53 protein-coding genes, 1 tRNA gene and 3 pseudogenes (2 of these 57 only partly in view) are annotated in these 56,112 nt (G+C 70.2%); 38 read left to right on the plus strand and 19 right to left on the minus strand.

Going from position 1 to position 56,112, the window contains the following annotated elements; all coding sequences use genetic code 11:
- Nucleotides 1–1,816: the 5' portion of a glycohydrolase toxin TNT-related protein gene (locus tag H1226_RS03120; RefSeq protein ID WP_258345784.1), read on the minus strand. 1,454 nt of this gene lie to the left of the window's left edge; 1,816 of the gene's 3,270 nt are visible here — the first part of the coding sequence; it begins with the start codon at nt 1,814–1,816; its stop codon lies beyond the left edge, outside the window.
- 262 nt (nt 1,817–2,078) lie between these two features.
- Between H1226_RS03120 and H1226_RS03125 the strand changes: the two genes are divergently transcribed.
- The 4 genes from H1226_RS03125 (at nt 2,079) to H1226_RS03140 (ending at nt 5,521) form a co-directional block, all read left to right on the plus strand.
- Complete coding sequence (locus H1226_RS03125) at nt 2,079–3,308, plus strand: MFS transporter (protein WP_258345786.1); 1,230 nt, start codon at nt 2,079–2,081, stop codon at nt 3,306–3,308.
- Nucleotides 3,305–4,258, plus strand: coding sequence for a DMT family transporter (locus tag H1226_RS03130; RefSeq protein WP_258345787.1), 954 nt, complete (start codon nt 3,305–3,307; stop codon nt 4,256–4,258). The genes H1226_RS03125 and H1226_RS03130 overlap by 4 nt, the downstream gene beginning before the upstream one ends.
- A 44-nt stretch (nt 4,259–4,302) precedes the next feature.
- Nucleotides 4,303–5,154, plus strand: a complete 852-nt coding sequence (locus H1226_RS03135) for a bifunctional methylenetetrahydrofolate dehydrogenase/methenyltetrahydrofolate cyclohydrolase (RefSeq protein ID WP_258345789.1) — start codon at nt 4,303–4,305, stop codon at nt 5,152–5,154.
- A gap of 70 nt (nt 5,155–5,224) precedes the next feature.
- Nucleotides 5,225–5,521, plus strand: a complete 297-nt coding sequence (locus tag H1226_RS03140; RefSeq protein ID WP_258345791.1) for a DUF3017 domain-containing protein — start codon at nt 5,225–5,227, stop codon at nt 5,519–5,521.
- Nucleotides 5,522–5,739: 218 nt separating this feature from the next.
- Here the strand turns inward: H1226_RS03140 and H1226_RS03145 are convergent, their stop codons facing one another.
- Both H1226_RS03145 and H1226_RS28410 read right to left on the minus strand, forming a co-directional pair.
- Nucleotides 5,740–6,582, minus strand: a complete 843-nt coding sequence (locus H1226_RS03145) for a DUF4253 domain-containing protein (protein WP_258345792.1) — start codon at nt 6,580–6,582, stop codon at nt 5,740–5,742.
- Nucleotides 6,583–6,699: 117 nt separating this feature from the next.
- Nucleotides 6,700–7,728: a medium chain dehydrogenase/reductase family protein gene (locus tag H1226_RS28410; RefSeq protein ID WP_258345793.1), complete on the minus strand. Its 1,029-nt coding sequence runs from the start codon at nt 7,726–7,728 to the stop codon at nt 6,700–6,702.
- 101 nt (nt 7,729–7,829) lie between these two features.
- Between H1226_RS28410 and H1226_RS03155 the strand changes: the two genes are divergently transcribed.
- On the plus strand, nt 7,830–8,504 hold the full coding sequence (locus H1226_RS03155) for a TetR/AcrR family transcriptional regulator (protein WP_258345794.1): 675 nt from the start codon (nt 7,830–7,832) through the stop codon (nt 8,502–8,504).
- A 34-nt stretch (nt 8,505–8,538) separates the two neighbouring features.
- Here H1226_RS03155 and H1226_RS03160 read toward each other — a convergent pair whose 3' ends face one another.
- The 3 genes from H1226_RS03160 to H1226_RS03170 form a co-directional block, all read right to left on the minus strand.
- Nucleotides 8,539–8,736 (minus strand): DUF1918 domain-containing protein, encoded by a 198-nt coding sequence (locus H1226_RS03160; protein WP_184482931.1) that lies wholly within the window; start codon nt 8,734–8,736, stop codon nt 8,539–8,541.
- Between the two features lie 66 nt (nt 8,737–8,802).
- Nucleotides 8,803–9,204 (minus strand): hypothetical protein, encoded by a 402-nt coding sequence (locus H1226_RS03165; RefSeq protein ID WP_258345797.1) that lies wholly within the window; start codon nt 9,202–9,204, stop codon nt 8,803–8,805.
- 146 nt (nt 9,205–9,350) lie between these two features.
- Nucleotides 9,351–10,184, minus strand: a complete 834-nt coding sequence (locus tag H1226_RS03170; RefSeq protein ID WP_258345800.1) for a metal-dependent hydrolase — start codon at nt 10,182–10,184, stop codon at nt 9,351–9,353.
- A gap of 176 nt (nt 10,185–10,360) precedes the next feature.
- Between H1226_RS03170 and H1226_RS03175 the strand changes: the two genes are divergently transcribed.
- The 3 genes from H1226_RS03175 to H1226_RS03185 all read left to right on the plus strand — a co-directional run bounded on the left by H1226_RS03175 (nt 10,361) and on the right by H1226_RS03185 (nt 12,317).
- On the plus strand, nt 10,361–11,581 hold the full coding sequence (locus H1226_RS03175) for an NADP-dependent isocitrate dehydrogenase (protein ID WP_224957925.1): 1,221 nt from the start codon (nt 10,361–10,363) through the stop codon (nt 11,579–11,581).
- Between the two features lie 129 nt (nt 11,582–11,710).
- Nucleotides 11,711–11,911: a DUF4177 domain-containing protein gene (locus H1226_RS03180; protein WP_224957924.1), complete on the plus strand. Its 201-nt coding sequence runs from the start codon at nt 11,711–11,713 to the stop codon at nt 11,909–11,911.
- Nucleotides 11,912–12,242: 331 nt separating this feature from the next.
- Nucleotides 12,243–12,317, plus strand: a tRNA-Val gene (locus tag H1226_RS03185).
- 49 nt (nt 12,318–12,366) lie between these two features.
- Here the strand turns inward: H1226_RS03185 and H1226_RS03190 are convergent.
- Both H1226_RS03190 and H1226_RS03195 read right to left on the minus strand, forming a co-directional pair.
- Nucleotides 12,367–13,203 (minus strand): site-specific integrase, encoded by an 837-nt coding sequence (locus H1226_RS03190; RefSeq protein WP_258345811.1) that lies wholly within the window; start codon nt 13,201–13,203, stop codon nt 12,367–12,369.
- Between the two features lie 432 nt (nt 13,204–13,635).
- A complete protein-coding gene (locus tag H1226_RS03195) occupies nt 13,636–14,088 on the minus strand; it encodes an Hsp20/alpha crystallin family protein (protein ID WP_258345813.1) in 453 nt (150 codons plus the stop codon).
- Between the two features lie 197 nt (nt 14,089–14,285).
- Here H1226_RS03195 and H1226_RS03200 point away from each other — a divergent pair, with 197 nt between their 5' ends.
- The 15 genes and pseudogenes from H1226_RS03200 to H1226_RS03270 all read left to right on the plus strand — a co-directional run bounded on the left by H1226_RS03200 (nt 14,286) and on the right by H1226_RS03270 (nt 30,980).
- Nucleotides 14,286–14,951 (plus strand): hypothetical protein, encoded by a 666-nt coding sequence (locus H1226_RS03200; RefSeq protein WP_258345815.1) that lies wholly within the window; start codon nt 14,286–14,288, stop codon nt 14,949–14,951.
- A gap of 257 nt (nt 14,952–15,208) precedes the next feature.
- Nucleotides 15,209–16,493: pseudogene (locus H1226_RS03205) on the plus strand (cytochrome P450).
- Nucleotides 16,494–16,774: 281 nt separating this feature from the next.
- Entirely contained in the window at nt 16,775–17,464 is a 690-nt protein-coding gene (locus H1226_RS03210) for a P-loop NTPase family protein (RefSeq protein WP_258345817.1), read from the plus strand.
- The gene (locus tag H1226_RS03215; RefSeq protein ID WP_225044716.1) at nt 17,461–19,404 is read left to right on the plus strand and encodes a YhgE/Pip family protein; all 1,944 of its coding nucleotides are present in this window, start codon (nt 17,461–17,463) and stop codon (nt 19,402–19,404) included. The genes H1226_RS03210 and H1226_RS03215 overlap by 4 nt, the downstream gene beginning before the upstream one ends.
- Nucleotides 19,405–19,707: 303 nt before the next feature.
- Nucleotides 19,708–20,001, plus strand: coding sequence for an MSMEG_0570 family nitrogen starvation response protein (locus tag H1226_RS03220; RefSeq protein WP_258345837.1), 294 nt, complete (start codon nt 19,708–19,710; stop codon nt 19,999–20,001).
- Nucleotides 19,998–21,308, plus strand: coding sequence for an MSMEG_0569 family flavin-dependent oxidoreductase (locus H1226_RS03225; RefSeq protein WP_258345857.1), 1,311 nt, complete (start codon nt 19,998–20,000; stop codon nt 21,306–21,308). Before H1226_RS03220 ends, H1226_RS03225 begins: the two co-directional genes overlap by 4 nt.
- An 8-nt stretch (nt 21,309–21,316) precedes the next feature.
- A complete protein-coding gene (locus H1226_RS03230; RefSeq protein WP_258345859.1) occupies nt 21,317–22,144 on the plus strand; it encodes an amidohydrolase family protein in 828 nt (275 codons plus the stop codon).
- Nucleotides 22,145–22,169: 25 nt separating this feature from the next.
- Nucleotides 22,170–22,691: an MSMEG_0572/Sll0783 family nitrogen starvation response protein gene (locus tag H1226_RS03235; RefSeq protein WP_258345861.1), complete on the plus strand. Its 522-nt coding sequence runs from the start codon at nt 22,170–22,172 to the stop codon at nt 22,689–22,691.
- A 141-nt stretch (nt 22,692–22,832) separates the two neighbouring features.
- Nucleotides 22,833–23,930 carry an MSMEG_0568 family radical SAM protein gene (locus tag H1226_RS03240; RefSeq protein ID WP_224961781.1) on the plus strand — a complete coding sequence of 366 codons (1,098 nt, stop codon included), beginning with the start codon at nt 22,833–22,835 and terminating at the stop codon, nt 23,928–23,930.
- The gene (locus H1226_RS03245) at nt 23,927–25,381 is read left to right on the plus strand and encodes an MSMEG_0567/sll0787 family protein (RefSeq protein WP_225044711.1); all 1,455 of its coding nucleotides are present in this window, start codon (nt 23,927–23,929) and stop codon (nt 25,379–25,381) included. Before H1226_RS03240 ends, H1226_RS03245 begins: the two co-directional genes overlap by 4 nt.
- Complete coding sequence (locus H1226_RS03250) at nt 25,378–26,223, plus strand: carbon-nitrogen hydrolase family protein (RefSeq protein WP_258345886.1); 846 nt, start codon at nt 25,378–25,380, stop codon at nt 26,221–26,223. Before H1226_RS03245 ends, H1226_RS03250 begins: the two co-directional genes overlap by 4 nt.
- Nucleotides 26,220–27,056, plus strand: coding sequence for a carbon-nitrogen hydrolase family protein (locus tag H1226_RS03255; RefSeq protein ID WP_224961787.1), 837 nt, complete (start codon nt 26,220–26,222; stop codon nt 27,054–27,056). Before H1226_RS03250 ends, H1226_RS03255 begins: the two co-directional genes overlap by 4 nt.
- A complete protein-coding gene (locus H1226_RS03260) occupies nt 27,053–28,141 on the plus strand; it encodes an MSMEG_0565 family glycosyltransferase (protein WP_258345898.1) in 1,089 nt (362 codons plus the stop codon). Before H1226_RS03255 ends, H1226_RS03260 begins: the two co-directional genes overlap by 4 nt.
- Before the next feature lie 94 nt (nt 28,142–28,235).
- Complete coding sequence (locus H1226_RS03265) at nt 28,236–28,742, plus strand: class I SAM-dependent methyltransferase (protein WP_258345900.1); 507 nt, start codon at nt 28,236–28,238, stop codon at nt 28,740–28,742.
- A gap of 828 nt (nt 28,743–29,570) precedes the next feature.
- The gene (locus tag H1226_RS03270; RefSeq protein WP_258345910.1) at nt 29,571–30,980 is read left to right on the plus strand and encodes a GGDEF domain-containing protein; all 1,410 of its coding nucleotides are present in this window, start codon (nt 29,571–29,573) and stop codon (nt 30,978–30,980) included.
- Between the two features lie 64 nt (nt 30,981–31,044).
- On the opposite strand, the gene H1226_RS03275 is transcribed toward H1226_RS03270, so the two are convergent.
- Entirely contained in the window at nt 31,045–31,800 is a 756-nt protein-coding gene (locus tag H1226_RS03275; protein ID WP_258345912.1) for a class I SAM-dependent methyltransferase, read from the minus strand.
- A 625-nt stretch (nt 31,801–32,425) separates the two neighbouring features.
- Between H1226_RS03275 and H1226_RS03280 the strand changes: the two genes are divergently transcribed.
- Entirely contained in the window at nt 32,426–32,737 is a 312-nt protein-coding gene (locus H1226_RS03280) for a helix-turn-helix domain-containing protein (RefSeq protein WP_258345914.1), read from the plus strand.
- Between the two features lie 855 nt (nt 32,738–33,592).
- On the plus strand, nt 33,593–33,811 hold the full coding sequence (locus H1226_RS03285; RefSeq protein WP_258345917.1) for a hypothetical protein: 219 nt from the start codon (nt 33,593–33,595) through the stop codon (nt 33,809–33,811).
- A gap of 1,376 nt (nt 33,812–35,187) precedes the next feature.
- Here the strand turns inward: H1226_RS03285 and H1226_RS03290 are convergent.
- The 4 genes from H1226_RS03290 to H1226_RS03305 form a co-directional block, all read right to left on the minus strand.
- Complete coding sequence (locus tag H1226_RS03290) at nt 35,188–35,412, minus strand: hypothetical protein (RefSeq protein WP_258345919.1); 225 nt, start codon at nt 35,410–35,412, stop codon at nt 35,188–35,190.
- A gap of 144 nt (nt 35,413–35,556) precedes the next feature.
- Entirely contained in the window at nt 35,557–35,919 is a 363-nt protein-coding gene (locus H1226_RS03295) for a hypothetical protein (RefSeq protein ID WP_258345922.1), read from the minus strand.
- A gap of 113 nt (nt 35,920–36,032) precedes the next feature.
- Complete coding sequence (locus H1226_RS03300) at nt 36,033–36,680, minus strand: response regulator transcription factor (protein WP_224957916.1); 648 nt, start codon at nt 36,678–36,680, stop codon at nt 36,033–36,035.
- Nucleotides 36,677–37,855 carry a sensor histidine kinase gene (locus H1226_RS03305; protein WP_258345934.1) on the minus strand — a complete coding sequence of 393 codons (1,179 nt, stop codon included), beginning with the start codon at nt 37,853–37,855 and terminating at the stop codon, nt 36,677–36,679. Before H1226_RS03305 ends, H1226_RS03300 begins: the two co-directional genes overlap by 4 nt.
- Nucleotides 37,856–37,975: 120 nt before the next feature.
- Here H1226_RS03305 and H1226_RS03310 point away from each other — a divergent pair, with 120 nt between their 5' ends.
- From H1226_RS03310 to H1226_RS03345, 8 genes are all read left to right on the plus strand, one after another.
- Nucleotides 37,976–38,740, plus strand: coding sequence for an ABC transporter ATP-binding protein (locus tag H1226_RS03310; RefSeq protein ID WP_258345936.1), 765 nt, complete (start codon nt 37,976–37,978; stop codon nt 38,738–38,740).
- Complete coding sequence (locus tag H1226_RS03315) at nt 38,737–41,181, plus strand: FtsX-like permease family protein (protein ID WP_258345938.1); 2,445 nt, start codon at nt 38,737–38,739, stop codon at nt 41,179–41,181. The genes H1226_RS03310 and H1226_RS03315 overlap by 4 nt, the downstream gene beginning before the upstream one ends.
- 326 nt (nt 41,182–41,507) lie before the next feature.
- The gene (locus tag H1226_RS03320; protein ID WP_258345940.1) at nt 41,508–41,954 is read left to right on the plus strand and encodes an HIT family protein; all 447 of its coding nucleotides are present in this window, start codon (nt 41,508–41,510) and stop codon (nt 41,952–41,954) included.
- 254 nt (nt 41,955–42,208) lie between these two features.
- Nucleotides 42,209–42,955: an ABC transporter ATP-binding protein gene (locus tag H1226_RS03325; RefSeq protein WP_258345942.1), complete on the plus strand. Its 747-nt coding sequence runs from the start codon at nt 42,209–42,211 to the stop codon at nt 42,953–42,955.
- The gene (locus H1226_RS03330) at nt 42,952–43,944 is read left to right on the plus strand and encodes an ABC transporter permease subunit (protein WP_258345953.1); all 993 of its coding nucleotides are present in this window, start codon (nt 42,952–42,954) and stop codon (nt 43,942–43,944) included. The genes H1226_RS03325 and H1226_RS03330 overlap by 4 nt, the downstream gene beginning before the upstream one ends.
- A gap of 49 nt (nt 43,945–43,993) precedes the next feature.
- Complete coding sequence (locus H1226_RS03335) at nt 43,994–44,392, plus strand: GntR family transcriptional regulator (protein ID WP_258345966.1); 399 nt, start codon at nt 43,994–43,996, stop codon at nt 44,390–44,392.
- Complete coding sequence (locus H1226_RS03340; protein ID WP_258345968.1) at nt 44,389–45,258, plus strand: ATP-binding cassette domain-containing protein; 870 nt, start codon at nt 44,389–44,391, stop codon at nt 45,256–45,258. Before H1226_RS03335 ends, H1226_RS03340 begins: the two co-directional genes overlap by 4 nt.
- A 372-nt stretch (nt 45,259–45,630) precedes the next feature.
- Nucleotides 45,631–46,035 carry a DoxX family protein gene (locus H1226_RS03345; protein ID WP_258345971.1) on the plus strand — a complete coding sequence of 135 codons (405 nt, stop codon included), beginning with the start codon at nt 45,631–45,633 and terminating at the stop codon, nt 46,033–46,035.
- Nucleotides 46,036–46,208: 173 nt separating this feature from the next.
- Here the strand turns inward: H1226_RS03345 and eccCb are convergent, their stop codons facing one another.
- Nucleotides 46,209–48,224 (minus strand): type VII secretion protein EccCb, encoded by a 2,016-nt coding sequence (eccCb, locus tag H1226_RS03350; RefSeq protein ID WP_258345981.1) that lies wholly within the window; start codon nt 48,222–48,224, stop codon nt 46,209–46,211.
- 68 nt (nt 48,225–48,292) lie between these two features.
- Here eccCb and H1226_RS03355 point away from each other — a divergent pair.
- Nucleotides 48,293–48,418 (plus strand): annotated as a pseudogene (locus H1226_RS03355) (IS701 family transposase); the annotation flags it as partial.
- On the plus strand, nt 48,415–48,579 hold the full coding sequence (locus H1226_RS03360; protein WP_258345983.1) for a hypothetical protein: 165 nt from the start codon (nt 48,415–48,417) through the stop codon (nt 48,577–48,579). The pseudogene H1226_RS03355 and the gene H1226_RS03360, both read left to right, overlap by 4 nt.
- A 94-nt stretch (nt 48,580–48,673) precedes the next feature.
- Here H1226_RS03360 and H1226_RS03365 read toward each other — a convergent pair whose 3' ends face one another.
- Nucleotides 48,674–49,471 carry a hypothetical protein gene (locus H1226_RS03365; protein ID WP_258345986.1) on the minus strand — a complete coding sequence of 266 codons (798 nt, stop codon included), beginning with the start codon at nt 49,469–49,471 and terminating at the stop codon, nt 48,674–48,676.
- 173 nt (nt 49,472–49,644) lie between these two features.
- Between H1226_RS03365 and H1226_RS03370 the strand changes: the two are divergent.
- Nucleotides 49,645–49,907 (plus strand): annotated as a pseudogene (locus H1226_RS03370) (transposase); the annotation flags it as partial.
- 30 nt (nt 49,908–49,937) lie between these two features.
- On the opposite strand, the gene H1226_RS03375 reads toward H1226_RS03370, so the two are convergent.
- Entirely contained in the window at nt 49,938–51,473 is a 1,536-nt protein-coding gene (locus H1226_RS03375) for an MFS transporter (protein WP_258345997.1), read from the minus strand.
- 640 nt (nt 51,474–52,113) lie between these two features.
- Here H1226_RS03375 and H1226_RS03380 point away from each other — a divergent pair.
- Together H1226_RS03380 and H1226_RS03385 are read left to right on the plus strand one after the other, a co-directional pair.
- The gene (locus H1226_RS03380; RefSeq protein ID WP_258345999.1) at nt 52,114–52,875 is read left to right on the plus strand and encodes a squalene/phytoene synthase family protein; all 762 of its coding nucleotides are present in this window, start codon (nt 52,114–52,116) and stop codon (nt 52,873–52,875) included.
- A 174-nt stretch (nt 52,876–53,049) separates the two neighbouring features.
- Nucleotides 53,050–54,069, plus strand: coding sequence for a terpene synthase family protein (locus H1226_RS03385; RefSeq protein ID WP_258346001.1), 1,020 nt, complete (start codon nt 53,050–53,052; stop codon nt 54,067–54,069).
- A 310-nt stretch (nt 54,070–54,379) separates the two neighbouring features.
- On the opposite strand, the gene H1226_RS03390 is transcribed toward H1226_RS03385, so the two are convergent.
- From H1226_RS03390 to H1226_RS03400, 3 genes are all read right to left on the minus strand, one after another.
- Complete coding sequence (locus H1226_RS03390) at nt 54,380–54,544, minus strand: hypothetical protein (RefSeq protein WP_258345983.1); 165 nt, start codon at nt 54,542–54,544, stop codon at nt 54,380–54,382.
- The gene (locus tag H1226_RS03395) at nt 54,541–55,674 is read right to left on the minus strand and encodes an IS701 family transposase (RefSeq protein ID WP_258346002.1); all 1,134 of its coding nucleotides are present in this window, start codon (nt 55,672–55,674) and stop codon (nt 54,541–54,543) included. Before H1226_RS03395 ends, H1226_RS03390 begins: the two co-directional genes overlap by 4 nt.
- Before the next feature lie 132 nt (nt 55,675–55,806).
- Nucleotides 55,807–56,112 carry the 3' end of a CPBP family intramembrane glutamic endopeptidase gene (locus H1226_RS03400; RefSeq protein WP_258346004.1) on the minus strand. It continues 558 nt past the right edge of the window, so only the last 306 of its 864 coding nucleotides appear in the window; its start codon lies beyond the right edge, outside the window — the gene reads right to left on this strand; it ends in the stop codon at nt 55,807–55,809.

Consider the following 56,112-nt stretch of genomic DNA (forward strand, 5'->3'; position numbering starts at 1 on the left):
GTTCCGGCTCCGGCGCGGGCGCGGCGGGTTCCGCGGTGTCCGCGTCCGGCCGCGGGGATTCCGGCCGCGAGTGCTCCGAACGCAGCGGCTCCGCCGGCGGGGCTTCCGCCGGCGAGCGCCGCCGCTGGTCCTCGGCGGCGGGCAGCGGCTCGGTGCTGGACAGCAGCAGACTGCCGAGCAGGAAGGCCGCCGCCTGGTCGGCGTGCTCGAAGTGGACGTCGCCGTGCAGGTCGTCCTCGCCGGCGGTCACCACCCAGCCGGGCTCATCGCGCAGCAGGCAGCGCGCGTCGGGGGAGTGGCTGCCGACGCGGTACTCGCTGCCGTCCACGCCCAGTTCGATGAGCCGGTCGTGCAGCCGCGCCAGCACGGCCTGCGTCTCGTCGAGGTCCTCGTCCGCGCCGCTGCCGAGGCCGTGCCGCGAACCGGACTCCTCGGCCACGTCCTCGTCCAGGCCGAGCCCGGCGGGAGCCTGGTCGACCGGCTCGTCGTCGTGGGTGATCAGCGGGAGCCCGGCGTCCGGCGCGGAGTCCTCGGCCGGCTTCTCGCGGCGCCCGAGCACCGGGGTACCCGGTTCGAAAGCGGCCTCGGGTTCCTCGCCGTGCGTGATCAGCGGCGGTTCGGCGTCGGCCGGGGTGCGCTCGGCGGGCTTCTCGCGGCGGCCGAGCACCGCACCGCTCGACTCGAACGCGTTCTCCTCCCGCCACGAGTCGCCGGGCCGGTCGATCTCGGTCGGCTCGGCGGGCGCGGGCAGCCGCACCGCGTAGTCCTCCTCGACGCGCGGCGTCTCGCCGGTGGCCTGCTCGTCGTACCCGTCGTGCTCGGGCTGGTCGAACAGCTCGCGCACCGCGGCGTCCCGGGTGCGGTCGTCCACCTCGCCGAGCGCGAAGCGGCGCGAGCGGATGTGCTCGACGAGCTCCGGCTGCGGCGGCACGCCGTACTGCATCAGGTAGTAGGGCACCGCGCCCGGCCACACCCACGTCCCGTCGGTGTGCCAGGTCGAGGGCACCGAAGCGGGGGCGTTCGGGTCGAGCAGGTCGTCGTCGTTGTCGCGGGACGCGAGCACGATCGGCGCGTTCTCCAGGTAGTGGCGCAGCGCGCCGATCTCGTCCTGGGGCACCGGCGCCCGGGTCGCCACCAGCGGGCGGCCCTGGTCGTCGAAGTCGTCGAACACCAGCGCCGTCCGGAATCCCGCGTCCGGGTCGTCCGCCGCAGGCGGTTCCGCGGCGAACGCGGCCGGTTCCGGCTCGTGCTGCTCGCCGCGGCGCGACTCCCGGCGCGGGAGAGCGGGGGCGGCCTCCTGCGCGGCGTGGTCCTGCCGCGGCGGATCGGGCTGCTGCGCGGGCGCTTCCGGCTGCTGGCCGGCCTGCTCCGCGGGCGCGGTCGCGCCGTCCAGCTTCTCCCGCATCCAGTCCGGCACGTTGTCGTCGGTGCGCGGGTAGCGGCGGAGCTCGTCGACGTACGCGGCGCGCGGCAGCGGGCGCTGCCACTGCGGCTCGGCGTCGAAGTTGATGTCGATGCGGTAGCTCGACGGGCGCTCCACCACGTAGAGCGCGCTGAGCCACGTACCCACGTCGGGGCGGTACATGCCTTCCCGCAGGTGCTCGAAGATCCCCCACAGCTCTTCGGGCGGCTCCCACGGCTCGGTGCCACCGTCCTGGGCGGCGACCTCCCCGAGCAGATCCTGGTACTCGCCCGTGGCGCGGTACTCGACCGTGATCTGCTGCCAGTCCTCAGGTGCGGCCTGCAACAGCAGGACGCCGATCCTGCGGGCTATCTGTTCCTGCTCTTCCGGACTGATCGCTGTCGGACGCGACATGGGTGACATCCTCCCCCTCTCAACCGGGCCCACCGACCCCGCCCCGCGAAAACGCTACTCGAAGGGTCGTTCGTGGTGTGTCGTCCCGGGTGAGTTCGGTGCAGTGGTTCGGCGCCGTGGGTGCGGCGGTGATCGTCGGGCGGGTCGTTCCGAGCTCCAAAGCCTGCCTTGTGGACGTCCGGAGCGACATCACACCACCAGGTGTGATCCGCCGTACGAAAATCGCTGGCCGTTGCGGACGCCGACCGGCACAGTGAACCGCGTGCTGCGCCCGTACCTGTTGTTGGCCCAGGTTCCGCACGCGTTCACGCTGCTCGGCGCAGGTCTGCTGGCTCGATTGCACCAACCGGCGATCAACCTGGTGCTCACGTTCCTGATCGCGGACCGCACCGGTTCTTACACGGCCGGTGGTGTGATCGGCGGCGCGATCACCGTCGGTCAAGCCGTGGCGGGTCCGGTGCGCGGCCGGGCGGCGGACCGCGCGGGGCCGACCGGAGTGCTCCTGATCACGGGGTGCGGTTACGGGCTGGGGCTGTTCGCGATCGCGTTCCTGGCCGGTCCGGACAGCCGGTTGCCCGCGCAGTGGTGGTGGCTGCTGGTTCCCGTGGCGTTCGCCACGGGACTGTCCTTCCCGCCGGCGGGCCAGGTGGGGCGGGCCGTGTGGGTGCGGATCGCGGACGGCCCGGCCCGGCAGGCCGCGTTCGCGGTGGAGGCCACGGCGCAGGAGCTGCTGTTCGTGGTCTCCCCGATCCTCGCCGCGTTCGTCGTCGCCGTGCAGGGCGCGTTCGCCGCGACCGCGTGGTGCGGGGTGATCGGCGCGGCCGGGGCGGTCGTGTTCGCGTTCGTGCTGCGCCGGGCCGGGATCGACGCGGTGCCCGCGGCAGGAGAGCGGCCCGGGGGTGAGCCGCTGTTCGCCGCGCGCGGGTTCGCGCTGGCGCTGGGGTTCACCTGCCTGATGATCGGCGGGGTGATCTCGGTGGACCTGCTGCTGGTCGGCTGGGCGCGGGACCGCGGCACCCCGGAGCTGGCCGGCTACCTGGCCGCGGTGTGGGCGGTCGGCTCGCTGATCGGTGGCCTGCTGCTGGGCGCGTCGGCGCGGCGGCCCCGGCTGTGGCTGCGCGGTGCGCTGGTGGCGGCGGGCGTGGCGGTGCTGGTGCCGGTGCTGCCGCCGGTCGCCGATCCCGGGTCGCCGTGGCTGGTGAGCGCGGTGCTGCTGGTGGGCGGCCTGGCGATCGCGCCGACGTTCGCGGCGAACAACGCGCGGATCGGCGAACTCGCCCCGGCGGGCAGGCGGGTGGAGGCGTTCGGCTGGCTGGCGAGCGCGGGCATGGTCGGGTCCGCGATCGCGGCGCCGCTGACCGGGGCGCTGCTGGACGCGTCCGGACCGGCTGCGGCCGCGGCGGCGGGGACCGCGCTGGCGCTGGCCGCGGTGTGCCTCGCCGCACATCCGAGCGTGCGGACCCGGTCCGCGGAGGACACTCCCGTCCCGTGAGTGCTGAAGCTTCCGCCACCCGCGGCCGAGCCCTCGGCATGGCCGGTGCCGTGCTGGTCGGAGTGGTGCTGTCGGTGCAGTCGCGGCTCAACGGCGCGCTCGGCGCGCAGCTCGGGGACGGGCTCGGGGCCGCGTTGATCTCCTTCGGTTCCGGGCTGGTCGTGCTGCTGCTGGCCACCCCGTTCCTGCCCGTCGCGCGCGCGGGCCTGCGCGCGGTGCGGGCGGCCCTGCGCGACGGGGGCCTGCGCTGGTGGCAGTGCCTCGGCGGTGTCGCGGGCGGGTTCCTCGTGTTCGGGCAGGGCCTGTCGGCGGCGGCGCTGGGCGTCGCGCTGTTCACCGTCGCCGTCGTCGCGGGGCAGGTCGCCAGCGGGCTCGTCGTGGACCGGATCGGGCTCGGACCCGCCGGGCCGCAGCGGGTGACGGCGCCGCGCGTGGTGGGCGCGGTGCTGGCGGTGCTCGCGGTGCTGGTCGCGGTGTGGGAGGAGCTGACCGGGTCCGGCGCGAGCTGGCTGATCCTGGTGCCCGCGCTCGCCGGGATCGGCGTGGCCTGGCAGCAGGCGGTGAACGGCCGGGTGAAGCAGACCGCGGGCTCGCCCGCCTCCGCCGCGGTGATCAACTTCGGGGTGGGGGCGACGGGACTGCTGCTGGCCTGGCTGGTGGAGGTCGGGGTGCGCGGCCTGCCCGGTCCGCTGCCGCCGCAGCCGTGGCTGTACCTCGGTGGAGTGCTCGGCATCTTCGTGATCGGCGGTGCGGCCGCGCTGGTGCACCGCACCGGGGTGCTGGTGCTGAGCATGGGCATGGTCGCCGGCCAGCTGTTCGGGGCGCTGCTGCTGGACCTGCTGGCACCCGCGCCCGGCACGAGCGTGCCGCTGACCACCGTCGTCGGCGTCGCCCTCACGTTCGTCGCGGTCGCCGTCGCCTCGCTGCCGGACCGGTTCGCCCGAGCGTGATCCCGCCGGACCAGCCGGGCCCGCGTCTGCCACGATGAGCAACCGTGAGCGCCACGATCCTGGACGGCAAGGCCACCAAGAACGCGATCTACGAGGAGCTGCGCGGCCGCGTCGCCGCACTCGCCGCGCGCGGCGCCACCCCCGGGCTGGGCACCGTGCTCGTCGGCGACGACCCCGGGAGCCAGTCGTACGTGCGCGGCAAGCACAACGACTGCGCCAAGGTCGGCATCGCCTCGCTGCGCCGCGACCTGCCCGACGACAGCAGCCAGGCCGACCTGGAGGCGGTGCTCGACGAGCTCAACGCCGACCCGGCCTGCACCGGCTACATCGTGCAGCTGCCGCTGCCCGCGCACCTCGACGCCGGTCCGCTGCTGGAGCGCGTCGCCCCGGACAAGGACGCCGACGGGCTGCACCCGATCAGCCTCGGCCGCCTCGTGCTCGGCGAACCCGCGCCGCTGCCGTGCACCCCGCGCGGCATCGTCGAACTGCTGCGCCGCCACGACGTGCCCCTGGACGGCGCGCACGTCGCCGTCGTCGGCCGCGGCATCACCGTCGGCCGCCCGCTGGGCCTGCTGCTGACCCGCCGCGGCGAGAACGCCACCACCACCCTCTGCCACACCGGCACCCGCGATCTGGTCGAGATCGTCCGCACCGCCGACGTCGTCGTGGCCGCCGCCGGGCGCCCGAACCTGATCACCCCGGACATGGTGAAGCCGGGAGCCGCGGTGCTCGACGTCGGCGTCACCCGCACCGAGGACGGCGTGGCCGGGGACGTGCACCCCGACGTCGCCGAGGTCGCCGGGCACCTCTCGCCGAACCCCGGCGGGGTCGGGCCGATGACCAGGGCGATGCTGCTCACCAACGTCGTGGAAGCGGCGGAGCGCCATGCCGCGTGACGGATCGGACGGTCCCCGCGGGCTCGGATCTACGATGACCCGGCAGTTCGGGCAAGCGTGGGAGGCCGGCATGAACGAACGCTTCGGCGACCGGGCGAAGTGGGCGGTGCACGTGCCGTTCGCGCTGGTGCTGCTGGTCGCGGCGATCGGATTCCTGCGGATCGCGATGCACGCGTGGCGGGAGGGCTCGATGCTGCTGAGCCTCGCGCTGCTGCTGGCGGCGGCCGCGCGGGCGTTCCTGCCCCGGGAGCAGGTGGGGCTGATCGCGGTCCGCTCCCGCACGGTCGACCTGATCCTCTACGGCGGGTTCGGGTTGGTGCTGCTGGCAGTAGCAGTAACCATCGTCGGCGGCCCACTGGATTTCTGAGCTTGATCCCCGCTCGTCTTGGTCCGGTGGTGGGGTGGCGGAACCTCAGCGGTTCCCTCGCTGCGGGATCTTTTTCACAGGTGGCTCCGCCACATGCGAAAAAGCTGTCCTCGCGAGGGAACCGCTGAGAACCCGCTGGTGGTCCGGTTGCTCGGGTGGTCGGCGGTTCAGCGGCTTCGCCGCTGACGGGAAGAACGGCGAAGACGGGGCGAGCTCGCTCATTCCCACCAGAAGGACCAGGTGCGGCGGCCGCGGATCTCGCGGGCGTAGGAGGCGATGCTGCCGGCGTCCTGCAGGACCCGGTCCGGGCAGAACGCCCAGTGCTCCGCGGCGACCGACGTGGCGTGCGCCGGGTCCTGCGGCGGGGCCGCGACGCTCACGTCCAGCCGGTCCGGCCCGAGACGCAGCAGCCGCGCCCCGAACCGGTCCTCCCAGCTGCGCAGCAGCGCCGACATGCCCGCGGTGCGGGACACGTGGTTCGCCGCCCCGGACCAGCCGAGCACGGTGAGCACGTCGGACCCGCGCCGCACCGGCACCAGCCCGAGCCGCGTCTCGTCGTCGACGAACCGGGTGGCCTGCTGGTTGGCGAGGATGTCCGGGTCGGCCAGCAGGTTCCCGGCGGGCGCCAGCTCCGGGCAGTTCGCGTCGAACGGCGCCAGCGAATCCATGTCGTAGGCGGGGCCGAGGTCGTCGTCGGCCCGGCACAGCCCCTCCCAGATCCGCAGCATCACGTCCTCGGCCCGCCACAGGTCGATGTGCTCCAGCGGTTCCGGGGGCACGACGCCGACGGTGCACCGGCTGCCGTAGGTCTCGGTGTCGTCGCACAGCAGCAGCGGCCACAGCCCGGTGCGCCGGTGGTCGGCGCGCAGCGCCCCCAGCAGCCGCGGCGCCGGCCGGTCGAAGCTGATCCAGCACAGCGGCGGCTCGTCCCCGTTCGCGCGGGTGGACTGCTCGGTGAGCAGTTCGCCGTCGGGCAGCGGGACGGAGGGCGCGACGCCGGAGGCTCTGGCGAGCAGCTCCGAGAGGTCGGCAGGGGTCTCGGTGGCCTGGTCGTCGTGCAACTCGTCACCGCCTCCTCACCGGACGTCACGCCGCGCCCACCCTAATCAGGGGCGCCGGGCGGTCGGTGAACCTGCCGCCTTTTCGTGATCCGCACCGCCGCGGCGGCAGGCCCGGCCTCAGGGCAGCAACACGATCTTCCCGGTGGACTTCCCCGATCGGTGCAGGTCGAGGGCTCGGGCGGCGTCCCGCAGCGGGAGCCGGTGCGAGATCAACGGGTGCAGTTCGCCGTCGGCGAGCATCCGGAGCAGCCCGGCGAGGTCGTCGCGGTACCGGCCGTCGGCCCGCACGTAGTACATCCGGGCGCGCCGCCCGCCGGCCCGGCCGAGCAGCCGCAGCGCCTCCCAGCGGGCGATGCGCAGGGCGACGTCCGCGTACGGCTTCCACCACGAGCCCGCGTCGTCGAGGGTGCCCGCGCTGCCGTAGCTGATCAGCCGCCCGCCGGGGGCGAGCAGTTCCCAGGAGCGGGTGAGGCTGTCCGGGCCGAGCGGGTCGAACACGGCGTCCACTCCGGACGGTGCGAGCTCCCGGACGCGGCGGCCGACGTCCTCGGTGCGGTGGTCGACGAGTTCGGCGCCGAGCCCGGCCAGCCGCTCGTGCCGGTGCCCGGAGGCGGTGCCGATGGCGCGGACGCCCGCGAGCCGGCACAGCTGCAGCAAGGTGCTGCCGACGCCGCCGCCCGCGCCGTGCACCAGCACGGTGCCGCCGCGCGGGACGCGGGCGCTGCGGTGCAGCAGCTGCCAGGCGGTGACGCCGTTGGTGACCAGCGCGACCGCTTCGTCGGCGGGCACCTGCGCGGGCAGCACCACCGCGAGGTCGGCGGCGAGCTCGACGTGCTCGGCCCAGGCGCCGGTGCGGGTCATCGCGGCGACGCGCTGCCCGGGCCGGCAGGTGGTGACGCCGGGTCCGGTGGCGACGACCTCGCCGACGAGGTCGTAGCCGGGCACGAAGGGGAACGCGGGCTGCATCGGGTAGCGGCCGCCGAGCATCTGCACTTCGGCGAAGGAGAGCCCGGCCGCTTCGACGCGGACCAGCACGCGGCCTGCGCCGGGCGCCGCGTGCTCGGTCTCCCTGCTGGTGAGCACGTCCTGCGGGGCGCCGAGCCCGGTGAGCACGAGTTCGCGGCCGGTGATCGCGGTGGTGGTCATGGTCGAACCTCCAGGAGTGAGAGCTCGTAACAAGCGTGAGAACTTCTAACGAAAGAGTGTCCCTGTTACTATCGCGCTGTCAACAGGGAGGTCCGCACCGCATGTCCGCACCCCAGCGCAGCCCCCGCGAGCGCTACCGCGACCAGACCCGCGCCGAGGCCAAGCAGGTGGCGCTGGAGCAGCTCGCCGAATCGGGCCCGGCGGGCATCTCGGTGAACGCCATCGCCAAGCGCATGGGCATCACCGGCCCCGCGCTCTACCGCTACTTCGAGAACCGGGACGCGCTGCTGAGCGCGCTGATCGTCGACGCCTACCGGGACGTGGCGGAGGCGGTGGAAGGGGCCGCCGAACGGCACCGCAGGAAGGCGCCGGCCCGGCGGGTGCGGGAGGTGGCGCTGGAATGGCGGCGGTGGGCGCTGGCGCAGCCGCACCGCTACCTGCTGCTCTACGGCACGCCGGTGCCGGGATACGCCGCGCCGGAGGAGACCTACGAACTCGCCGACCGCGCACTGCGCGCGCTGCAGGCGCTGTTCGCGGAGCTGGTACCCGCCGACCCGCCGCCGCGCACCGAGCTGGACGAGCAGCTGATCGCGCTGCGCGCGAAGCGGTCGGGGGAGCAGCTGCCGCCCGCGGCGCTGCGGCGCGGCGCGGTGGCCTGGACCCGCTTGCACGGGGTGCTGAGCCTGGAGGTGCAGGGCCAGTTCGCCGGGACCGGCATCGACCCGGAGCTGCTGTTCCGCGCGGAGCTCGACGCGCTGCTCGCCGAACCCTGGTAGGTGCCGCCCGGTGCCGGGCGGCACCCGTCCGCGGTCAGGCCTCCTGCGCGCGCCGCGGCTCGACGATGCAGTCGGGTCCCGGGTAGACGAGCCGTTCGTGCCCGTCGTCGAACCGCACGAGGTACGGCGGGGCGCCCGCCGTGCCGCGCACCTCCAGGATCAGCCCGGTGCGGTCGGTCTCCTCCACCGTCCGGCTGTGCACGTGCAGTTGATCGCCGATGGCTGCTCTCATCACGCTCACCTCCGCATCCAGGCTAGGGGTGGGGAGGGGCGGTTCGCAGTCCGCTGACCTGCGCGATCAGCCGGTGACGTCGGCGCAGGTGTCGGCCACGGCGGCGGTCTTCTCCAGGTGCTGCTGCGACCAGTTGAGGCCGTTCTGCAGCGTGATCTGGCCGGTGGCGACCTGGTCCAGGGAGGCTTGGACGTCGAGCAGCCGGTCCTGCAGGGTCCGGTCGCCGACGCGCTGGGCGAGCGCGCTGATCTCGTCGGCCTTGGTGCGGGCGTCGTCCTGCGCCTGCTCCACGTCGGCGAGGTTCGGGGTGTAGCCGGCGGCTTCGAGCGCGTCCACGCAGGCGGTGGCCTTGTCCAGCCCCTGCTGGGCCTGGTCCAGGCGGTCCCGGCCTTTTTGGAGCTGCCCGCACCCGGCGAGCACCGGCAGCGCCAGCGCCGCCGCGACCATGAGCTGCCGACCGGCTCGCATCGATCTCCCCCGGGGGTTCGTCGGCGCCCGCGCGCCACCTGCTCATCACCCTATCGAGCGATTCGTGCCGTCGTGGGCGTTGTGCGTCACTCCACGCGGTCGGCGCAGCGGGCGCGTCCCGCGGCTCCGGAGCGGATGATCGGCGATCAGGGGCGCGGCGTCAGCCACCGCATGACCTCGGGCGGCAGGTCCAGCGTCGCGATCCACGGGGCGGCGCCGACGCGGTAGAGCACCACCGCGCCCAGCACCACGGCGACGATCGTCAGGGCGGGGCCGACCAGCACCATCTCCACCTTGCCGCCGGTGCGCATCCGCATCGCCTTCGGCGGCGCCACCGCGTACCAGGTCTGGCCGTCCAGCGGGATCGGCCACAGCATCGGGCAGCCCTGCTCGGTGATGGCGTCGCCGAGGAAGTGCATGACGCAGCCGAGGATCACCGCGACGCCGAGCGCCGCCGCCTCCGTGGGCTGGTCGCCGGTCCACGCCCAGCAGGCCGCGGTCAGCCCCAGCGAGGCCACCGCGATGAGCAGCGCGTCCCGCCGCGGGTTCCAGGTGTGCATGATGCCGCGCACGGCGAGCCCGGCGAAGGTGAACATGAGCACGCCGATCGCGATCGAGCTGGTGCTCTGCACGATGGCGGTGGTGACCAGCCCGGCCAGCACCGCGAACACGACGGTGTGGGTGAACCCGCGGTGCGTGCCCTCCCGGTCGCTGTCGTGCTTGGTGCGGGTGAGCCGGTACATGAACCCGCTGAACCCGCTGAACATCGCGGACACGCCCCGGGACAGCGCGCCGAAGGTGCTGGCCACGGTGGATTTGGGGTGGTCGATGTCGGGTAGTAGAGCGGCACCGGACGCGAGCGTGGCGCCGACGACCCACGTCTTCGGGGACAGCTGGCCGATGAGGTGCTGGTCGGCGAGCGCGGTCACCGCCGCCCACGCGGCCAGTCCGCTCATGGCGTGTGTGGGTCCCGTCGACAAAGCCGCCTCCCCGTGATCGTGGCCTCCGCGAGCCTAGAAGGTGATCTCGCGGCGAGTGGCCGGGTGGGCGTTTTCGTCTCAGGGCGGTGTCGCGGGAGCCGGGGCCGGGGCACAATCGGTACCGATAGCAGTACGCTTGTACCGCTTGCATTCTCGCGAGAGGAGCACCCCGCCACATGAGCAAGATCAAGGTCCAGGGAACGATCGCCGAGCTCGACGGCGACGAGATGACCCGGATCATCTGGTCCTTCATCAAGGACAAGCTGATCCACCCGTATCTGGACGTGAACCTCGATTACTACGACCTGGGCATCGAGCACCGGGACGCCACCGACGACCAGGTGACGGTGGACGCCGCGAAGGCCATCGCCCAGCACGGCGTAGGCGTCAAGTGCGCCACGATCACGCCGGACGAGGCCCGAGTGGAGGAGTTCGGCCTGAAGAAGATGTGGCGGAGCCCGAACGGGACCATCCGCAACATCCTCGGTGGCGTCATCTTCCGCGAGCCCATCGTGATCTCGAACATCCCGCGCTACGTGCCCACGTGGACCAAGCCGATCATCATCGGCCGCCACGCGCACGGCGACCAGTACAAGGCCACGGACTTCAAGGTCCCCGGCCCCGGCACGGTCACCATCACCTACACGCCCGCGGACGGCTCCGAGCCGATCCAGCAGGAGGTCGCGCAGTTCCCGACCGACGGCGGCGTGGCCATGGCCATGTACAACTACAAGCGCTCCATCGAGGAGTTCGCCCGCGCGTCCTTCCGCTACGGGCTGGAGCGCGAGTACCCGGTGTACATGTCCACCAAGAACACGATCCTCAAGGCCTACGACGGCGTCTTCAAGGACGTCTTCGAAGAGGTCTTCGAGAACGAGTTCAAGGAGGCTTTCGACGCCAAGGGCCTGACCTACGAGCACCGCCTCATCGACGACATGGTCGCCACGGCCATGAAGTGGGAGGGCGGCTACGTCTGGGCGTGCAAGAACTACGACGGTGACGTGCAGTCCGACACCGTGGCGCAGGGCTTCGGCTCGCTGGGCCTGATGACCTCGGTCCTCATGACCGAGGACGGCAAGGTCGAGGCGGAGGCCGCGCACGGCACGGTCACCCGCCACTACCGCCAGCACCAGCAGGGCAAGCCGACGTCGACCAACCCGATCGCGTCGATCTTCGCCTGGACCCGCGGCCTGGAGCAGCGCGGCCGGCTGGACTCCACCCCGGAGGTCACCGGTTTCGCCCAGGCGCTGGAGCAGGTCGTCGTCGAGACCGTCGAGAGCGGCAAGATGACCAAGGACCTGGCGCTGCTCGTCGGCGGCGACCAGGGCTACCAGACCACCGAGGAGTTCCTGGCCTCGCTGGACGAGAACCTGCAGAAGAAGATGGCCGACCGCTGATCTTCGCCTGAAGGCATCCGCTGAACGCGCCACCCTCGCCCCGCTTCCCGGGGTGGGAGTGGCGTTTTCGCGTTCCGGGGCGGCCCCGTGATGAGATCACCGCAGCACCCGATGCGGAGGAGGAAACGGATGCCGTACCAGTACAAGGTCGTGGAGCTCCGGGAGAAGTGGCTCGGCGGCAAGATGTCCGGCGACAAGCTCGAAGGCGTCCTCAACGAGCACGCCGCCGACGGCTGGCGGATGAAGACCATCACCGGCGCCGACGTGAAGGGGCGGCTGGGGCCCGGCGGAGTAGAAGGACTCCTGATCACCTTCGAACGCGAGGTCTGATCTTCTGGTCTTCGCCCTCGTTCTGCGCGGCTGGGCGGGTGGCGGAACCTCAGCGGTTCCCCCGCTGCGGGATCGTTTTCACCGGTGGCTCCGCCACAGGCGAAAACGCTGTCCTCGCGGGGGAACCGCTGAGAACCCGCGGGTGGTCCGGCTGCTCGGGTGGTCTTCCGCTCAGCGGCTTCGCCGCTGACAGGACACCGACAGGACCTGCCGGGCAGGCTCGAAGACGGGTAGTGAGCACCGGCGTGCCCCGGCCCGCCCGCCGGGCGCGCGGCGGGGGTCGCCGATCGGACGTGATCTCCGGTCCGCTAGGCTGGCACCACAACAGCAAGCGCGTTTAGCTCAGCGGGAGAGCGCTACCTTGACACGGTAGAGGTCACTGGTTCGATCCCAGTATCGCGCACCAACTTTTCTTGCAGGTCAGCGGCCCATTCCCCTTACGGGCTGGCTGTTGATCAGATTGCGAATGGCGACGACATGGCGATGCGATCTTCGCTGACCGTCTCATCGCCAGGCTGCAGGGTCTTCCGCAGGCGTGGGAACCACATCAGCAGCTGGGCCCGTTCTCCGCTCGAGAGGGCGTCGACGGAGCGGGTGAAGCGTTCTTCCAGCGCGGTGAGCAACTGCTCGGTCATCGTCGGGGTGACGTGGTCGTAGACCCGGGCGATGCCCTTCATCTTCTGTCCCAGCCGTGCACGTCGCGCCACTTCAGGGACGCCGTCTTCGGTCAGCCACGTGTTGTGGGTGTGGCGGCCTTCGTGGAAGCTGAACTCCGACAAGATCGCCGGAACGTGGCGCTTGTGCGTGGGTGCATCCGGGTGCACGCCGTCCCAGGCAGGACGCCAGTAGCGCTGCCGGAAGTTCGACCGGCGCCACGGATGCCCTTCCGGGGTGCAGAACGTGAAGGGGTGGTCGTGCGAGGCCAGTAGCGTCTCGTAGAGCACCGCGATGCTCGGCGGCAGTGCCACCCACCTCGTTCCGGCCGGGGTCTTGGTGCGGCCCTTCCTCCGCGTATTCCCCCGGCGCCGTGAGACCTGGGGGGAGATCGCTCCGTCTTCGAACGTGCCTCCGGGCCCGACGCGGCGTCCGTTCTTGAACAGGTTGCCGCCGATCTCCTTGAGCGGGGCCTGGATGACGATCGCCTGGTTGTCAGGGTCGTATTCGTGGCGCATCTGACCGGCGAGTTCGCCCCACCGGGCTCCGGTGTAGAAATCGATCAGGCACAGCACCAAGCCGTGCAGGCCGGTCGTCGCGTGCCCGTCTTTTTGGCATGATACCTGCATCGGCTGCATGAAATATCCGTTCGGTCATCGGATGGACCGAGTGGTGCGTCGAGGCGGTCGTCGAACGCGACGATCAGAGGGGCATCCTCCCCCTTGATGTCGGGATCGCGCTCTCCGTGCGGGTTGTAAAGGTTCCACGAAGGTGGCCGGGTGTCGTGGAGGTCCCGTTCGAGGCCGGCGATGCGGCAGGCCATGGCCAGCGCGGTCAGCTCGGGATCGCCCAACAGGGCCGGCACGCGGGCCGGTGTCGTCCAGCTGCGCAGGAAGTCCGGGGGTGACGCGCAGCATCTCTGCAGCTCGTCCCACGGTGTAGGCGGGATGGTCGATGTCGTCGAGTGCGGTTCCAGTCCCCTCGGCGCCGGAGCGTTCGGGTCTCTCCTGCTGCGGCCGGTAGGGCGTGCCCGGGCCGATCTGCGACCCGGGCACGCGGAACGGGTGGGGTCAGCTGCCGCCGCTGTCGATGACCTTGCGGCCGCCGGTGTCACGGCGGCCGACCTGGATTTGGCGGGGCTTGGCCTGCTCGGCCACTGGCATGGTCACGGTCAGGACTCCGTCGGCGTAGTCCGCGGTGATGTTGTCCAAGTCCAGCCCGTCACCCAGAGCCAGCTGCCGGGAGAAGGTCCCGCGAGGTCGCTCGGCGGCGATGTAGCTGATCTCGCCGTTCGTATCGCTTTCGGTGCGGCCTTGACGCTGGGCTCGCACGGTCAGCGTGTTGTTCTCCGCCCTGACCTCCAGCGAGTCCGGGTCGATGCCGGGCAGGTCGAACTCGGCGATGTAGTTCTCGCCGGCGCGGTAGGCGTCCATGGCCATGCCCTGCGGCGCGCGGCTGGTGCCGAACACCTCGGTGGTCAAGCGGTTGAGATCCCGGAACAACGGGTCGAACGCGAGCGTCATCACAACTCTCCTTTCCCATGTGGAGCTGGTCGACCGACGGGCAGCGCCATGGCGGCGCACCCGTACGCCTTTCTTCGGGGCAGTTCGGATGCCAAACTTGACAGGTTCGCCGATGAATCTATTCTGTACTCACGAACGGAGAATTTCAAGTCCGAGGGTGAGGCCCGCTGACGAGCCGGGTCGATCGCAGGAAGGTGGTGAGCGTTCCGGTGCCGGTGCTGCACGTGATCTACCGCTGGTGCGCTGCGGAGGCGGGCGACTGGGAGCAGTGGCGGGGCTATGCGATCGCCGATGACGCCGCGGTGGAGGCCGACACGCTGTCAGGAGCTCGTGAGCGGATGTCGGAATTGTTGAGGCGCCGCGTCGAGCCATGGCCGTGGGAGGCGGTGGTCGAGCACGTTGAGTGGCCGCTCGGTCCGGGGCTTTGGATTCGCGAGGCGCTTGACGAGCACAGCGACGAGCGCGATCACGCGTCCCGCGTCGTGCTCGAAGCCTTCGGTGACCGTCGTGCGCGGGATCAGCTTGCGGCCCTGCCGGAGGCCAGTCCTGGCGGAGTCGTCGTCGTTGCGGGCGTTCCCGGCGACACCCTCGCCTGGTGCCTGGACCAACACGATGAGCGTGGGGCGTTGGTGGTCGCGGCCGCGGTGAGCAACCACCGTTTGTGGTGGAACGCGCTGGTACCTGCAGTCCGTTCCGCGGCTACGGGGTTGCCGGTGGCAAGCGAGTTGAGCGACCCCTCTCTCGGCGGTGCCGCAACCCTGGACGACTGGATCGCCGCCAGCGAGTGCGGTCGGTTGGTCACGTTGCCCGCGGCCGGGACCGCATCTGGCGGCCGACCGGCCCTTTTGCCCGCGGCCGCGTAGCCGTGCGCGGTGGTGGACAACGGCTCGCCGAGCGAGCGCGGGGTTCACGTCGGGTCGACCGCGTGCGAAGCCGTCAATCGCCCAGCAGCGGCGAACGCGCACGAGCGGGGGTCCCGAACCGCCGGACACCGGGAAAATGGAAGGTGGGCACACCGGCAGGCGGCGAAGGCGATGTACCTTATCGGGAACAGCGTGCGTGAGCGTCTGCGGGTGTCTTTTTGCGGTTGAAGTGCTTGAGTTCGTTCTCGCGGAGGCGGATGCCGCAGCTGCTGTGCTTGGATGCGGTGAGTTCGGGCCTGCTCTCCTGGTTCGCGGGCCGCTACCGGAGTGTGAAGCAGGGCAGCGGTGTGGAATTGTCCCAGCTGCGGTACCTGCCCAAATCGGCGAAGGCGGTGCTGCAACGGGACGGGGTGTCCCCGGTGCCGGAGCTGACTCGTGGGCGGTCGATCAAGCCTGTGCGGCGGCTGCCGCTGCCGATCGGCCGGAGCGTGTGGCTGGTCACCGGTTATGCGGAGTGCAAGCACGTGCTGGGTTCGTCCTGTGGGTTCAGCAACGACCTCGGTCGAGTGCTGGGCGCGGAATCCGTCAGCAGCAGCCCGGGACTGGGGTTCGCCGATCCACCCCGGCACACGCGGTTGCGCAAGCTCTTGCAGCCGGAGTTCACCAAGCGCAGGATTGCCCGGATCCGGCCGCGGGTGCAGGAGATCATCGATGAGGCGCTGGACGCTGCGGCGGCGAAGTCGGGCCCGGTGGACCTAGTCGCGGAGTTCGCGGCGGTCATCCCCGCTGCGGTGATCTGCGAGCTGCTCGGCATGCCGCGGCACGACTCCGAACGCATCCAGGAGTTGAGCGAGGCGCGGTCCGACCTATCCGGGCGGGCACAGCACTCGTTCAACGCGATGACCGACTCGTTGGAGTACTTGCGCGGCGTGCTGGCCGAGCAGCGGCGAGACCCGCGCGACGGCCTGCTGGGCGCGGTGGTGCGCGACCACGGTGACGAGGTGGACGACGACGAACTGGTGGGCTTGGCCAACGGGCTGCTCACCGGAGGCTTCAAGACGACTGCGAGCGTGATCGCAATCGGCGCACTGCTGATGTTGCGGGATCCCTCGATCCCGCAACAGCTGCGCGAAGACCCCGGCAGCGCGAACGCGTTCGTCGAGGAAGCGCTGCGCTACGCCACCGTCGTACAGGTCGCGTTTCCGCGGTTCGCAGAGGAAGACACGGTCATCGGCGGACGTCGAGATCTCGGCGGGGGACGTGGTGCTGTGCTCGCTGAGCGCCGCCGACCGCGACCCGGCCCTGGGCGAAGGCATGGACGAGTTCGACATGGCACGCGGTCGCACCGCGCACCTGGCGTTCGGCCACGGCATCCACCGCTGCATCGGGGCGGAGCTCGGACGGATGGAACTCGAGCGCGCGTACCTGTCGCTGGCGAACCGGTTCCCGCGGATGCGGCTGGCCATTCCGGAATCCGAGCTCGATTTCCGGCAGCTGTCCATCGTCCACGGATTGTTTTCGCTGCCGGTGTGGTTGTCCTGAGCTGGTTTCGGAGCCGCGGTCCGGGAGGTGCGGTTCCAGGGACCCGAGGGCCTGGCCCGTCTTCTGCGCTGGAGATCGTTCGTGTGCCCGGTGGAGACCACCGGGTGCTGCGATGGCAACCCGAGCGCGGCTCCGCCATCGCCTTCGGCACCGATTCCGCTGCCCGCTTCTGTTGAGCGGGCCCCGGATCGACGGATCCGAGCCTACCGGTGGCGCAGATCGTCGTCTGGCGGCGGGCGTGGTGCTGCGTGTTCGGATGACGTCGTGGTTATGGTGCCCCGGTGCCAGGGGCGGATGTCATCGCTGAGGGACTGTCGGTGCGCGGTGGGAGGGGGCCGGTTTTCGAGAACGTCTCCACCGCCGTCGAAGCCGGTGGCGCGTTGCTGGTTCGCGGCCCTGCCAGCTCCGGCCGGACTTCGCTGCTGCTCGCGCTTTCAGGCCGGATGCGGTTCGTCAGTGGTGCGGTGCGCGTCGGTCAGCACTACCTGCCCCGCGAGGCCGCTGCGGTTCGCGAGACTGTCGCGCTCGCCCGCGCGGGACCGGCCTGTCAGCTGGAGGATCGGCTGCGAGTCGACGACTTGATCGCGGAGCGTTGCTGGATCGATCGGGTCGACCGGCCCGCCGTGTCCGCCGCGTTCGACCTCGTCGGCATCGACGTGCCTGGCAGAGTGCGGGTCGAGGACCTGGATTCCGTGGCGAACGTTCTGCTCACGGTCGCACTGGCGGTGGCGCGCGGGCCGGGCGCCGTGGTCGTCGATGAGCCCGACGACGGATGCGCACGGGAGGGGCGGGCGCGGGTGTGGAGCGGCCTAGCCCGGGTGCGCGAATCAGGAATCACCTTGTTGCTCAGCGGCACCGACCCCACACCGAACCTCCCGGACGCGGTGCCCGTCGTGCTGCCGCAGCGCAGCGGGGAACGCTTGGCCGGTGCCGAACGCGCGGAACGGAACGGGGGACGGGGAGCCACATGACCGCCGTCAAACTGGCCCTGCTGGAACTGCGCAGATTTCGGGGTCCGCTGCGGAGAGCGGTCCCGCCGTTGCTGTGCCTGATCCCGCTCCTCTACGGCGCCACGTACCTGTGGGCGAACTGGGATCCTTACGGCGAGCTCGACCGGATCCCGGTCGCCGTGGTCAACCAGGACCACACCGGGCACACCGCGCAGGGTCAGCGCGTCGACGCTGGTAGCGAAGTAGAGCAGCAGCTCAAGGCGGCTGGGACGTTCCAGTGGAGCTTCACCGACGCGGCGGAGGCCGAAGAGGGGCTCGCGCAGGGGCGCTACTACTTCACGATCACCATCCCACCGGATTTCAGCACCAAGCTCGCGACCGCGAGCAACACCGTTCCCGAACAGGCCGGGATCGACATCCGGCTCAACGACGCGAACAACTACATCGCCGGAATCATGACCGAGGTCGTGCAGCCGCAACTGCAGGACCAGATCAACGCGGCGGCGCACGGGGCCTACGTACGCAGCATCTATGGTGAGCTGTCCGAAGTGAAGGACCGGTTGGCCACGGCGTCCGACGGTTCCCACCGGTTGCTCGGCGCCACCGAGGTCGCACAGCAGGGAACCGGTTCGCTGATGTCCGGGACCAGTGCCTTGCACGACGGTGCCGGGCGAGTCAGCGACGGCGCCGCTCAGCTGGCCGAGGCGACCGGGCAGGTCGATCAGGTCACCGATGAGCTCAACCGCGCGGTCGCGGACCGTCTCCCTGCGGCCGCGGACCAGCTGGTCGACACCGCCACGACGGTGGCCCGCGGTGCTGCCTTCGCGCACGCCACCACCGGCGCGGTCAAACGCGGCACCGCGCGCGGTGTGCAGGACGTCGACGAACTCGTGCGCATCCACCCCGAGCTGGCCGACGAACCGGTGGTGCAGCGGGCCCGCGACCACGCACATGATCTCGACGTGCGTGCCGGCAGGGCCGATCAAGAAGCTGCTTGGAACCAGCAGCGGGCGGACCAGGCCCTGGCCGAGGCGAACGAGACCCGCGACCACATCGGTCGGGCCCAACGCAAGGTGCTGGACGCGAACGTACCGCTCCGAACGGTCGACTCCGGAGCACATGCCGTGGCTGAGGGAGCCCGGACGATCAGCTCCGGGATCGGCGCGCTGGAGGAGGGGTCCGGCGCAATGCGGACCGCCGCCGACCAGGCGAACTCCGCTGCCGCCGACCTCACGCGCACGGTGGACCAGGCTTTCGTCCGTATCCCGGAGACCGACTCCGACCAGATCACCGAAGCGGCGCGCGTACTGGGGACCCCGGTGCGCATCGAGCGGGAGAACCTGAATCCGGCGGGACCCTACGGACGCGGTTTCGCCCCGTTCTTCTTCAGCATCGCGCTGTGGGTGTTCGGGCTGTTCGCGTTCCTGCTGCTGCGGCCGGTCAACCTGCGGGCGCTGGCCGGGCGGGTCGGCTCGCTCACCATCGCGGTCGCCGGATGGCTGCCCGCGGCGATCCTGGGAGGTGCGGGAGCGTTGATCCTCTACGCCGTCGTGGACCTCGGACTAGGACTGGCGCCGCGCCACGCGCTCGCCTGCGTGGCTCTGATGCTGGCCGGTGTCGCCGCGTTCACTGCGATCGACCACTGTTTGCGCACCGCTTTCGGCGTTCCCGGAGATGTGGTGTCGCTGGTGCTGCTGGTGTTGCAGCTGACTTCGTCGGGCGGGCTGTACCCCGTGCCGACCACTCCCGGGTTCTTCCAGGCACTCCATCCGCTGTTGCCGATGACCTATCTCGTCGACGGGCTGAGGATGACGATCTCCGGTGGCCTGGTGGAACATCTGGTGCGGGACTTCGCGGTGCTCGGTGGATTCTGGGCGGCATTCCTCCTGACGACCGCACTCGTAGTGCGCAGACAGCGGGTGTGGACGGTCGGGCGGCTGCACCCGGACGTCGAACTGTGAAGTCCGGTGCCCCCGCACCGCTTCCAGCTGCGCGGGAGACGCAGAGCAAGCCGCCGTCGTGGTGGGACTCCAGGAGTTGAGCCGCGCCCGGCAGTGAGGTGCGGGCCCGGTTAGCGAGCGCGTGGTGCGGCGCGCTGACGGCCGGCGCGCCTCGTTCGCGGTGTCGTAACAGGGTCGCGTGCGCCGGAACCGCTTGTTTTTCCGGATGTCGTCGTCCGGAAACAGCTGGTCGTTGGAATGGTTCTCGTCGGCAGCGACGAGGTTCCGCCTCGTCTTCCCGCTACTGGAGGACCGATGCCAGAGATGCGGTTTCGAGTGCGTTGGCCGGACGGTGCGGTCCAGCAGTGCTACTCGCCATCCACGATCATCGAAGATTACCTCGAGGTCGGCCGTACCTACCAGGTCACCGACTTCGTCGAACGCAGCAGGCAGGCGTTGCGGATCGCCGACGAACGGGTGCGGGCGAAGTTCGGCGGCTTCGGCTGCACCGCTGCCGAAGGGCAGCTGGCCGAGATCAACGCGACCGCCCGCGAGCATCCGTCCGATGGGCGGGTCGTCGTGGAGGCGATGCACTCCCCTGCGGGGAGGCGGCGATGACCCCGCGCGAGTCGCGCTACCCGGTCGTGGTGGTGGGCGGTGGGCAGGCGGGACTGTCGGCCAGCTACTGCTTGCGGCAGCGCGGAATCCGGCACGTCGTGCTCGAAGCCGAGCGGCTGGGCCACGACTGGCGCTCCCGTCGCTGGGATTCGTTCTGCCTCGTCACCCCCAACTGGCAGTGCGCGCTGCCGGGATTCGAGTACCGGGGAGCCGATCCGGACGGCTTCATGCTCCGTGACGAGATCGTGTCCTATTTGGAGAGCTACGCCGAATCCTTTGGCGCACCGGTGCTGGAAGGGGTGCGTGTCACGCGATTGCGACGGTCCACCGGTGGCTCGTACCTGCTGGACACGACGGTGGGAGAGATCATCGCCGAACAGGTGGTGGTCGCCACCGGCGCTTACCACGATCCGAGCAGACCGGCTGCGGCCGAACGGATCCCGGCCGGTATCGAACAGCTGCACTCGGCCGACTACCGCAGTCCCTCGGCACTCCCGGCCGGCGATGTGCTGGTCGTGGGCAGCGGTCAGTCGGGCGCACAGATCGCCGAGGACCTGCACTTGGCGGGACGCGGTGTGCACCTGGCCGTCGGCAACGCGCCCCGGGTGGCGCGGTTTTATCGGGGCCGCGACTGCGTGGCGTGGCTGGACGAGATGGGGCATTACGCCAAGACCATCGACGAGTTCGCGGAACCCGCCCAGGTGCGGAAGCGGGTGAACCACTACGTCACCGGCAGGGATGGCGGACGGGACATCGATCTGCGCACCTTCGCGGGCCAGGGCATGCGGCTGTACGGGCATCTGCTCGACATCCGCGACGGCCGGGCCGCGTTCGGTGACGACCTCAAGTCCGGATTGGACGCGGCGGACCAGGTGATGGAGTCCATCAAGGATGCCATCGACGCGCACATAGCGGCTCGCGGCATCGACGCGCCCACCGAGGCCCGGTACACGCCGGTGTGGGAGCCGGACCCGGCGACCCATCCGCGCGAGCTGGACTTGGCCGAGGCCGGGATCACGACGGTGATCTGGTCTACCGGGTTCCGCCCGGACTACCGCTGGATCGAGGTCCCCGTCTTCGACGGTCGCGGTCATCCGGTGCACCGCCGTGGCGTGACCAGCGCACCCGGGCTGCACTTCCTCGGGCTGCCCTGGCAGCACACCTGGGGCTCCGGCCGGATGGAAGGGGTCGGCAGGGATGCGCGGTACCTCGTCGAGCGGATCGCCGCGTCCCGCTGCATCACCGACGTGTGCGGTGCGCTCACCGGCAGATCACCGTCACGTTCCGCCGTCCCGTCGCCGAATTGAGGTGAGCAGTGAGCGACAACCTGGTCTTCGACGCGCACCGGCATCTCGGGGTGCTGCCGGCGTATCCCTTCTACGGTGGTCCGGCCATCAACGCCGATACCACCGCCCGAGCCACGGTCGACCAGTTGCTGTCCGATCTGGACGCGGAGGGGACCGAACGAGCCCTGGTACTGCCCAACTACGGCGTGCCCGACCCTGACGTCGCCTTCGCGCACAACGAGCTGGTCCTGGAAGCCGCCCAGCGGGACGACCGGGTGCGCGCCGGGCTGTGGGTGTCCGCACGACCGGAAGATCGAGCGCGCACGGCGAAGGCGCTCGCGCTGGCCGGTGAAACCGGTGTGCGGGCGCTGAAGCTGAGCTTCCTACTCGGTGGATCACCGACGGCGCCGGAGTGCCGACCCCTGCTCGACGAGATCTTCGCGGTCGCCGAGCGCCACGGCCTGGTCGTGCACGTGCACACCTCGCCGGGCGCCGCCTCCGACATCGACCAGGTGGGCAACCTGGTCGACTGGTACGCCGATCGCTGCGCGGTGCACCTGGTGCACTTCGGAGGAGGCATGAGCGGCCACATCAAGCTGGCCGGCTCGCGCTTCTTCGACTGGGTCGCCGCCGGAAAGCGCGTGTACACCGACCTCTCCTGGGCCATCGGCTTCGCCCCGCACTGGCTCGCCCGGGAGATCGAGCACCGCGGCATCGGACACGACCGCGTGCTCTTCGCCAGCGACCAACCGTGGGGTGACTTTCCCGGCGAGTACGCCCGGATGCGGTCCGCAGCCGGTGACGGCTACTTCGGCGAGCTCGTGTTCCGCGAGACCTTCGCCGCGCTCTACGACTGAAAGCACCGTGATCAGAGGAGAAAATATGACCGAGACCGTCGAACTCACCGATGTCGAGCGCACGTCCCGCGACGAGATCCCGCACCCGTCGCTGCCGGAAGGGTCCAGCATCTACGGAGCTACCAAGGTGTTCCCCGACTACGAGGCGGAAAACGGGGAAACCTACTTCACGTTGGTGCACGGCATCGCGCACGAGTCCTCGGTGAGCTTCGTGGCCGTGCTGCAGGCGACCCGCGCGCTGCGCAAGGGATTCGAGTCGGCCGTGTACTTCTACGGGCCGGGTTCGCTGAACTGCCTGGCCACCCGCGGATTCCCGACCACGGGGAACTCCGCGTTCCCCGGGGAGCACAACATCAACGACCAGCTCAAGACCTTCATCGCCGAGGGCGGAAAGGTGTATTGCTGCCGGTTCGGCCTCTCGCTGCACGGCGCGCGGGAGGAAGACCTCATCGAAGGCGTCATCCCCACCCACCCGCTCGACGTCCAGGACGCGATCATCCACTACGCCCGGAAGGGCGCGATCATCAACTCCACCTATCAGCTCTGAGCCCAGTTCCCAAGTTCCCATCCCGGAATTCGCCGCAGCGCGCGGTCGTGCCGTCCGGGCACCCGCGCTCGGACTTCGTTCCGAGCGCGGGTGCCGGGGCGCCGCGTGCGGGGGATCGCGGGTTTTTCATGGAGGTGTGTCGTGAGCGTCGATACCGAACAGGGGCGGACCAGCACGCCGGTGGACGTGCGGATCATGACCCGTGCGGAGCTGGCGTTGCACGGGGTCCGGCTGGACGCCGAGGTCGCGCGTCCCGCCGGCGCAGGGCCCAGCGACGACGGCCACGTCCTCGTCGACGGCGCCGGTGCCGCGTTGCCCACCAACCCCGCCAGCCCGTACTCGGTGCGCGACGGTCGGGTCTGGCTGGGGGAGGAGGACGTCGGAGTCGAACTCGCTCCGGTGCGCAGGCCCAATTTCTACGACCTGAGCACCGCCGAAGGCGTGAGCTATGAGCGGATCGCCCGGCTGCACGGCGCTGACGTGCTCGCCACCACCGTGGTGCAAACCTGCATCCGCTACGCCGAATCCGACCGCTGCCGCTTCTGCACCATCGAGGAATCGTTGCGCGGTGGCGCCACCGTGGCGGCGAAGACTCCCGCGCAGCTGGCCGAGGTGGCCGAGGCGGCCGTTCGGCTCGACGGGGTGCGGCAGATGGTGATGACCACCGGCACCACCACGGGGCCGGACCGCGGTGCGCGAAACCTGGTGCGCTCTGTCCGCGCGGTGCTCGCGGCGGTGCCCGGTCTACCGATTCAGGTGCAGTGCGAACCACCCGGTGAACTCCGCTGGATCGGTGAGCTCAAGGACGCCGGGGCCACCGCGATCGGCATTCACGTCGAAGCCCTCGACGAGCGGGTGCGGCGTCGGTGGATGCCCGGGAAGTCGCAGGTTCCGCTGAGCGAGTACGAAGCGGCGTGGGACGAGGCCGTGCTCGTCTTCGGCCACAACCGGGTGTCCACCTATCTGCTGGTCGGCCTCGGGGAGGACCCCGACGAGCTGATCGACGGCGCCGCCGGGCTCATCGAGCGGGGCGTGTACCCGTTCGTCGTCCCCTTGCGGCCGATGGCGGGCACACTGGCCGCCCGTGACGGCGTTGAGGCGCCCAGCGCCGAGTTGCTGGCATACGTGACGGACGCGGTGGCCGGGCTGCTCAGGAGGGCCGGAATGTCGGGTGCGGATCAGGGCGCGGGGTGCGCGGCCTGCGGTGCCTGCTCGGTGCTGAGGACGGCGGGAGGATGAGTGTGATCGCCTACGAAGAGCTGCTTCCGCCCGGAGGCCCGCCGATGCCGGACGTCCTGTCGCTGCTCGGTGACCGCGCGACCCTGTCCGGGCAGCCACCGTTTCGAATCGAAGCGGCCGACGCCGGGGCCCTCGCCGCGTACCGACGCCTGCGGCACCAGGTGTTCGTGCGGGAACAGGGCCTCTTCGCCGGAACCGACCGGGATGATCGGGACGATGATTCGCGGACGGTCGTCCTGGTGGCCCGCTCCGGCGATGGTGGAGTGCTCGGGGGAGTCCGGCTCGGTCCGGCGACCGACGGCCCTGATATCGGTTGGTGGTACGGCGGAAGACTGGTCGTCGATGGTGCGGTGCGCGGAACGCGCGGAGTGGGTCCGGCGCTGGTGCGCGCCGCCTGCGCGCACGCCGAGGCCGCCGGTGCGCTGCGGTTCGACGCGACGGTGCAAGTGTGCAACGAGCCCCTGTTCGCACGACTGGGCTGGGACCGGGTTCGCGAGGTCGACGTGGCCGGTGTGCCGCACACGTTGATGCGCTGGCCCGTGCGTCGCGTGCACGATCTCGTGGAGGCGACCAAAGCTCCGCTGGGGCCGCTGCTGGACGCGGCCACCGGACCTCCTGGTGCATTCGGCGGCGCCGGATTCGTGGGTGACGACGGAGCCCCGGTCCCGGGCAGTGACCTGGTGGCGGCGTGTGACGCGATCGTCCCGGCGATGGTCGAGCGCGACCCGGAGTGGGCCGGTTGGTGCGCGGTACTGGCCAACGTCAACGACCTCGCCGCGATGGGAGCGGAACCGGTCGGGCTGCTCGACGCGATCGGTGCCAGGAACACCGCGCACGCCGGACGCCTGGTCGCCGGGCTGCGGCGTGCTGCGGACGCCTACGGCGGGATTCCGCTGCTCGGCGGGCACACGCAGCTCGGCGTGCCCGGCTCGTTGTCCGTCACCGCGCTCGGGCGCACCGCCCATCCCGTCCCGGGCGGCGGTGGCCGCGCGGGACACGAGGTCCGGCTGACCGCGGATCTCGGCGGTGGCTGGCGCCACGGCTACCGAGGTCGGCAGTGGGATTCCACCAGTCACCGGCGCACGCCAGAACTGCGCGCCATGCTCGGCGCGGTGGCCGCCGCGAGACCGGCGGCGGCCAAGGACGTCTCGATGGCCGGGGTCGTGGGCACCCTGGGCATGCTCGCTGAAGCCAGCGGGTGTGCGGCGGTACTCGACGTCGCCCGCGTGCCGCGCCCCGCCGGAGCGACGGTGGGCGACTGGCTGACGTGCTTCCCCGGCTTCGCGGTCCTCACCACCGATGACGCGGGGAGCGACCCGCTGCCGGCGGGACCCGCCACCGGTGCCACGTGCGGAGAACTGGTGCGGGGCGGGGGCGTCGGGTTGCGGTGGCCCGACGGCGAGATCACAGCAGCGATCACCACGACGGTGACTGGAATGGGGGATGCATGAGCACGTTGCGCCTTGCCGCCGTCGCCGCCGAATTCGGCCGCGACCTGGAACAGGACTTCCTGATCGTCGAGAAGCTCGTCGAGCGGGCTCGGTCCGCGGGTGTCCAGCTGCTGGCCCTGCCGGAGGCATGTCTCGGCGGTTACCTGCTCGGTCTCGACGGCTCCGCCGCCGACGACCCGGGACCTCCCGCGCTGGAGCTGGACGGGCCCGAAGTGCGGCGGCTGGCCGCTCTCGCCGGGAACATGACCGTCGTAGCCGGATACTGCGAGCGGGCTGGGGACCGGAAGTTCAACAGCGCGGTCTGCGTCAGCGGCGACGGCGTGCTCGGCAACCACCGCAAGGTGCATCAGCCGCTGAGCGAGAACGCCAGCTACGACTCCGGCGACTCCTTCCACGCCTTCGACACGCCCGCCGGACGGCTGGGCATGCTGATCTGCTACGACAAGGCGTTCCCCGAAGCGGCTCGCGCGTTGGCTCTCGACGGTGCGGAGATCGGGGTCTGCGTGTCCGCTTGGCCGGGGTCGCGAACCAACGCCGCGGCGGATCTCGCGCAGGACCGGTGGAAGCGCCGCTTCGACCTGTTCGACCGGGCCAGGGCTTTGGAGAACCAGGTGCTGTGGCTTTCGGCGAACCAGGCGGGAACCTTCGGTTCGCTGCGCTTCGTCGGCAGCGCCAAGGTCGTCGATCCTGGAGGCGAGGTGCTCGCCGACACCGGAGTCCAAGGAGGGGTCGCGGTCGCTGACGTCGACGTCGACCGCGCGCTCGAAGCGGCGCGCAGGCACATGGGACACCTCCGCGACCGGCGGCCCGATGCCTACCTGGCTGGCGCGGGCCTGTCATGAGCCTGGTCCGCATCGGCGCTGCGGCAGCGCATTTCGGACGTGACCTCGAATTCGACCTGGCTCGCATCGCCAAGCTGATCGACGATGCTCGTCTGGCCGGTGCCGGGTTGCTGGTCCTGCCCGACGCCGCCCTCGGCGGCTACCTCGCGGAGCTGCGTCACCCCGGCGCGGACGCGCTGCCGCCCGCGCTCGCTCCCGACTCGCCGATGATCCGGCGAGTCGCCTCGCTGGCTGCCGACATGGTCGTCTGCGTCGGCTACTGCGAGGACGGCGGCGACGTGCGCTACAACGCCGCGGTGTGCGTCAACGGGGACGGTGTGCTCGGCAGGCACCGCAAGGTGCACCTGCCCGCTGGTGAGACGCAGGTCTACTCGCCGGGCGAGTCCTTCGCGGCATGTGACACCCCGATCGGCAGGGTGGGCATGCTCATCGACTACGACAAGACCTTTCCCGAAGCCGCGCGGTCGTTGGCGCTGGATGGTGCGGAGGTGCTGGCCTGTCTATCGGCTTGGCCGACCAGCATCACCAATCGCGCACCGCGAATGGCCCAGGACCGGCAGGCCAAGCTCTTCGACCTCTACGACCAGACGCGCGCGGCGGAGAACCAGGTCGTGCTCGCTTCGTCCAACCAGACGGGGACCACGGGTGCTATGCGGTTCTTGGGCCAGGCGAAGGTCGTCGGACCCGGCGGGGACGTCCTGGCCCGCACCTGGTCCAAAGCAGGGCTAGCCATCGCCGAGGTCGATGTGGCGGCTGAAATCGAACGTGCCCGGCGAGTGCTGCACCACTTGGGCGAGCTGCGGCCGTCGTCCTACCGCGGGGGTGGCAGATGAAGATCGCGTTGGTGAGCTACTCGACCAAACCGCGTGGCGGTGTGGTGCACACGCTGGCACTGGCCGAAGCGCTGGCGGCAGCAGGCGAGGATGTGGCGGTCTGGACTCTGGGACGCGGCGGTGACACCGGATTCTTCCGGCCGGTCCACGACGCCGTCGAGGTGCGGATCGTTCCGTTTCCCGACCGGCCGGGCGGCGAAACGGTGGGCGAGCGGGTGTTGCGCTCGATCGAGGCGCTCGGTGCGGCGTTCACCCCGGACGAGTACGACGTGGTGCACGCCCAGGACTGCATCAGCGCCAACGCGGTCGGCGACTGCGTGCGCACGGTGCACCACATCGACCACTTCAGCACACCGGAGCTGGCAGCCTGCCACGAGCGCGCCATCATCACCCCGCACTCACACGTCTGCGTCTCGCACTCGGTCGCCGACGAGCTGAGTGCGGGATGGGGCGTTGAAGCCGAGGTAATCCCGAACGGGGTCGCCTACGAGCGGTTCGCCTATACCACCGAACAGGAACGGCGGTACTGGACCGACAGGCTGGGCCGCTACGTGCTCACCGTCGGCGGAATCGAGCCGCGCAAGGGATCGCTGGATCTGTTGGAGGCATACGTGCTGCTGCGCGAGCGGCAACCCGATGTCGCACTGGTCATCGCAGGCGGCGAAACCCTCTTCGACTACCGCGACTACCGGCGGCGCTGGGAGGACCGCGCGGTGGAGCTCGGCGTCGAACCGGTGGTGCTGGGACCAGTCGCCGAGCACGAACTTCCCGGCTTGGTCGCCGCCGCGAGCGCCTTCGCGTTCCCGTCCACCAAGGAGGGATTCGGATTGGCCGCGATGGAAGCGTTGGCGGCCGGAACTCCATTGGTAGTGCGAGAGCTCCCGGTGCTGAAGGAGGTTTTCGGTGCCGCGGCCCGTTTCGCCGACGGGGCGGAGTCCTTCGCGGCCGAGCTCGCGGCCGCGCTGGCCGATGACGACCTGGATCGCCGGGAGGCCGGGCGAACGCTGGCCGCCGCGCACACGTGGCAGACAGCGGCCGAGCGCCACATCGCGTTCTACCGCTCCCTCAGGCGGGGCCGTTCCTGAGCGGAGCGGCCCCGCGTGCTTCCCTGGCCACGATCTTCTCTGAACCCGACGGTTCGAGCGGCCGCGCAGGATGACCTCTCCTAGTGTTGCGATCATGACCGAGGACTACTTGACCGATTGGAACGCCGATGGGGTGGCGGAGCGCTTCGCGGAGTTCGACACCGCGCTGTGGTGGCGGCTTGGTTATCGCGCCCTGCCGCAGTTGCTCGCACCTGACCGGTTCGACGGAGAGCGCCAGACTTTACTGGACCTGGGGTGCGGGGACGGGACGGTCACGTCATGGATCGCGCAGCACACCGCCAGCGCCGTGGTCGGCGTGGATCGATCGTCGGTGATGATTCGCGCGGCTCGGCGCGGTGCGGACCCGGCGGGACACACCAGGTTCATCCACAGGCCGGCAGACCGCACCGGTCTCCCCACCGACTCCATCGATGCGGCGTGGGCCGCTTTCCTGGCGGTGTGCTTGCCGGACATGGCAGCACTGCGGGCAGTGGTCGCCGAACTCGCACGCGTAGTACGGCCCGGGGGCGCGTGGTGCTGCTCGACAGCCATCCCGACACCACGGGAGTGGATTTCGGAGACCTGGTACAGGGCGAACTAGACGTGAGCTATTCCGAAGGGGATCGGCTCCCGGTCCGGATGCGGCGGCAGGACGGCAGCTGGAGCTCGATCACCGACACCTACTGGTCGCGCGCCACTTACGATTCGGTGCTGGGCGAGGCCGGGTTCGAGGACCGCGAGCAGTGCGAGCCGCTGCTGGACCCTGCTAACGGGGCGGAGGGCGATCCGGTTGAGCCGGAACGACGGCAGCGATGGCACGCAGCGACGGCACGACCCCCGTTCTTGATCGTGAGCGCCCGCAGACCGCTTGTCAGAAGCTAGGCCGAGCCGGACCGCGTGCATCACAGCGTCCGAACCGCGGACCCGGCACCCGACGGCAGTCGGGGCGGAGGATGCCGCGTGCTCGTCGGGACGGTGATCGATGCTTCCTGGAAGGGCACAGGGCATTCGTTTTCCTCAGCGGGCGGCCAGATGAGCCATTCTCCCGCCGTGGCAGAGGCATTGGTACCCGGCTGACTCAGGCCAGCGGGATCACGTGCGGAGCAATTCGAGCGCAGCGTCCGCCGAACTCCGCAACAGTGGATGTGCGCAACGCGATGGGCATGATCCGGACGCCGCAATTTCGGCAAGGCGGGAGTAGGACCGCCCCTGTGACCTGCGGCACCCGGGTGCCCGCGAGGCATAGCTCGCCGTCACCGGATGCGATGAAAAGGATGGAACCGACCGGTGAACCGAGCTTCCGCCTGAACAAATGCTCGCTCAGGCCGGATGTGAACCCGCGGTCCGCCGCGGACGGGGCAGGCAGGAGAACGAACCGATGTCGTGGAGGTGGCCCCGCACGGCTTGGCTCGTCATGTCAGTGGTGGCCGTGCCCACCGCGCTGGTCATGTCAGGCGCGCTCGCGGAACCCGTTAGGTGGGCCGTAGCGGATTTCACGGGCCTCGTCGGTGCCCTCGCGGCCGCCGTCGCGTTCGCCTGGACTGGCCGAGCACCTTTCGCGTCGGGCACGGGTCGGTGGTGGCGGCCGCTCATGGCCCTTGCCCTCTTCGGTTGGGGCGTGGGGCAAGCCGTATGGACGTGGCATCGCAGCGTGGACATGCGGGCAGCGACCTTCCCAGATGTCGAGAACGCGCTCTACCTGGGACTGCCGGTGTTCACCTTCTTCGCATTGCTGCACATCGCCAAGAACGAGCATGCCCGCACCGGTTCCACCGACGCCATCACGCGCCCGCGCGTCCTGGTGATCGACGGATTGATCGTGGCGACCAGCTTGCTCGGCCTGGTGTGGCAGGTCACGTTCGGTGCCGCCGTGGAACGCGGATCCGCCAGTCTCGGCGAGGTGTTGCTGGCGGTGTCCTATGCGGTGGCCGATCTCGTCCTCATCGTTCTCGCAGTGCTCATATCGGTCCTGTTGCGTCGCAGCTGGCGACTTCCGCTGGCGTGGCTGCTGGCCGGGCTCATCGCGATCGGTGCTTCGGACGCCCTCTACGCGTTTTCCATCAGCAACAACAGCCCTGCTCCGCCGAACGTTGCCGATGTGGGGTACATGATGGCGCCCTACCTCGTGCTTGTCGCCGCGCTCGCCCCGGAGAACGGACTGTCCCGCGTGGCGACCAACCTCCCCCCACTCGTCCTTCCCTACGTCCCGCTGGCGGCGGTGTGCGCGTTCACTGCCGTGCGAGCGACCATCGACAGCCCGCGTCCCGCGGAGGTCTACTTCCTCCTCGGGGTCGTCGGCCTGGTCGTGGTGCGACAGCTCATGACAGCGCGTCGGCTGCAGGAGGTCCATCAGCGTTTGCGTCACCTCGCCACGCACGATCCGCTTACCGGGGTGGCGAACCGGACACTTCTGCTGGACGTCCTCGGACAGGCCCTACCTCAGGCCCACGCCCAGCACACCGCCCTCGGCCTGCTTTACATCGACCTGGACCAGTTCAAGGAGGTCAACGACCGGTGGGGGCACCAAGCGGGCGACACCGTGCTGCTGGCGACGGCTACCACGCTACGGGCTGAACTCGACGGTAGGGCCACCCTCGCCCGCCTCGGCGGGGACGAATTCGTGGTCCTGCTCAACCCGGCACCCGCCGACCCGGAAGCGCTGTGCTCCCGGCTCCGCGAACGCCTGGCCGAGCCAATTCTGCTGGACGGCGAGAAGTACCAGATCACCGCCAGCTTCGGGTACGTCCCGCTCGAACCGAACGACACGGCGCACCACGCGCTCAGCCGAGCCGATGCGGCGATGTACTCGGCCAAGCGGGCTGAACGGCCGGAAGGTTAGGCAGCGTGCCGCGGCTGAGGTCTTCGTCTGGGGGTGACTCGACTCCGAGTTCCTCATCGACCTGTCATGTGAGGCCCGTGATCAGGTAGAACGGCGCGTGAACGGCTGGTTGGGAGGAGGATTGCGCGAGCGTGCGGACCAGCGGCACGTCCATTCGGTCCACCGTGAACCCGGCGGACTCCAGCATTCCGCGAACTGATCCGAGCGGTCGGTGAAGCCGACGGGAGCGCGTCCACGTGCCGTCGCGCCGTTGGAGGCTGAGGGGCACCACCTCGCCTGGACGGGGAGATCGGCCGGGTGGGCCGTAAACGACCCCTGGGAAGTGGATGCCGACGGCCGAAGGGTTGCTATCGAGGACGGTGAAGCGGGAACCGGGCCGCAGGACGCGCAAGACTTCGGAGAAGAGTTCCTCGACCAGATGGTCGAGGAACTCGCAGCTGACGACGAAACCTGCGTAGGTGGCGTCCGCGGAGGAGTCCGGGATGCCGGGCAGGGATCCTCGTGGGGTTCGTCGATACCGGACTCCGGGCGTCGGTCTCTCCTCGGCCGTTCTGATCATCGCTGGCGAAGGGTCCGTTCCGAGCACCTGCGCGCTATGAGCAGCGGCCAGCCAGCGCGCGGACTTGCCCGTGCGGCAGCCGACGTCGAGGACTCGGTCGCCGGGCACGATGCGCAGATGGTCGGGTAGGTGGCGGTACCCGTGGTCCCACCAGAACGCGTCGTCGAGCGCGTCGTAGTCGTCGACCTCGGACTGCACGCTGCGGATCGACGACGTCGACTCATCGAATGCGGACGGCTCGAGCATGTGGAAAAAGGTCACTGGCCGCACTCCCCTCAGTCCCTCGGCCGACGAGCGAACGAATCGGCGTTCCGCGCGGCGATGCCGCCTCGGATTTCCTCCGCCCTTGTCGATGCGAGCAGCTCGCGCGGTCTCTCGCCACTGTGAGGCGACGCACTGCTCGTCGACCGATCCGCGCAACGTGCGCCGATGTGCGATCCGACCTCGCCCGGGCGCATCCTCCGTTGCCGCACACGGTCGCACCATCCGCCAGGGAAGTTCGAACGAGCGTTGTAGCACGAGAGCGACCCGGCCGATCTCGAAGTGGACAATATCTGCAGCGGTGGGTGTAGACATGACGCCATAGCGGTGCTAGCCTTCCTCTCAAGGAAGTAGAAGAGGATGTAGTAGCGCGATCGGTTGATTGACGCGATGGTCGACCGGGCAGGCGGAGACGCGCAGAGCGGCCTCCGCCTTAGGGTCGAGTGAAGGTCATCTGCGGGTGCGGGAAGGGAGGTGGGTGTCGTATCGCAAGGTTCGGCGCCGCGTCGTCCTCGTGTTCGTTGGTGGATGAGCGGCAGTGGTAATTGACTGGAATATCTCCCTCCAGGCCCCGGTGTACCGACGGTGCACCGGGGCCCTTGTTCGCGAGGGACCGGGAGGGTGTATGGGCGAGGAGCGCGCCGAGATCGAGGACAAGTTCGAGGACGCCGACTATCCGGCTTACACGATGGGCCGGGCGGCGGAGATGGTGGGCGTGACGCAGCCGTTCCTGCGGTCGTTGGAGGGGACGGGGCTGGTGGTTCCGGTGCGATCCGGCGGGGGGCATCGGCGGTATTCGCGTGCGCAATTGCGACGGGCGTCGCGGGTGCGTGAGCTGGTTGATCAGGGCATGCCGGTATGGGGTGCTTGCCGCATCATCGCGTTGGAAGATCAGCTCGCTCAGCTGGGTGCGGCGTCTGTGGAACAGCAGGGCTGAACCCTTCCTGCTGGGACGCGGTCGAGATCGCGCGTGGAGCGTAGCGGGCATGTTGCGGAGTTCACGTTTGGCGCATGCTCACACAAATGGCCGAAGATGGTTTCGATTGATCGCTCCGGACGCGGGGACCGACGTGCTCGTGCGCTAGTCATCGACGGCCCTGGTTTCCGCAGTCTGAACAAACAGCAGATACCTTAAGAATCAATCCGGGGCCCGAGACCGGAGGCTGAACCGTCCGCGATGTGTGAGTCGTGCCGAGTTGAGTCGGCTCCTGCTCCGTGGGGGCCAGGTACCTGCCCTGCTTCCCGTAGCCGCCGAACGGTGACACAGCGGAGGTAGTTGTAGCCCGCGTCACCTCGCGAGCGCGACCGCGGTGCCCTCAGCTCTGCTCGAAGCTGCGGTCATCGCTAGCAGCCGCTACTCGTGGACTTGCACGCAGCCGAATACTGCTGTCGATCAGCAGATAACTTTCGGGCCGATCGCACTTCCCCGCCTCAGTCCTGTGCGCGTGCGCCCGGTACGTACGCATGGGCTGGGAGGTCCCTCGACTGCATCGTAGTCTCTATGCGGACCATGAATTTCCGCCCCAGCATGCTTGCGGTCGCCGCAGCGAGCGGCCTGTCCATCATTTTCGCCAACACTACGATAGACGCGGCCAGCGCGCTCTGCTTGTTCGCCCTCAGCGCCTTATCACGGGTGTTTCGATGACGAACGGCGCCGTGACGCCATGGCCAGTCCGATCTCGGGCGTGGTCGGGTGAGCGGTCCGTCGGCCCGCAGGCCTCCCGGGTGTACTCGGCTTGCGAGGTCACCGCGGAATCTCAGCTGGGAGTGATCGAGCTCTACCGTGGGGTCTGTGGAGTTGCCGGTGTCGTTGACCGCGTCGTTGAGCAGTGCTGAGGAGCTGGTCAACATGCTCGACCGCGTCGATCTGCATAACACCTACGACGCGGTATGGGTGCTCTGGCAGGCCGAGTTGTTGTACCACTGGACCACGGTGATGGCTGCGGAAGCGCCCGACTATCCGGGCTTGGCCGCGGGACTCGCTGCATTCGCCGTCACCGCTATCGAGTGAGTCCGTCACACCGAGACATGACGTTGCATGCTCCTTCGCTCACCCTGTCCTCAGGGGTACAGCCTCATCTGGAAGCTGCGGGATGCGCGTGGGAGCGACAGTACCCATGCTGGACATTGCAAGACACCATGCCGAGCAGGACACGAGGGGGATGGCGATGTTGACAGCGTTGCGGAACTGCGGAGTCCGCTCAGACCACTTGTTCACGGCAGGAGTGGTATCGATCGGTTTGAGCGTGGCCAGTTGGGTGTCTTCCCGGAAAGCTGAGGACGTCGCCCGTGCCGACAGGTGGGGCATCTTCGTCGGGGAGTGGGCGCCGGCGTTCTTCGCGCTTGGTGCTGCGCTCCGCATCGACGAAACGCGTCGGTAGGCCGCGATGCCGAGGGGCCCAGGACGTCGCACACCAGGCCCCTCGGCCACTCTCCAACAGCGGACCTCGGAGTCGGCTGTCTACCCACCAGATAAGGGGCCTGGAAACGAGGCCGCCCTGTCCCGGCCCGCGCTGCTCATCCGGGCGTCCGCGACCTGCTCCGACACGTGCGTGCCCGGCGAAATGCTCTTGCCCGATTCAGGTCGTATGCGGTGACCATCACCAGAGTTTCGTCGCGCTGGTACTTCGCCGTCACCTCGGCGACGGTCACGGATCGGCGGTGTTTCTCGGCGGCTCTCGTGCGCTAGGTGTACATCATTTCCCTTTCGAAAGCGGCCGGAGCACCCGCAGCGGCGCCGACCGATGCTGACCGGCGTGGGACCGGAGGAGGCGGTAGTCGAGGCGCTGCGCACCGACGACTGGGTCGCGGTCGCGATCCCTTGGGTCGTCGACGAGACGCGTCAGCTGTTCCGTGCTCGGCCTCGCCTCTGGTCGCGGGCTGTGGCGGTGAGAACGTCGACCCGCTCGTGGCCTATCCGCCGATCGACGAAGGGGCGCATCACCAACTCGTCTCGGGTTCGATTTTCCGTTGCACGGTGGTCCTCGTACAAGTTCAGATGGCGATCTGATGGCGACGGGAACGCGGCTGAACGCGTGGCAACTCGTCGCGACGAGCAGGAACAAGGGTCGCTGACCTGCGGCGGAGCGCGAACGTGCTCGTCAGAATCGAGGGGCCACTACCTTGACACGGTAGAGGTCACTGGTTCGATCCCAGTATCGCGCACCAGCGTTCAAGCAGGTGACGGCCCCATCGGCGATCTTCGTCGATGGGGCCGACTGCTGTTCGGGGCAGGTCGGGAGCGATTGATCTCGGCTCGCCCGACGCCCCGGCGGGCGGTCGCCGGGGCGGCCCCGACCACGGCGACCCGATCGTCCGGATGATGCGGGACCGGCCCGAAAACACCGGTTCCCCCGCCGAAGTCGGCGGGGGAACCAGGTGGTGGGGTCAGTCGCGGATGAGGTTGTTCGGGCCGTTCTGGTCGTCGGTCACGGGCGCGCAGAACAGCGGGCCGGGGTCGCCTTGGTCGGCGAGTTCTTGGAGTTTGTCGGAGCAGGCCTGGGCGGTGGGGAATTCGCCGACGACTTCTTCGGCGAGTGCGGTGCCTGCGCCTGCGACGGACATGCCGGCCGCGCACAGTGCCAGGGCCGTGATGGTTTTGCGGATGCTCATGGAAGTTCCTTTCCGAGTGGGCATCCCGAAGGCGGCGGCGAATGGCCGCCTTTCGAGAAAATGGATGTTCACTGCTGGTCGATCGAAGCCGAGGGCGACGCCGGCACGGTGTGCGAACCGGCCCACGATCGGCAGGCCGGAGCCTCAGGCCGGGCCGTCGATGGTCAGCGCGCAGGTGACCGGCTGGCCGGGCTGCCCGGTCTCGGTCACCCGCTCCTCGCCTTCGACCAGCACCTTGCAGGTGAGGGCCGAATCAGGGGAGTCCGGCGTGACGACGACCTCCGCCGGACCGCCCATCGGAACCCACGTGTCCTTGTGCGGGACGCTGAACTGCACCGGAGGCTGCTCCTGCGAGTCCGAAGTGGACTTCTGGACGGTGCCGGTCGCCCCGGCGGGACCCGAGACCTCCAGCGTCACCTCGTAGGCGGTCTGCTCCGGCGGACCGCCGCACGCGGTGAGGCCGACGAGGGCGAGTGCCGGCACGGCCAGCACGAGTGCACGCTTCATGGGGATTGAGCTCCTTCGCGCAACGGCGTTCGATCTTCCGAGACCGAACGCTATTGGCCACCCGCTCGGTCGCGGATCGGTCGGACGACCGGTTCGCGCGGGAATCCCTATGACTATCGGCCTACCCCTTGCGACTGCCAGACCCACGCGGCGATCTCCACCCGGTTCCGGAGGTCCAATTTGGACTGGATGCTCGACAGGTGGGTCTTGACGGTGCCGAGGGACAGGAACAGCTGCTCGGAGATCTCGGCGTTGGTGGCGCCGGTGGCGACCAGCTGGGCGACCTCCCCCTCGCGCGCCGACAGCGGGTTCGGCCGGTTCGCGCGGGGTTCGGCGGGGGAGTGGTTGCGCAGCAGCTTCACCGTGATCGCGGGGCTGACCAGCGCTTCACCCGAGGCCGCCGCGCGCACGCCTTCGAGCAGCAACGCGGAGCTGGCGGTCTTGAGCAGGAAGCCGCTGGCGCCGCCGTTGAGCGCGCGGTGCACGTACTCGTCGTCCTCGAAGGTGGTGACGACCACGACCTTCGGCGGGTCCACCGCGCCCGTGGCGTTGATCCGCTGCAAGGCGTCCAGACCGTCCAGCCGGGGCATCCGGATGTCCATCAGCACCACGTCCGGCCGGTGCAGCGCGACCATCTCCAGCGCTTCCACGCCGTCGGACGCCGTGCCGACCACCTCCATGTCGTCCTCGGCACCCAAGATCATTTCGAAGCCGGTGCGGATCATCGCCTGGTCGTCGGCGATGAGCACTCTGATGGTCACGCGGTACCTCCGTTCGACGGCAGCGGCATGCGGGCTGCGAGGACCCAGCCGCCCGTCGGGGCGGGCCCGTCCTCGAACTCGCCGCCGACTTCGGCGACGCGGTCGCGCAGGCCTCGCAGACCGAATCCGCTGCCGGAGATCTTGCCAACCTCGCCGTCGTCGCCGACGCGCACCACCAGCTCGGATTCGGCGCGTTCCACGTCGATCCGCACCGTCGTCACGTTCCGGCCGTGCTTGCGGACGTTCGTGAGCCCTTCCAGGGCGACCCGGTGCGCGGTGGTGCCGACGTCGGCGGGGATGCCGTCGGTGGAGTCGGGCAGCTGGAGCCGCGCCTCCGGTCCCGGCCCGCGATTGAACCGCTCGACCATGGTGGAGATCTCGTCGATGGTGATCGGCGGCGCGGTGGTCCCGCCGTCGTCGGCGCGCAGCAGCCCGACCATGCGGTGCAGCGATTCCATCGCCTCGGCACCGGCCTCGGCGATGCTGTCCAGCGCGTCCAGCGCCTGCTGCGGCGACCGCTTCGCGATCGCCTGCGCGCCGCGCGCCTGCACCACCATTCCCGTCACGTGGTGGCCGACGAAGTCGTGCAGGTCGCGGGCGAAGTCGGTGCGCTGGATCAGCCGTTCGTGCTCGATCTGGCGCTGCCGCGCCCGGCGGGCCAGCCGGGCGGCAAGGCCGATCGTGCAGGACAGCGTCACGCAGCACACCAGCAGGAATCCGATCACCACCTCGGTCAACCGGCCGCGCCCGATCGCGGGCTGGGCCACGACGACCGCGGACACGACCACCCCGGTGGCGATCGCCCAGCGCTTCTCCGCCCGCCACACCACGAGCCCGAGCAGGATCAGCAGCGCCGCGGTCGGCGTGAGCAGCAGCAACCCGAGGTCGGGGCGTTCCGGCCAGCCCCTGGCGTCGTAAGCGGGGTAGTACACGGCCGCCGAGATCACGGCGGCACCGATGGCGGCCGCGGGCAGCGCACGAGGTCCGAGCCGCGGCGCGATCAGCAGGACCACCGCGGCCACCGACCCGCCGGTGAACATCACGGCCGGCGGCCACCGCGTGCCGTCGAAGCCCTCGAAGATCACGAACTCCAGCAGCATCGTCACGGGCGTCGTCACGAGGATGCCGAACAGCCAGAGCAACGACTGCCATGCGGGCTTGCCGGGGAACACCATGCGCCGACCCTAGACAAGCGGGGTCAGCCGCCGGGATCAGCCGAAAGGCAGAGTGACGCGCTGGTGAACCGGTCTGCGGACGGAGGCGGACCGCACCCGCGACTCGGCAGGGTTCGAGACATGAACCAACACAGCCGACCCGCGCGACCCGGCGCGTCCTACGCCGTCGAAGCGGTCGACCTCGTCAAGACCTACGGCACCGGCCCGGCGGAGGTCCGCGCGCTGGACGGGCTGTCCGTCCGGTTCCCCGCCAGGAGCTTCACCGCGGTGATGGGGCCGTCGGGCTCCGGGAAGTCGACGTTGCTGCAGTGCGCGGCGGGCCTGGACACCCCGACCGGCGGGAGCGCGCTGATCGGTGGCGTCGACCTGGCCACGTTGGGCGACGACGAGCTCACCCGAATCCGGCGGGAACGGATCGGGTTCGTCTTCCAGCAGTACAACCTGCTTCCCGAGCTCACCGCGGAGGAGAACATCGTGCTGCCGGTGCAGCTCGCCGGGCGCAGGCCGGAACGCGGCGCGGTCCGCGAGCTCGCCGAGCGGCTGGGGCTGTCGGGCCGGTTGGGGCACCGTCCCGCGGAGATGTCCGGCGGGCAGCAGCAACGGGTGGCGTTGGGCCGGGCGCTGCTCACCCGGCCTGAGGTGATCTTCGCCGACGAACCCACCGGGAACCTGGACACGCGCTCGAGCGGCGAGATCCTGGACCTGCTGCGGACGTCGGTGCGCGAACTCGGGCAGACCGTCGTGATGGTCACCCACGACCCCGTGGCGGCTTCGTACGCCGACGGTGTCGTGCTGGTCGCGGACGGGCGGCTCGTCGACACGCTCGCCAAGCCGGACCCCGCGCGGATCGCGGAGGCCATGCGGCTGCTGGGAGAGGTCCGATGAGCGCCGTCGTCCCGCACCTGCGCACCGTCCGGCGCGCTCCGGTGCGACTGCTGCTGTGCGGCGTGACGATCGCCGTGGCCGCGTTCTTCATCACCGCCACGCTGCTCGGCCGGGACATCGCGCTGCGCACGATCACCGACGATCTGACGTCGATCCCGGAGGCGGCGTCGGCGGTCGTGCGCTCCCCGTCCGGGTTCGGGCCCGCCGAGCTGGATCGGGCGGAGGGACTGGCGGGCGTGACCGGATCGACCGGCCGGGTGAGCGGATCGGGCCTGGTCGGAGCCGTGGAGGTCGACCTCACCGCCGATCCCGGAGCGGGGCCGCTGAGCCGGGTCCAGGTGGACGAGGGTGCGTATCCGCGTTCACCGGGGGAAGTGGCGGCGTCCGCCCGCGCCGCCGAACGGCTCGACCTGCGCGTCGGCGACGAGGTCGAGTTCGCGGACCCGGACGGTGGCCCACCGCAGCCGCTCACCGTGACCGCGCTGGTGGACTCCCCGTCCGCGGACGGGCTCGCGCTCTACGCCCCGGACCGGGAAGTGCTCGCCCGCACCGGTGCGGAGCTGGCCCGCGTTGATCTCACCGGCGACCTGCCCACGATCCAGCGCAGCGCCCAGCCCACGACGTTGGCCGTGCAGTCCGCGGAGAACGCGCGACAGGCCGAGTTGAGCGAGAGCATGGAAACGGTCGACAAGGTCTCGGCGGTGCTCGGCGCGTTCGTGCTGGTGGCGTCGCTCGCGTCGACCATGGTCGCGGTGTCCGCCTTCCGGATCGTGTTCGCGCAGCGCACCCGGCACCTCGCGATGCTGCGCGCGTTGGGCGCCACGAGGGGCGGGCTGCGCCGGGCGCTGGTCGCCGAGGGCGCGCTCACCGGCCTGCTCGCGGGAGGTGCCGGGACGCTGCTGGCCGTCGGAGCCGGGCTGCTCGTGCCGCTGGTCGCGCCGGTCTCGGCGGTGACCCCCTCGCCGTTGGTGCTGGGTTCGGTGGTGGTGGGCGTCGTGCTCGCGGTGGTGCTCGCCGTGCTGGCCCCGGCCCGGGACGCGGCACGGGTGTCCCCGCTGGAAGCGCTGCGGTCGACGACGCGGGCGAGCGAGCGCGCGGCCAGGACCGCGCTCCGGACCGTGCTCGGTGCCGCGCTGCTGGCCGCGGCGGTGCTGCTGGTGGTGCTCGCCGTGTCCAGCGGGCTGCTGTCGCGCTACCGCCCGAACGGGAGCACCGAAGATCTCATGCTGTACGGCGTGCTGGCCGTCGCCGCGTGCTTCTGCGCATACCTGGCGTTCGCGCCGGCGCTGGCCCGACCGGTGCTCGCCGGTGCGCACCGGTTGCTGCGGCGGTTCGGTCCGGTCGCGACGTTGGCGGTGCGCAGCGCGGGCGGGATGCCGCGTCGCGCGGCGTCGGTGTCCTCGGTGGTGGCGTTGGCCGCGACGCTGCTCCTCGCGGCGCTCACCGCCGGCGGTACCTTGCGCGATTACAGCGAGGCGAGCTCGGCTGCGCAGTACCCCGCCGACATCGAGGTGCGCGCACCGGAAGGGGAGGTGCTGCCCGCCGACCTGCCTGCGACGCTGGCGGCCGATCCCGCGTTGCGCTCGGTCATCCCGTTCCGCGCGCCTCGGCTGCGGCTGGAGGTGCCGAGCGGGCCGACGAGCTTGGAGGTGTCGGACCTGCCGGTCACCCGGCTGTCCGGCTCGGCCGGGAGCACCGCCGCCGACGGGTCCCTGCAGGACGCGGAACCCGGCACGATCGTCGTGTCGGACGCCTTCGCGAGCCAGACCGGGCTCGCCGCGGGCGATTCCGCCCGGCTCGGTGACCGGGAGGTGCGGGTCGCGGCGGTGGTCGTCGGGTCGAGCGTCGGCGGCTCGCTGGTGCTGGCGCACCCGTCCGACCTCGACGCCCTCGGCGTCGACCCGGCTCCGACCGGCGTCGTGCTCGACGCCGCCCGCGGGGACCTGGCGGCGGCGCAGTCCGCGGTCGCCGCGCACGGGAGCACCGGGCCGGAGCTGGAGGTCAGCGTGCTCGACGACTTCCGCGCGAAGCAGTCCGACCTGGTCGGGCAGCTCACCGGCAGCGCGTTGGCGCTGATCGCGCTGACCGTGTTCGTCGCCCTGGTCGGCGTCGGCACCACCGCGAGCCTGTCGGTCGTCGAGCGCGGCCGGGAGAGCGGCATGCTCCGCGCGGTGGGCCTGTCCCGCGGCGGGCTGCTGGGCGTCCGGGTCGGTGAGTCCGCGCTGTACGGGCTGCTCGGTGTCGTCTTCGGGGCGCCGCACGGGATCGCGCTGGGCACGTTGCTGATCACCGCGCTGGTTCCGGAGGCGCCGCTGGCGATACCGGTCCTGGCGCTGCTGGCGGCCTGCGCCGGGCTCGTGGTGGTCGCCGGAGCGGCCGGCCTCCTGCCGTCGTGGCGTGCCAGCAGAACCCCGCCGGCCACCGCGACCCGCCAGGACTGACCGTCCGGTCGCCGGTGCGCTGTTCCTCGTGCGCGTGGAGGAAGCGGTCCGGGCCGGGGGCGCCTCGATCAGCGCGAGCCGGTCCGCGGCGACGACGGTCCGCGGCGACGACGGGGCGCGGCGACGACGGTCCGCGGGCGGTGCGGAGGTCCCCGTTCCGGCGCGCCGCCGCCCGTCGAGGAGGCTGTCCGCCGTGCCGCGGGTGATCCCGGCCATGCGCGGGTCCTCCCGGCTTGAGCATGCCGCCGCGGCACGGTTTCCGATGGCGGTGCCGAACCGCGGACCCGGCGCCGCACTCCGCCCTGCGAAACGAGAAGGCCTTGCCAGTGACCGAGAACTACGATCCCGAGAACCCCTTCGCGAAGATCATCCGGGGCGAGGGGCCCGCGCACGTCGTGCACGAGGACGACGAGGTGCTCGCCTTCCTCGACGTGTTCCCCCAATCGCCGGGGCACGTGCTGGTCGTGCCGAAGAGCGGCGAGCCGCGGACCCTGCTCGACGCGACCCCCGAGCAGCTCACCGCGGTCGTGCACGTGGTGCAGCGCGTCGCCCGCGCCGTCACCGACGAGCTCGGCCCGGCGGGCGTGCAGATCGTCCAGTTCAACGAGGCGGCGGCGGGGCAGACCGTCTTCCACCTGCACTTCCACGTGATCCCCCGGTACGACGCCGCCGACCTCCTCCCGCACGCCGGGGTCCGCGCGGACGACGGGCGGCTCGGGGAGCTCCAGCGGCGGATCAGCAGCCGCCTGGCGGCGCAGCGCCCTCCCGCCTGAGCCGCCTGCCGCGCGAACCCGGTCGCCGACGCGAGCGCTCGGCGACCGGGTTCGCCGTCGTCCGCCGGTTCGAGCCGGCGGGGTGATCGCGCGGCTCGCGCCGGTGCGGGCCGTCGTCCGCGCGAGCGCGACGCGAGCCGGTCCTCCGGCGCGCCCCGCGCTCCTCGTCCGGCCGGACCTCCGCATCGCCATTCCACTAGTTAACTAGTGGAATGTGGTAGCTTGATCGCAGTCGATGTGGAGAGGAGACGGTCATGGACGTGGGGAGGCAGCCGCACCAGGCGCTGCCGGTCGTCGCCGACGGAGCGGGCAAGAAGTACCGCAGGGGGTGGGCGCTCCGGGAGACGTCGCTGGTGATCCCGCAGAACCGGATCGTGGCCCTCGTCGGCCCGAACGGTGCGGGCAAGAGCACGCTGATGGGACTGATCACCGGGTTGCTGCGCCCGACGACCGGGAGCATCGCGGTCTTCGGCGACCGCCCGACCGGCGGGGGCCTGCACCCCGCGGTGTCCTACCTGGCCCAGCAGAAGCCGCTGTACCCGCAGTTCACCGTGGCCGAGACGCTGAAGCTGGGGGCGCGGACCAACCCGACCTGGGACCAGGCCTACGCCGAGCACCTGATCGAGCAGGCGTTGCTGCCGATGGGCGCGAAGGTCGGCACGCTGTCCGGCGGGCAGCGCACCCGCGTCGCCGTGGCGCTGGCGCTGGGCAAGCGCCCGAGCCTGCTGCTGCTCGACGAGCCGCTGGCCGACCTGGACCCGCTGGCCCGGGAGACCGTGCTGCGCGTGCTGATCACCGAGGCGAAGGCCCAGGGCATCACCGTGGTGCTGTCCTCGCACGTGCTGGCCGAACTGGAAGGCGTGTGCGACCACCTCGTCCTGCTCCACGCGGGGCGCGTCCTGCTCGCCGGCGACGTGAGCGAGCTCAGCGCGAACGGCACTCCGCTCGGCGAACTGGCCCTCGGCCACATGCGCGCGGCAGCACAGGGGGAAGCGGCATGATCTGGACTTCGTGGCGGCAGCAGCGCTGGCAGCTGCTCACCCTGCTCGGCCTGCTGGTCGTCGGGGTGGGGACCATCGCCCTGCTGCGGTCGAACATGCTCGACGTGATCGACTCGGCCGGGATCGCCCGGTGCGTGGCGGACGCCGAGGGCTGCGATGCGCCGGGCGGGGCGGTGAAGGCGTTCCGGGAGACCTGGTCGATGCCGCTCGACCTGGCGCAGGGCGTGATCATGGCGCTGCCGATCCTGATCGGCATCTTCATCGGCGCGCCGCTGTTCGCCCGGGAGCTGGAGGAGGGCACGCACGTGCTGGCCTTCACCCAGTCGGTGAGCCGCACCCGGTGGATGTTCAGCAAGCTGGTCGTCGCGCTGGTCCCCGCGCTGGTGGTGCTGGTCGCGCTCCAGGCCGCGGTCTCGTGGTGGGTGTCCGCGGCGGGTGAGCTGGGGCCGCTGTGGAACGGTCCGTTCCGGTCCACCACCTTCGCCTCCGGGCACGTCTCGCCCGTCGGCTACGCGCTGTTCGCCTTCGCGCTCTGCACCTTCCTCGGCGTGGTGACCCGCCGGACCCTGGTGGCGATGACCTCGGGCTTCGGGGCGTTCCTCGTCGTGCGCCTCGCGCTGTCCGTCGTGCCGGAACGCCTGGTTCCGCAGCAGCGCCTGGAGATCGCCGCCGACGCGGACCGGCTGTCCGTCCGCACCCCGATCGACGACGGCAGCGTGGTGCTCGACAGCGGCCAGCTGGACGCCGCCGGGCGGCCGGTGTCCCACGAGCACTACCTGGCCGTGAACCAGGCCTGCAAGGACGCGGCGGGATCGTCGCAGGACGCGTTCCTCGCGTGCCTGCCGCGGTCCGGCATCGCCAAGTCCTACTGGGCCTACATCCCGGAGAGCCACGCCTGGCAGGTGCACCTGGCGGACGGAGCGATCTTCGGCGTGCTCGCGGCGCTGCTGCTGGCGGGAACGGTGTGGGCGCTGCGGCGGCAGAGCTGAGCGCGGTGGTGGAGGCCCCCGAGCTGCGGTATCACCTATGCTGCCCGATGTGATCGAGTTTCGGATCGATCGGCGCTCCGGGGTCTCCACCTACATGCAGATCGTCCAGCAGGTCGAGCAAGCCATGCGGCTGGGGCTGCTGAACCCCGGCGACCGGCTGCCCACGGCGCGCGAGGTCGTGGAGGCCACCGCCGTCAACCCGAACACCGTGCTCAAGGCGTACCGGGAGCTGGAGCGGGGCGGGCTCGTGGAGGCCCGGCGCGGCCTCGGCACCTTCGTGACCAAGTCGCTGTCCACCGAGGCCACGACCGGCAGCGGTGCGCCGCTGCGGCAGGAACTGGCGGTCTGGATGGGTCGCGCCCGGCAGCGCGGCCTCGTCGTCGAAGACGTGGACGCCCTGTACTCCGCGGTCCGGGACGAGTACTACTCCGCCGAGGAACGAACATGAACCCCTTGACCGCCGACGCCGTGGGCAAGCGCTACCGCTCCCGCTGGGCGCTCCGCGAGTGCAGTTTCGCCCTCCCCGAGGGCAAGGTCGTCGCCCTGGCCGGGTCGAACGGGGCGGGCAAGAGCACCCTGCTGCGGATGGCCGCGGGACTCGTCCGCCCGACGACCGGTGAGCTGGCGGTCTTCGGCACACCCGTCCGCGGCCGCATCCACCCGGACGTCGCGTTCCTGGCGCAGAACCGCCCGCTCTACCGCGACTTCACGGTGCGCGAACTCGTGCGCGCCTGCGCGGCCATGAACGACCGCTGGTCCGCCGACCGGGTCCACGACATGCTCGGGTCGATCACGCGCGTGGACTACGACGCGAAGGTCGGCACCCTGTCCGCGGGCGCCCGGACCCAGGTCGCCATCGCGATCGCGCTGGGGCGGCTCCCGCGGTTGCTGCTGCTGGACGAGCCGCTGTCCGACCTGGATCCGCTGGCCCGGGACGAAGCGCTGCGGATCATCATGACCGACGTCGCGGACCGCGGGACCACGGTGGTGATGTCCTCGCACCTGCTCAGCGAGCTGCGCGAGGTGTGCGACCACATCCTGCTGGTCGACGAGGGCCGGATCCAGCTCGACGGGGACATCGAGGAGGTCCTCGCGCGGCACCGGATCCTGGTCGGCCCGTCCGCGGAGGAGTCCGCCGTGGGCGGAACGCTGATCAGCGGGACCCGCACCGAGCGCCAGTCCACCCTGCTGCTGCGGGAGGCCGGCTCGGTGCCCGCGAGCTGGGCGGCCGCCGAACCCGACTTGGAATCCCTGGTCATGGGCTACCTGCGCGCGTCGCACGAACGCCGGTCGCAGGCCCGGGACGCGCAGTAGCCGAGCAGCCCGGAGCACCGCGCCGCGCCGACGGGCGGGCGGCCACCGCCGGTACCGCGCACGGCGACGCGCCTCGCGCGCCGGCGCGCGTCCGTCCACGAAGGACCGACCCGGCCGTCCGCGGCCGACGTGATCTCGGCCACCCGGGGGCGATCGGGGCTTGAGCGTGCCGCGACGGCACGGCTTCTCATTCGTGGCGAGCGCACGCCGCCTCCTCCCGCCTCGCGGGACGAGGCGGCCGTGCCGCCGGTGGCCGAGATCCGCGTGCCACCGGCACCAGGGGCTCGCGCACTCCGCCCGTCCGGGCGGGGCGAGCCACCTCAGCCGCGCACGGCGACCGCCGAGCGGTCGCCACGGACGAACGGAACCGCCATGACCACGACCTCGCCCGCCACCCGGACCCGGCCCGCCGCCGCCACCGCCGCCCTGTGGGTGCTGCAGGTGCTGCTAGCCGTCGTGTTCGCGCTGATCGCACTGCCGAAGATGCTGGGGAATCCGATCGCCGTCGACCCGTTCGACCTGATCGGGATCGGCATCCCGGGCATGGTCGTCGTCGGCTGGCTCGAATTCGCCGGGGCGATCGCGCTGCTCGTGCCGCGCCTGTGCGGGCTCGCCTCGGCCTGCCAGGTCCCGCTCATGGTCGGGGCGACGGTGCTGACCGCCGTCCAGGACCCGGAACTGGTCACCATCCCGGCGCTCACGCTCGTCCTGGTGTGCGTCGTCGCCTGGTTCCGCAGGCACGACACCGCGGCGCTGGTCCGGATGGTCCGCCGCTGACGCCGACCGGTGCGCGGCCGGGCCGGGACGCGCCGGCACCTCCGGGCGGGCCCGCGGGCACCGGTACGGCGTAGTCCTGAGCGGACGGACGATCCGACGCGGTCCGCCGCGACGAGGTGCGCGGCGACCCGGACCGCGCACCTCGCCCCGGCTCGCCGAGCGGAGCGCCGGGTTCAGCCCGTGGGCGCCGGCGTGTTCGCCGGATCCAGGTGCGGGGTCTGCAGCAGCCGCACCTGCCTGCGGCGGTTGACGAACTGGGCCCGGCCCGGCGGCAGGGTCTTCGGGCGCACGTCGCCGAGGAACCGGCCCTCGTCCTTCGGGCACGACAGCAGGGCGACCGGTGTGCCCAGATCCCACAGCCGCCGGATCGTCTGGTCCATCATGGCCCGGTTGGCGCCGGAGGTGCTGCGGGCGATGATGACGTGCAGGCCGATGTCGGAAGCCTGCGGCAGCAGCGAGTTCAACGCTTGCAGCGGATTCCCCGACCCGGCCATGATCTCGTGGTCGTCGACGATGACGAACAGCTCGCCGCCGTGCCACCAGTCCCGCTTCGGCAGCCGCTCCGGCGTGATCTCCGGCCCCGGCAGCCGCTTGGTGAGCAGTTGGGAGGCTTCGGTCACAGTCTGCCCGAAGTTGTCGCCGGAGACCGAGTAGCCGAGGTGGTACTCCTTCGGCACCGCGTTGTACAGCTCGCGGCGCAGGTCGGCGAACATGATGCGCGCCTTGTCCGGCGTGTAGTGCCGGGTGACGCTCTGCGCGACGTGGCGCAGCATGTTCGTCTTGCCGGTCTCGGTGTCGCCGAAGATGATCAGGTGCGGTGAGATGTCGAAGTCGTGCCACAGCGGGGCGAGCTCGACGTCGTCGATCCCGAGCGGGACCTGGGCGACCCCGAGCGGGCCCGCCTTCGGCGCGGGCAGGTCCGCGACCGCGACCTCGGTGGGCAGCAGGCGGACCGGCGGGGCCTTCGGCGCCTCGGGCAGGGCCATCCCCTCCACGAGGTCCTGCATCGCCTCGGTGAGGTCGTGGGTGTCGGTGCGGCCGTCGATGCGGGGCAGCGCGGCCGAGAAGTTCTCCCTCTCGGCGGTGATCCCGCGGCCGGGGAGGTTGGGCACCTTCGCGGCGACCCGGGAGTTGACCTCGGAGTCGATCGGGTCGCCCAGCCGCAGTTCGAGCCGGGTGCCGAGGACGCCGCGCATCCAGGTCCGGATCTCCGACCACCGCTGCGAAGCGACGATCAGGTGCACCCCGTAGGTGAGCCCGCGGGTGGCGATGTCCCGGAAGAGCTCCTCGACGTCCTCGAACTCCTGGCGCAACGTGGACCACCCGTCGACGACCAGGAACACGTCCCCGTAGGGATCGTCGGCGAACTTGCCCGCGCGCCGTTCCCGCCGGTAGCTGGCCATCGAGTCGAGGCCGTTGTTCTGGAAGAACACCTCGCGGCGGGTCAGCAGGTTCAGCACTTCCAGCACGGTGCGGCTGACCCGGTCGCGGTCCAGCCGCCCGGCGACGCTGCCCACGTGCGGCAGGCCGAGCAGACCGGCGAGCGTTCCGCCGCCGAAGTCCAGGCAGTAGAACTGCACCTCGCGGGCGCTGTGGGTCAGCGCGAGCGCCGTGATGACGGTGCGCAGCAGGGTGCTCTTGCCGTTCTGCGGGCCACCGGCGATGCCGATGTTGCCCGCGGAACCGCTGAGGTCGAGCCGGAGCAGCTCGCGGCGCTGCTGGCCGGGCAGGTCGATGAGGCCGACCGCCACCTGCAGCCCGTCCGGCGAACCGCGCTCCGCGGCGCGGATCCCCGTCTCCGGGTCGTCCAGCAGCGGCGGCAGCAGTTCGTCCAGGCTCGGCGACTGGCGCAGCGGCGGCAGCCACACCTGATGCGCGGCCGGGCCGACCCCGCGCAGCTTGTCGATCAGCACGTCGACGACGGACAGCTGGGACTCGTGCTGCTGCTCGTCCTCGACGGGTTCCTCGGCGCGGCGGACCCTGGGCTCGATGTAGCGCGCGGTGAACGGGACCAGCTGCTCCTCGATCACGTCCCGGTTGCGCTTGCGGCGCGGGGACCGGTACGGGCCGGAGACGTAGGCGGCCTTGAACCGGGTGATGGTCTGGGTGTCCGACTTCAGGTACCCGTTGCCCGGGGTGGACGGCAGCTCGTAGGCGTCCGGCACGCCGATGACCGCGCGGGAGTCCATCGCGGAGAACGTGCGCAGCCCGATCCGGTAGGAGAGGTGGGTTTCGACCTTGCTGATGCGGCCTTCACTACCAGGTCCGGTCGTGGCGAGCCTGGTATGCCCACATCACCCTCTCGATGCTCGCTCACGCCTGGCTCGCCGTCTCCCGATCCCTGGCCATAAAAGGGGAATCGGTGTCGACGAGCCGGGCATGATCGGATTCACGCTACCGGAGATCCGGCGGCTGCTGACCAAACTCGTCCTGCGTGTCACCGACGCCGCCGAGCACGTCTGGGCCTGGTCATCCTTCCGCCGCCGACGACAACACCAAGCCCGCCTCAGCCACTACAAACGACGGGGCTACCCACTCACCTGACTGCCGTTGCAGTACTAGATCGCCCTTCGTCGTGCGCTGAACGACGAATACGACGAATACGACGGTTGCGGCACCTGGGGCCGCGCTGCCCCGCTCAGGGACGGGCGACGGGGTCGACGCGACACTTGCGACGGCGAGGGTGCGTGGGCGGTCGCGTCCGGTTAGTCCTCGTCATCGAGTTGCTGGCCGCGTCGGTCGTTATGACGATCGACGCGGGGTACCAACACCCACTTCTCGGTTTCCACCCGTGATCGGCCAAAGCAGACCCGCCGGACCGCCGAGGACAGTTTGTCGTAACGGATCTCTCCAGCGGGGACGCCTCCGAGTTCGGTGAACGCGGCGACCTGCCCGGCGAAGAACGCCTCCTGCCCTGCGAGGAATAGACGCGGTTAATTGCCTTGCCAGAGAAGGACATTCGCAGCGTGAAGAGGAAGCATTTGGTGTCGACACCGCCGACGTTGACCCAGACCTCGGCGAAGTCGACCTCGGCGTCCTGCCCCGGAAGATGCGTCTGCGGAACAAACCCGTCCATCACGCTCGCGCGGTTCCTGGCTTCCAGCACGATCTCCGGGCGCCGCTTCGCGACGTACTTCGACACCGTGCGGTAGGCGATCGCGGCGTCGTGCTCGTCGACCAGCCGCTCCCAGATCCGGTGCGCGGTATGCCGCTGCTTGCGCGGCGCGTCCAGATCCGCTCGCAGCATCTCATCCAGCACCGCGCGCAGCGGACCCGTCACCGGTGACGACCGGACCGGAGTCTTCTGCGGTGGCGGGACCGCCGACCCCAAGGCCTGGCGCACCGTCCGGCGATGCACCCCGTGCCGCTCAGTCAGCGCTCGAACGGAGAGCCCCTCGACGCGGGCGTCCCGCCGGATCAGCGCGAACAACTCCACCCTGGACACCATCCCGGCTCCCACGCGGAGGGCCCCTCACCGGCACTGTCGATCCAGGACCCTCACCTCGACCCACCGACTCGCACGCCACGAGCAGGAATTCACCCGATCGGTGGGGCCCGCTAGCGGTGCCGGACCGGGGCCAAATCGCGATGCCACGGCCACTGATGGTCAAGCTGATCGACACAATCAGTTGCGGTGACCCCAAGACGTTGGTCGAGATCACCACGCTCGGTCGGACCCTGAAGAAGCGCGCCGCCGACGTGCTGGCCTACTTCGACTGGCCCGGCACCAGCAACGGACCGACCGAGGCGATCAACGGCCCCTGGCGCATCTCCGTGGCTCCGCGCTCAGGTTCCGCAACCTCACCAACTACATCGCCAGATCGCTGCTCGAGGCCGGCGGGTTCAGGCCGCAACTACACCCTCGGCTGTGAAGAGCCGGTAACACTCGCGAGTATTCCGGCTCATGGCTTTCGGCCGGCGTTGCGCTGTGCCCAGGTCCGGTCGGCCAGCGCGGCCAGCGCACCCACGGCTGTGACCGCGGCCAGCGCCACCATCGCCTGCTGGAAGCCGTGAACGAAGGCCGCGCGGGCGAAGCTGGTCAGCAAGTGCCCGTCCGGCCTCGAACGCTCGGCGAGAGCCAGCGCTGCGGCCGGAGAGTCAGCCACCGCCCCTCGAACCTGTTCGGGCAGTTCCGGCAAAGCCGATTCGATCCGGTAGCGGTATCCGGCGGCCAGCACGCTGCCGGCGACGGCGACGCCGATCGCGGCGCCGACCTCGCGAGCGGCGTCGTTGACCGCGGAGGCCATGCCGTGCCTGGCGGTCGGGGTGCTGACGATGATCGCCGAGGTCGCCGGTGCTGTGCACAGCCCAAGCCCGGCACCGACGACGAGCACGCACCGGAGGACCTCGGGGTAGGTGGTCTGCACCTGCAGGCACGACATCAGGAACAGCCCCACCGCCAGCACCGTCAGGCCACCCACGGTCACCGCACGCAATCCGACCCGAGCGGTCAGCCTGGACGCCAGCAAGCACAACGGCACCAACGGCCCGGCCAGCGGCGCCATGGCGATCGCGGCGTGCATCGGCGTGTACCCGAGTACCAGCTGCAAGTACTGCTGCAGCAGGAAGAACATGCCAAAGCAAGCGAGAAACTGCACCACCAGTGAGACGACGCCGATGGAGAAAGAGCGGTTGCCGAACAGTCGCAGTGACAACAACGCGTGCTCCCGACGAAGTTCCACCGCTATGAAGACAACGGTCGCGAGCGCGCTGCCAACCAACGCCCCGAGCGTGCCTGGTGACAGCCAGCCACGAGCAGGTGCTTCCGTGACGCCGCCGACAAACAGTCCGACTGCGACAGCGGACAGGACTGCTCCGGCGATGTCCAAACGAGACCGATCCCGCGGACGCGATTCCGGGACGGTCAGCGCCGCGACGGCTGACGCGATCCCCGCGACGGTCAAGACGAGGAAGATGGACCGCCAGGACCACCGCTGAAGCAACAGGCCAGAGCCCACCAGGCCGACGAGGGCACCGACGCTGACCACGCCGGCCCAGACCCCGACTGCGCGTCCCCACTGCGCGGTCGGGAAGCCGCTGGTCAGAAGAGACAGTGTCGACGGCATCACCAGCGCCGCGCCGACTCCGGCGATCACCCGACTACCGATCAGCCAGGCCGGTTCGCTGAGTGCCAGCGGCAGCGCCGAACCGGCGCTGAACACCAGCAGTCCCGTCAACAAGGTGGCCCGCCGTCCGTAGCGGTCGCCGAGGGCGCCGCCGGTGAGCACCAGGCAGGCCAGCGCCAGGGTGTACCCGTCGATCACCCAGGTCAACTGGCCCTGAGTCGCCCCGATTGCCACCGCAATGCCGGGCAGCGCGGCATACAGCGCGGCCATCGAGGCGACGACCAGCGCGACGGCCACGCAGGAGACCGCCAGCGTCCAGTGTTGACGGGCAGTCAGAGACGTGCTCGGCGCACGATTGACACCCCAGGCCATCGACGTTTCCTTTCGCGGTGACAGCTTGCCGGGTCCGGAATCGGCTGTGCGCGGAGGCGGAATCAATTCCGGCATCGGAACATGGGCCCCGGGACCGCCGAGTCGGTGCAATCCAGCGTCGAGCCGGTGACGGACTGCACATGCCGGAATTGGAGAACTCCCCGATCAAGACCTTCGCATCACCGATCGGGTGTTCTGCTTCGTTGCTACCGGATTGGCGGTTCCGTACCCACCCGATCGGACCACGAGGATCGCGACTGTCACCTGCCGACTATGGTGTCGTACTGTGGGGAACGAGACGGAAGCGCAGGTCAATCGGCTATTTCGGCGCGTGTGTGAAAAGGGCATGCGGTCCACCCTCGGGGGCGGTGTGGTTCACCTGATAGAGGTCTGGCAGACCCGGTGGTGTGCTCGCTACAGTTTTTGGATAGACGCCTGACGGGGCTATCACCGGAATTCGGTGTGCGCTGCTTCCACTTGTTAATGTCGGCAACAGGGTGCGCAGACCTTAATTCGACTCGGTCCGGGCGTGTGACAATTTTCTGCCGGAGGAGGCGCGACAGCGTCAGGAAGATATCGATTCATGGTGGGCGAGACCGTGTCTTCGCGTCCGCCTCGGATATATGCGAAGGATATCACTGTGGCTGATTTGACCGCTGCGCTCAGTGAGGCTCGGCAATGGTCCACGACGTACTACCGACCGCTCTTGGCGATGCCGCCCGGCTTGCAGGAGGCAAAGGTCTCCTTCTACCTCCTGTTTCGCGGGATCGACGAAATCGAAGACCATCCCGCGCTGGCCGCGACTGTGAAGGACACGGTGCTGACCGAGGTGGCCTGCGCACTCCAGACCCGCAACATCGCCGGCCGTCTCGACGCCGCGTTCGCCGAGCATCGCGACGTCCTGCCTGATGTCTCGCTGCGGCTGGCGGACTGGTGCGCGCTGGCGCCACCCTCGATCGCCCCGCGGATCCTGGACGCCGCCATCGCCATGGCCAACCGGATGGCGGTGTGGTCTCGCCGCGGTTGGCGGATGCGGGACGTCGATGACCTCGACGAGTACGCCTTCTCCGTGGCCGGAGTCGTCGCCACTCTGCTGGGTGACATGTGGGCCTGGCACGACGGCACCCAGGTCGACCGTGGGCAGATGATGAGCTACGCCCGCGGCTGCCAGGCAGCCAACATCCTGGCCGACCTGGCCGTCGACCGCGAACGCGGTGTCGACTTCCTGCCCGAGGGCTGGACGGTCGCCGATCTGGCCACCTACGTGCACACCGAGCTCAGCCTCGCCGATCGCTGGATGGCGACGCTGCCGGATCCCGGACCGGCCCGTGTCTGGTGCAGCCGCGCCATGGAGGTGGCTTGGGCCCAGTTCCACCGGGCGCAGACCTTCCAGCAGGCCTGAGGGATCATCGCGGAAGGGTGAACAGCTCGGCGACGGAGCACGACCAGGTACTGCTCACGCTCGACGCAGACCCCGTGCGACGTCGAGGAAGCCGTAGCCGACGTCGGATGCCGCAGCCGGAAGATGACGGTCGCGTAGCGGCCAACTTATTGGCCATGTGAGACAGTGGTGAGCATGCCCGAATTGTACTTCCCCTTTTCTGTCCATACCGACATAGGCCACGAGGAGTATGACCGGGAGGCGGTGCAGTGGCTTTCCCGGTGCAGTGATCTGCCGCAGGACCAGCTGGACGCAATCACCGGGTCGCGAATCGCCGCGATGTTGGCGTTCTCGGCAGCTTCGGCTCGTCCGGAACTAATAAAGATCTTCGCGAAGTGGGCGGTGGTGAATCTCCTCGTCGATGACGTCGTTGAATCCTCCCCGATCGAGCAGGCTGCGGCTACTGCGGCCTGTGGTCGGCGGATTTGGGACGACCCGGCCACGCCGGCGCCCGGAGGATGGATCATCGCACTGATGCGGCAGAACACCTACGAGCTGCTGACGTCGGCAACGCCTGTGCAACGCCAACGCCTGAGAGTCGCGCATCAAGAGTATTTCGCCGCACTTCTCACCCAGCACCTGCTCGACGCTGCGCCGCAGCCGCCGTCTCTGCAAGTCCACACCATGGTGCGGGAGGCGACGTCCGGTATGCCGGCGTTGTCCGCAGTGCTCGAATTCGTCTCGGGTATGGAGATTCCCGAGAACGAGTATCACAGCCCGCGAGTGCGAGCGTTCGCTCAGGCGGCCCATCTCACCGCTGGCTGGATCAATGACATCTGCAGTTTTGCGAAGGACGTCCGGGAGGGCCACCAGAACAACTTGGTCGCCGTGCTGGCGGCTCGTTCCGGCTGCGACATGCAGGAGGCCGTCGATGAAGCCGTGAAAGTGATCAACAGCGCGTACTACGTCATGGACGTGCTCGCGCGGGGCCTGTTACGTGACAGCAGTCCGGCGTTGCGTGGCTACGTGAGCTTCATGCTGCGCAAGCACGGTGCGTTCTTGCCGTGGCAATTGAACTCTCCACGGTATGCGGAAGCAACGGCTGGGGAAACGCTGAAAGTGACCAGTGTTCCACCCGCAGGAATCCACATGCGACCGGGAATCTCGTCGATCGACTGGTGGTGGGACCATCTTCCGGCACGGGGGCCTGAATGAGCGCACTGGGTCCTGCCGCGGCGCAGGGAAAGTTGCGCCGGTAATGGACGCGAGGTGACTACGCCGGCGACGGGACCGTCGGACAGGGCATCCGCTGATCGGGTGAGCGTCGTGACCCGTGCCACCGGTGCGGGACGAACTTAACCCCCGGCTGTCCGTGGCGCGGGTCGACCCGTCCGGCGACGGCGGCGCCAGAGGCTGAAGCGAGGATGGCTTGATCCCCTGGGCTCCGGCGGTGAGGGCCACACGTAGGAGGCGCTATCTGCCCGGGGCCAGGTTACGCAGAGCAGAACTAGTACTGCAACGGCAGTCAGGTGAGTGGGTAGCCACGTCGTTTGTAGTGGCTGAGGCGGGCTTGGTGTTGTCGTCGGCGGCGGAAGGATGACCAGGCCCAGACGTGCTCGGCGGCGTCGGTGACACGCAGGACGAGTTTGGTCAGCAGCCGCCGGATCTCCGGTAGCGTGAATCCGATCATGCCCGGCTCGTCGACACCGATTCCCCTTTTATGGCCAGGGATCGGGAGACGGCGAGCCAGGCGTGAGCGAGCATCGACAGGGTGATGTGGGCATACCAGGCTCGCCACGAGCGGACCTGGTAGTGGTCGAGTCCGGCTTCGTTCTTGGCCTGCTGGAAGCATTCCTCGATCCGCCAGCGGGTCCCGGCGGTCCAGGCCAGATCCAGCAGGGTCGAGCGGCGGGGTCCGTAGCAGACGTAGTAGGCGATCTCGGTGGGGTCTGAGAGTGAGCGGCGGGCGAGCAGCCAGTGCCCGCGCCCCGCTCGCCAGCCGGCCCCGATCGGGATCCGCGCCCAGTCGTACTCGCGGGGTCCGTGTGCGCCGGCTCCGACCGACAGCCGCCGCCACGACCGCGCGGGCAGGCCGGTGATCAGCTCATCCGCCCGGGCCTCGGCGCCGTCGGTGGTGGTCAGGGTGTCGTTGACCTTGGTGGCCAGCACATACGCGGCGTCCTGCTCCTCCAGCCACGCCCGCAGGTACTTGACCTGCCCGTAAGCCTCATCGGCGGTGACCCACGCGAACGGCACGTCCGCCTCGAATGCCCGCGTCAGCATCGCCATGGCTTGCCGCGGCTTCGTCTCGAACTCGGTCCCCTCGGGGATCCCGGCCCGCCGGCACCGCTCCCGGTCGGCGCACCAGGGCTCGGGAAGATACAACGCCCGATCGATCAGCGCATGCCCGCCAGCACCGGCGTAGGCCAGGAACGTGCCGATCTGGCAGTTCTCGATCCGCCCGGCGGTCCCGGAGTACTGCCGCTGCACCCCGGCCGACCGCACGCCTTTCTTCAGGAACCCGGTGTCGTCCACGATCAGCACACCATCTGGCTCACCGATGTGCTCGATCACGTAGTCCCGCACGTCGTCGCGGACGCCGTCGATGTCCCAGTCCGCCCAGCGCAGCAGCCGTTGCATCCCGTCCGGGGATACCTCGCCGGCCTGCTCGGCCAGCGTCCAGCCGTTCTTCCGTTCCAGGCCTGCGACCAGTCCGGACATGTACTCCCGCGCCCTCGCCCGCGGCTCCGACCGGGTGAACCGGCCTGCGATCCGCTCATGCACCCGGTCCAGCTGATCCAACACCACATCGACCACCACCGGGATGATCTACCACACGCACACCGAGTGCCGTTGCAGTACTAGCCGCAGGTACCGCCGAGTTCGGCGGCGCCTGCGGCTGGCTGGGCGGTGGTCGGGTTCGTGGTTCGTCCCGCGCGGGGAGCGTGCCGATCAGGATTCCGGCAGCTCGGTCTTCTTGCGGCGGGGCATGGCCAGGCGGCCCTTGGTGACGGCCAGCATGATCAGGCACAGCAGGGTCATCGAGATCAGCGCGTCGACCTCGCCCTCCGAACCGAAGGCGGCGACCTTGAGCCCGGAGGCGGTGTTGATGCCGGCGTGGGCGATCACCACTGCGAGCAGGCTGCCTCGCGAGAAGTTCCAGACGTTGCCCATGGCGACGCAGAGGGTGACCACGAGCATCACGTAGATCGGGATGGACATGCCGGCCTGCGAGGTGCCCTGGATCTCCCACAGCGG

Origin of the sequence: Saccharopolyspora gregorii (assembly GCF_024734405.1) — a bacterium.
Classification (GTDB): Bacteria; Actinomycetota; Actinomycetes; order Mycobacteriales; family Pseudonocardiaceae; genus Saccharopolyspora_C; species Saccharopolyspora_C gregorii.

What these genes read in the sequence shown, in the direction of transcription:
- H1226_RS03180 (WP_224957924.1), top strand. Translation starts at nt 11,711, where the DNA reads ATGCCGTACCAGTACAAGGTCGTGGAGCTCCGGGAGAAGTGGCTCGGC.
- H1226_RS03195 (WP_258345813.1), bottom strand. Translation starts at nt 14,088, where the DNA reads ATGACGCTCGCGTTCGACCCGTTGTTCCGGGATCTCAACCGCTTGACC.
- H1226_RS03250 (WP_258345886.1), top strand. Translation starts at nt 25,378, where the DNA reads ATGAGCACGTTGCGCCTTGCCGCCGTCGCCGCCGAATTCGGCCGCGAC.
- H1226_RS03385 (WP_258346001.1), top strand. Translation starts at nt 53,050, where the DNA reads ATGCCCGAATTGTACTTCCCCTTTTCTGTCCATACCGACATAGGCCAC.
- H1226_RS03220 (WP_258345837.1), top strand. Translation starts at nt 19,708, where the DNA reads ATGCGGTTTCGAGTGCGTTGGCCGGACGGTGCGGTCCAGCAGTGCTAC.
- H1226_RS03315 (WP_258345938.1), top strand. Translation starts at nt 38,737, where the DNA reads ATGAGCGCCGTCGTCCCGCACCTGCGCACCGTCCGGCGCGCTCCGGTG.
- H1226_RS03390 (WP_258345983.1), bottom strand. Translation starts at nt 54,544, where the DNA reads ATGATCGGATTCACGCTACCGGAGATCCGGCGGCTGCTGACCAAACTC.
- H1226_RS03340 (WP_258345968.1), top strand. Translation starts at nt 44,389, where the DNA reads ATGAACCCCTTGACCGCCGACGCCGTGGGCAAGCGCTACCGCTCCCGC.
- H1226_RS03290 (WP_258345919.1), bottom strand. Translation starts at nt 35,412, where the DNA reads ATGAGCATCCGCAAAACCATCACGGCCCTGGCACTGTGCGCGGCCGGC.
- H1226_RS28410 (WP_258345793.1), bottom strand. Translation starts at nt 7,728, where the DNA reads ATGACCACCACCGCGATCACCGGCCGCGAACTCGTGCTCACCGGGCTC.
- H1226_RS03265 (WP_258345900.1), top strand. Translation starts at nt 28,236, where the DNA reads ATGACCGAGGACTACTTGACCGATTGGAACGCCGATGGGGTGGCGGAG.
- H1226_RS03215 (WP_225044716.1), top strand. Translation starts at nt 17,461, where the DNA reads ATGACCGCCGTCAAACTGGCCCTGCTGGAACTGCGCAGATTTCGGGGT.
- H1226_RS03375 (WP_258345997.1), bottom strand. Translation starts at nt 51,473, where the DNA reads ATGGCCTGGGGTGTCAATCGTGCGCCGAGCACGTCTCTGACTGCCCGT.
- H1226_RS03305 (WP_258345934.1), bottom strand. Translation starts at nt 37,855, where the DNA reads ATGGTGTTCCCCGGCAAGCCCGCATGGCAGTCGTTGCTCTGGCTGTTC.
- H1226_RS03140 (WP_258345791.1), top strand. Translation starts at nt 5,225, where the DNA reads ATGAACGAACGCTTCGGCGACCGGGCGAAGTGGGCGGTGCACGTGCCG.
- H1226_RS03345 (WP_258345971.1), top strand. Translation starts at nt 45,631, where the DNA reads ATGACCACGACCTCGCCCGCCACCCGGACCCGGCCCGCCGCCGCCACC.
- H1226_RS03225 (WP_258345857.1), top strand. Translation starts at nt 19,998, where the DNA reads ATGACCCCGCGCGAGTCGCGCTACCCGGTCGTGGTGGTGGGCGGTGGG.
- H1226_RS03280 (WP_258345914.1), top strand. Translation starts at nt 32,426, where the DNA reads ATGGGCGAGGAGCGCGCCGAGATCGAGGACAAGTTCGAGGACGCCGAC.
- H1226_RS03235 (WP_258345861.1), top strand. Translation starts at nt 22,170, where the DNA reads ATGACCGAGACCGTCGAACTCACCGATGTCGAGCGCACGTCCCGCGAC.
- H1226_RS03165 (WP_258345797.1), bottom strand. Translation starts at nt 9,204, where the DNA reads ATGCGAGCCGGTCGGCAGCTCATGGTCGCGGCGGCGCTGGCGCTGCCG.
- H1226_RS03255 (WP_224961787.1), top strand. Translation starts at nt 26,220, where the DNA reads ATGAGCCTGGTCCGCATCGGCGCTGCGGCAGCGCATTTCGGACGTGAC.
- H1226_RS03245 (WP_225044711.1), top strand. Translation starts at nt 23,927, where the DNA reads ATGAGTGTGATCGCCTACGAAGAGCTGCTTCCGCCCGGAGGCCCGCCG.
- H1226_RS03260 (WP_258345898.1), top strand. Translation starts at nt 27,053, where the DNA reads ATGAAGATCGCGTTGGTGAGCTACTCGACCAAACCGCGTGGCGGTGTG.
- H1226_RS03295 (WP_258345922.1), bottom strand. Translation starts at nt 35,919, where the DNA reads ATGAAGCGTGCACTCGTGCTGGCCGTGCCGGCACTCGCCCTCGTCGGC.
- H1226_RS03360 (WP_258345983.1), top strand. Translation starts at nt 48,415, where the DNA reads ATGATCGGATTCACGCTACCGGAGATCCGGCGGCTGCTGACCAAACTC.
- H1226_RS03175 (WP_224957925.1), top strand. Translation starts at nt 10,361, where the DNA reads ATGAGCAAGATCAAGGTCCAGGGAACGATCGCCGAGCTCGACGGCGAC.
- H1226_RS03190 (WP_258345811.1), bottom strand. Translation starts at nt 13,203, where the DNA reads ATGCAGCCGATGCAGGTATCATGCCAAAAAGACGGGCACGCGACGACC.
- H1226_RS03330 (WP_258345953.1), top strand. Translation starts at nt 42,952, where the DNA reads ATGATCTGGACTTCGTGGCGGCAGCAGCGCTGGCAGCTGCTCACCCTG.
- eccCb (WP_258345981.1), bottom strand. Translation starts at nt 48,224, where the DNA reads ATGGACTCCCGCGCGGTCATCGGCGTGCCGGACGCCTACGAGCTGCCG.
- H1226_RS03160 (WP_184482931.1), bottom strand. Translation starts at nt 8,736, where the DNA reads ATGAGAGCAGCCATCGGCGATCAACTGCACGTGCACAGCCGGACGGTG.
- H1226_RS03155 (WP_258345794.1), top strand. Translation starts at nt 7,830, where the DNA reads ATGTCCGCACCCCAGCGCAGCCCCCGCGAGCGCTACCGCGACCAGACC.
- H1226_RS03310 (WP_258345936.1), top strand. Translation starts at nt 37,976, where the DNA reads ATGAACCAACACAGCCGACCCGCGCGACCCGGCGCGTCCTACGCCGTC.
- H1226_RS03325 (WP_258345942.1), top strand. Translation starts at nt 42,209, where the DNA reads ATGGACGTGGGGAGGCAGCCGCACCAGGCGCTGCCGGTCGTCGCCGAC.